The sequence below is a fragment of the Paramylibacter ulvae genome (genome assembly GCF_014652655.1).
Lineage (GTDB): Bacteria > Pseudomonadota > Alphaproteobacteria > Rhodobacterales > Rhodobacteraceae > Amylibacter > Amylibacter ulvae.
Window position 1 is genome coordinate 1 of the sequence record NZ_BMZF01000007.1, and the last position, 57,671, is coordinate 57,671.

A 57,671-nucleotide genomic window follows, 5' to 3' on the forward strand; every position below is an offset into this window, starting at 1 on the left:
CATACGCTTTGAAGTCACCAAATTGCTTGGTGATCGCTGCGGTCAATGTTGTCTTACCGTGGTCAACGTGGCCAATTGTGCCGATGTTGCAATGCGGTTTCGAACGTTCAAACTTTTCTTTTGCCATTATTCTAGGCCTCCAGTTTAAGTCGGTCGGCGATGCCTGACCTGTTTAGTTTCAGATCAGGCGAATTTCGCCTGGATTTCTTCGGAAATGTTGCTTGGAACAGCCTCGTAATGGCTGAACTGCATGGTGAAGTTCGCACGCCCAGATGACATAGAGCGCAACGTGTTGATGTAACCGAACATGTTTGCCAATGGCACACGTGCGTCGATTGCAATTGCGTTACCGCGTGTATCTTGGCCTTGGACCATACCGCGACGCGATGTCAAATCGCCAATGATACCACCTGTGTATTCTTCAGGTGTGATCACTTCGACTTTCATGATTGGCTCGAGCATTTTCGCACCAGCTTTTTTCATGCCTTCGCGCATACCCATACGACCTGCGATTTCAAATGCCATAACACTTGAGTCAACATCGTGGAACTTACCGTCGATCAATTCAACTTTGAAGTCGATCACAGGGAAGCCAGCCAATGGGCCGCTGTCCATCACAGATTCGATACCTTTTTGAACGCCAGGGATGTATTCTTTTGGAATAGCACCACCAACGATTTTGGATTCGAATGAGAACCCTTCGCCAGGCTCTGTCGGGATGATGTTCATTTTCACTTCGGCGTACTGACCTGAACCACCAGATTGTTTCTTGTGGGTATAGGTAATTTCGGCTTCGTGTGAAATTGTTTCACGATATGCAACCTGTGGCGCACCGATGTTTGCTTCTACTTTGAATTCACGCTTCAGGCGATCAACCAAAATATCCAAGTGCAACTCGCCCATGCCTTTCATGATGGTCTGACCAGATTCAAGGTCAGTTTCCACGCGGAAAGATGGATCTTCGGCAGCCAAACGGCCAAGACCTTGAGACATTTTCTCTTGGTCAGCTTTTGTTTTTGGTTCAACAGCAATCTCGATCACAGGATCTGGGAATGTCATTGTTTCCAAAACAACTGGGTCGTTTTGCGCACAGATTGTATCACCTGTTGTTGTGTCTTTCAGACCCGCCAACGCGATGATGTCGCCTGCAAATGCTTCTTCGATTTCTTCACGGTTATTCGAGTGCATCATCATCATACGACCAACACGCTCTTTTTTACCTTTGGTAGAGTTCAAAAGGCTGTCGCCCTTTTTCAAAACACCAGAATAAATACGTGTGAACGTCAATGAACCAACAAACGGGTCGTTCATGATTTTAAACGCAAGACCAGAGAATGCCATTGCGTCATCTGCACGACGTGCAATGTTACGCACCTCGTCTTCGTCGCCGGGTTTAAAGCCCATGTAGTCAACAACATCGAGTGGTGATGGCAAGTAATCGATAACCGCGTTCAACAATGGCTGAACACCTTTGTTTTTGAACGCAGAACCGCCCAAAACAGGAACGAACGTCATAGACAAACAACCCTTACGGATCAATTTGCGCAATGTTGGCACGTCTGGTTCGTTACCTTCTAGGTACGCTTCCATCGCGTCGTCGTCCATTTCAACGGCGTTTTCGATCAACTTGTTGCGCCATTCGTCAGCTTGGTCTTTCAAGCTGTCGCGAATTGGGGCTTTGATCCAAGATGCACCAAGGTCTTCACCCTGCCACAGCCATTCTTCCATGGTTACAAGATCAACCAAGCCTTCCAATTCGGTTTCAGCACCGATTGGGAAAGCAACAGGAACAGCAACTGCACCTGTGCGGTCTTCGATCATGTTTACACAGTTGAAAAAGTCAGCGCCGATTTTGTCCATTTTGTTCACGAAAACCATCCGTGGAACTTTGTAACGGTCAGCTTGGCGCCATACTGTTTCTGTTTGTGGCTCAACACCAGCGTTGGCATCCAACACACAAACAGCACCATCGAGAACAGCCAATGAACGTTCAACTTCGATTGTGAAGTCAACGTGACCAGGTGTGTCGATGATGTTCAAACGGTGCTTTGGCGTATCCGCTGTTGAGCCGTCTTCTGTGCGTTCCCAGAAAGTAGTTGTCGCAGCAGACGTAATAGTAATACCACGTTCCTGCTCTTGCTCCATCCAGTCCATAGTGGCCGCACCATCGTGCACCTCACCGATATTATGTGATTTACCTGTGTAGTACAGGATGCGCTCTGAACACGTAGTTTTACCAGCATCAATGTGAGCCATGATACCAAAGTTACGGTACAGTTCGAGAGGATATTCGCGTGCCATTTGACCGAGCCTTTTCCTAGATTACCAGCGATAATGGCTGAATGCTTTGTTCGCATCGGCCATTTTGTGAGTGTCTTCACGTTTCTTAACGGCGGAACCGCGGTTGTTGATGGCATCCATCAATTCACCAGCAAGACGTTCTTCCATTGTGTTTTCGTTGCGTGTGCGAGACGCTTTGATCAACCAACGAATGGCCAATGCTTCGCGGCGTTCTGTGCGCACTTCAACTGGCACCTGATATGTTGCACCACCAACACGACGAGAACGAACCTCGACAGCTGGTTTGATGTTTTCAAGCGCTTCTTGGAACACTTCGATTGGGGCGCGTTTCAGCTTTTCTTCTACGCGATCCAAGGCACCGTAAACGATACGCTCGGCGACGGATTTTTTACCGTCCAACATCAAGTTGTTCATGAATTTTGTCAAAACCGTATCACCAAATTTGGCGTCAGGCAGGACTTGGCGTTTTTCAGCACTGTGGCGTCGTGACATAATATACTACCCTTATTTCGGTTTCTTCGCGCCGTATTTCGAACGACGCTGTTTACGATCTTTCACACCTTGGGTATCCAACACACCGCGCAGGATGTGATAACGGACACCCGGAAGGTCTTTTACACGACCCCCACGGATCAGAACAACAGAGTGTTCTTGTAGGTTGTGGCTCTCACCTGGGATATACGAAATCACTTCGAAACCGTTTGTTAAGCGAACTTTCGCAACTTTACGCATCGCAGAGTTCGGTTTCTTTGGTGTTGTTGTATATACACGTGTACATACGCCGCGTTTTTGCGGGCATGACTCAAGGTGCTGTGACTTTGAGCGTTTGACTTTTGGCTGGCGCGGCTTGCGGATCAGCTGTTGTATCGTTGGCATTGGGATTCCCCGTTGTTACCGTTTCAAACTCAGATAGGCACATAGACTCTGTCCATGCACCCGAACCGCTCCGCCCCATGGTTAACAAGGCGTTACGATTTAAAACCAGAGGATCAAGATTAAAAATCTGGATCATGACCGCCATATTGTGGCTTGTATGTAAGGCAAAAACCAAGATTTCCACCTACAGATAGGCGGCGTATAAGGGGAGTCGCATCAGGTGTCAACAGGTGGCGCGTGTTCGCACCCTTGCAAAATTGGTGCGCGTTACGTCATCAATCCTTGTTCATCCGCTGTTGGCGCAGAGCACGAATATCGGTGATCCGTTCTTCTTGTTTTTGTGCCACTGCAATTGGATCGGGGCGCGTTTGTGCCGCCACATTCCCATCAATCAGCATTTTTTCGCGAAACGCAGCGCCACATGTGCCCGCCCAAAATGAAATGCGCAGATAATAATACACGATAAAACACCCAAAAAACGCCACGGGCGAAATATTGGATGGGACAACACCTTCGGGGTTATAGGCGGGGTTATAATTGAAATAGGATGCGAAAAACACGCGTAAACTTTCACCACTTATCCCCCCGCTAAATGCGGATATCGTCACACCAAGCAGCGCAAAAATCGCCAGTTCCCAAACAACGAACAGAACAAATATCATCGGCCAACGATAACCAAGCCCAAAGATGCTGGGGATATACGCGCCCTCTTCGCCCGATGCATAGGCCGATGCCGCCGTGGGCACAGCCAAGATCGACTCGACCAGATACATGCCCAGATAAAACGCCGCAAATGCGATAATATAAAATTGTTCATCTTCTGGCGTGGTCGCTGTCTCTGCGTTCAATCGTTCAAAAACACCGATGATAAAATCCAAGCCAAAGCCGATCACCAATCCCCCTGCGACCAGCAAGATCAACAATAAATACCCCGCCAAGCGCAACAAAACCATTGGCATGATTTGTTGCATCATCAGGCCAAAGCCAAATTCAGACGGGTATCGTGCCATTGTTAATATCGGGCGCAATGCGCCAATCATAATGGCACACATGTAAACCGAAAACGGCACGATCAAGATCAAGCCAAGCGGGGGAACCGCCATGGCCAACACGATTACCACAGCCGAAATAATCGCCGTGCCAATACCCCAGACAATTTCATAGAAAAAGCGAACGATCGCAACAAACGGGAATCCCGTTAACCCCAATAAAAAACTTCGGTAAATTAACGCCAAGCTTTGCCTCTTACACTCTTTAAATTTGGCAAGAGAGTAAACCCAGGAAGTTGTTTTGACCAGCCCAGCGAAACTTGTTTTTACCCCAATCGCTTGCTAGGTAAATTTTATGAATAATCTTATCTACGCCATCGGCGACATTCACGGCGATCTAACGCAATTGATCGGTATTTTAAAACGCATCGAAATGGATGCCAGCGGCGCGGATCATACTGTTGTTTTTATCGGTGATCTGATTGATCGGCGCGAAGACAGCAAAGGCGTGATCGATCATATCATGAACGGCCAAAACGCAGGCAAACCTTGGGTCGTGCTCAAGGGTAATCATGATCGGTATTTGCAATGGTTTATGGAAGACCCACATCGCATTGATACCCGCCTGCGATCCGATTATTTCTGGATGCATCCGCGCATGGGTGGGGCGGAAACGTTGGAATCCTATGGCATTAATTTGCCCGAAAATCCCAACGATCATTTGGATGCGGTTTTTGAGCTGGCCAAGAAACATGTTCCCGCCAGCCATTATGAATTTTTGAAATCACAGCGCTTGTACTACGAAACCGATGATTATTTTTTCGTCCATGCAGGGGTGAACAACAAACGCCCATTACATGATCAAGTTGAGGATGATTTATTGTGGATCCGACCTGGGTTTTTGGATCAAACCGAACCGTTTGAAAAATTGATCATTCATGGGCACACCGTGATTGACGAGGTGACACATTACGGTAATCGCATCAATATCGATACGGGTGCGGCATGGGGTAAAACCCTGTCCGCGCTTGTGATTGATAATGGCGTGTTTTCAAATCTGACAGCGACAGGGCGCGTTGAATTGATCCCGCGCCCTGAATTAATTGAACCAGCCGCCTAACCCAATCACAAAAGATAGCGCATAAAAAAAAGCCCCGCCATATTGACGGGGCTTATTCATTTTAAAGTGCGAACCTTATTCTGGTTGCTCTGTGCCGTCGCCACCTGAACCCAGTGACACGCCCAGATCTTCGCCCATAACGTCGCCGCTATCCTCAAAAACCGCATTCACATCGGCACCATCATCAGATGGGGCCATCAATGCCGCAGCTTTTTCAGCTTCTTTGCGTTTCACATCAAGTACAGCCGCGTCGCGTTCTGCTGCAACGCGTTTGATTGCATGCGTTGCACCACCCGTACCCGCAGGGATAAGACGACCCACAATCACGTTCTCTTTTAGACCGATCAGTTTGTCTTTCTTACCTTTTGTCGCCGCTTCTGTCAGAACCCGTGTGGTTTCTTGGAAGGACGCCGCAGAGATGAACGAACGTGTTTGCAGTGACGCTTTGGTGATACCCAACAAGATTGGGCCACCTTTGGCTGGTTCCAATTTCTTGGCCATCGCCTTTTCGTTCACTTCGTCAAACTCGGCTTTGTCAACTTGTTCACCTTTCAGCAACGTTGTGCCACCGCTTTCAGTGATTTCCCACTTTTGCAGCATTTGGCGCACGATAACTTCGATGTGCTTGTCGTTGATTTTAACACCTTGCAGACGATACACGTCTTGGACTTCGTCGATCATGTAATCGGCCAGTGCTTCGACACCCATAATATTCAGGATGTCATGGGGCGCTGGGTTGCCGTCCATGATATATTCGCCCTTAAGAATAAGGTCGCCTTCTTGTACAGGGATGTGCTTGCCTTTTGGCACCATGTACTGGCGTACCTCTTCACCCTCTTCTGTTGGGTGAATTTCAATACGGCGTTTGTTTTTGAAGTCTTTCCCGAATGTCACGTGGCCATCAATTTCGGCGATGATCGCGTGATCTTTCGGACGACGTGCTTCGAACAGTTCAGCAACACGTGGCAAACCACCCGTAATGTCTTTGGTTTTTGTACCTTCGCGTGGGATACGCGCCAATACATCACCCGCCAACACTTCTTGGCCATCTTCGATGGACAAAATCGCGTCAACAGACATTGCGTGTTTTTCAGGGTTACCGTTATCCAACAGAACGCTTTCACCTGTTTTCGGATCATTGATCAGAATTTCAGGTTTCAGATCGGAACCTTTTGGCGCGGAACGCCAATCGGATACGATTTTCTGGCTAATGCCTGTCGCGTCATCGGTTACGTCACGGATCGAAATACCAGAGATCAGGTCAACGAAACGCGCAACACCCGGTTTTTCCGCGATGATTGGCAATGTATATGGATCCCATTCAAATAGTTTGTCGCCGCGTGCAACAGATGCACCGTCTTTGACCAACAATTTGGTACCATATGGCATTTTATGTGATGCAACATCTTGGCCGTTCGCATCAACAATCACCAATTCCGTGTTCCGACCCATCACGATTTGTTCTTTGTCGCGATTCATCAGAATGTTTGGATTGCGGATTTCAACCTTACCTGCTTGGCTGCTGTCTTGGAACGATTGTTGGCCACCTTGTGCAACACCACCAATGTGGAATGTACGCATGGTCAACTGTGTACCTGGTTCACCAATTGATTGGGCGGCAATAATACCAACCGCTTCGCCTGGGTTCACCTGTGTACCACGTGCCAAATCGCGACCGTAACATTGTGCACAGATACCATCATCTGCTTCACATGTAAGCGGGCTGCGCATTTGCAATGAAACAACGCCAGCTTCTTCGATCGCGTCTGCTGCACGTTCGTCCAGCAATTCGCCACGTTTGGCCAAAACATCACCCGTTGCTGGGTGAAGAATGTCTTCGGCCATAACACGACCAAGGATACGTTCGGACAAGCTTGCAACAACTTCGCCATCATTCACCGCCGCTTGGGCCGTGATTGAACGCTCTGTGCCACAATCATGCTGACGCACGATACAGTCTTGTGCAACGTCAACCAGACGACGTGTCAGGTAACCAGAGTTCGCCGTTTTCAACGCCGTATCTGACAGACCCTTACGTGCACCGTGGGTAGAGTTAAAGTACTCTAGAACCGATAGACCCTCTTTAAAGTTAGAGATAATCGGCGTTTCGATGATGTCACCATTTGGTTTCGCCATCAAACCGCGCATACCGCCCAGCTGTTTCATCTGTGTCACAGAACCACGCGCACCAGAGTGAGCCATCATGTAAACTGAGTTCGGTTCCATTTCTGCGCCATTCTCGTCGCGTTTAGATGCTGAAATGCTATCCATCATCGCATCGGTGACTTTTTCGTTGGCTTTTGACCAAGCATCGACAACTTTGTTGTATTTTTCGCCCTGTGTAATCAGACCGTCCATATACTGTTGTTCGAAACCTTTTACGTAATCACGAGTTTCGTTCACCAGTTCCCATTTGGTGTCTGGGATAACCATGTCATCCTTACCAAATGAAATGCCTGCTTTGAACGCTTCACGGAAACCCAAGGTCATGATCTGATCACAGAAGATCACAGATTCTTTTTGACCACAGTAACGATAAACCGTGTCGATCACTTCGCCGACTTCTTTTTTACGCAGCAAACGGTTGACCAAGTCAAACGGCGCTTTGTTATTCAACGGCAACAACGTACCCAGTTTCACACGACCCGGTGTTGTTTCAACACGTGTCCAGATCAAGTTACCCTCTTCATCCACCTGTTGCACACGGCAAGTGATGTTCGAGTGAAGGTGAACCAAACCGTTGTCCAGCGCATGTTCCATTTCCTGTGGATTGGAAAATACCATGCCTTCGCCCTTCATGCCTTCGCGGGCAAGGGACAGGTAATAAATACCCAAAATCATATCCTGTGAAGGAACGATAATCGGCTTACCATTGGCAGGGGACAAAACGTTGTTTGTGGACATCATCAATACACGTGCTTCCAATTGTGCCTCTAGGCTCAATGGAACGTGTACCGCCATTTGGTCACCGTCAAAGTCAGCGTTAAACGCAGAACATACAAGCGGGTGCAATTGGATGGCTTTGCCCTCAATCAACACAGGTTCGAACGCTTGGATACCCAAACGGTGCAATGTTGGCGCACGGTTCAGCATCACAGGGTGTTCGCGGATCACTTCGTCCAAGATATCCCAAACTTCTGGGCGTTCTTTTTCAACGATCTTTTTTGCCTGTTTCACGGTCGAGGACATGCCTTTTGCCTCAAGACGTGAATAGATGAATGGTTTAAACAGCTCTAGCGCCATTTTCTTGGGCAAACCACATTGGTGCAATTTCAATTCTGGGCCAGTCACAATGACCGAACGACCAGAGAAATCAACGCGTTTACCCAAAAGGTTTTGACGGAAACGACCCTGTTTACCCTTCAACATGTCTGACAATGATTTCAGCGCGCGTTTGTTCGCACCTGTAATCACACGACCACGACGACCGTTGTCAAACAACGCATCCACAGATTCCTGCAACATACGTTTTTCGTTACGTACGATAATATCAGGTGCGCGCAATTCGATCAGACGTTTCAAACGGTTGTTACGGTTGATCACACGACGATACAGATCGTTCAAATCAGACGTTGCAAAACGACCGCCATCCAATGGCACCAATGGGCGCAATTCTGGTGGGATCACTGGCAAAACGGTCATGATCATCCATTCTGGACGGTTGCCAGATTCGATGAATGCTTCAACAACCTTCAGACGTTTGATGATCTTTTTCGGTTTCAATTCGCCTGTTGCTTCGGCCAATTCTTCGCGAAGCTGTTCTGCTTCTGCTTCCAAATCGATGTTTGACAACATTTCGCGGATCGCTTCGGCACCGATACCTGCGTTAAACGCATCTTCGCCGTATTGATCTTGGGCTTCCATGAATTCGTCTTCGTTCAGCATTTGACCATAGTTAAGGTCGGTCAAACCTGGTTCGATGACAACGTATTGTTCGAAATACAACACACGTTCCAGTTCACGCAACGTCATATCCAGCATCAAACCGATGCGGGACGGCAATGATTTCAGGAACCAGATATGTGCAACAGGTGCCGCCAGATCAATGTGGCCCATACGTTCACGACGTACTTTTTGAAGCGTAACTTCAACACCACATTTTTCGCAGACAACGCCGCGGTATTTCATGCGTTTATATTTGCCGCAAAGACATTCGTAATCTTTGATCGGGCCAAAGATACGCGCACAGAACAGGCCATCGCGTTCTGGTTTGAATGTACGATAGTTAATGGTTTCAGGCTTTTTGATTTCGCCGAAAGACCATGATAGAATCCGTTCAGGAGACGCCAAAGAAATTTGAATTTCATCAAAAGTCTTGGGCGGCTGGACGGGGTTGAACGGGTTGTTCGTGATTTCTTGGTTCATTTTTAGATCCTAATCTCGAGTTCAGTTGAAGGAGCAGGCGCGAACGCCTACTCGCTCTCCGCATCCAGCAACTGGACGTTAAGGCCCAGTGAGCGGATTTCTTTGACAAGCACGTTAAACGATTCTGGAATACCAGCTTCGAAGTTGTCTTCGCCTTTGACGATGCTTTCGTACACTTTGGTACGGCCAGCGACGTCATCAGATTTGACAGTCAACATTTCCTGCAATGTGTAAGCTGCGCCATATGCTTCCAGCGCCCAAACTTCCATCTCACCGAAACGCTGTCCGCCGAACTGTGCTTTACCACCCAGCGGTTGCTGTGTGACAAGGCTGTATGGCCCCGTTGAACGCGCGTGGATTTTGTCGTCCACAAGGTGATGCAGTTTCAGCAAGTATTTCACACCAACTGTAACCTTACGTGCGAATTGTTCGCCCGTGCGGCCATCAAACAGTACGGATTGACCAGATGTTTCGAACCCTGCACGTGTCAGTGCATCGTTCACATCAGCCTCTTTTGCACCGTCAAATACTGGTGTTGCGATTGGCACACCGTTAGTGACGTTACCCGCTGCTTCCAGCAATTCGTCTTGGGTCATGTCCTTGATAACTTCGTCATACAGATCATCGCCATAGGCGATTTTCATCGCTTCTTGAACAGGTGTCATATCACCTGAACGACGATATTCTTTCAACGATTCATCGATGGATTTACCCAAACCGCGTGCGGCCCAGCCCATGTGAGTTTCCAAAATCTGACCAACGTTCATACGTGATGGAACGCCCAATGGGTTCAGACAGAAATCAACAGGTGTACCATCAGCCAAGAACGGCATGTCTTCTTCGGGAACAACGCGTGAAATCACACCTTTGTTGCCGTGACGACCAGCCATTTTATCACCAGGTTGCAATTTGCGTTTCACCGCGATGAAAACTTTGACCATTTTCATCACACCGGGCGGAAGATCATCGCCGCGACGTACTTTTTCAACCTTGTCTTCAAAACGTGCTTCCAAAGATTTCTTTTGGATTTCGTATTGTTTGTTCAAGGCTTCCATTTCGGATGCGTCTTTGTCGTCCTCCAGTGCCAACTGCCACCACAAACCGTGGCTTAAGCTTTCCAGCAATTCATCATCAATGGTTGAACCAGATTTGATGCCTTTGGGGCCTTTCACAGCCTTTTTGCCGATCAGCATGTCTTTGAGACGGGCATAGATGTTACGATCAAGAATATCGACCTCGTCGTCGCGGTCACGTGCAAGGCGTTCAACCTCTTCACGTTCAATTTGCAACGCACGTTCGTCTTTGTCGATGCCGTGGCGGTTAAACACACGTACTTCTACGATTGTGCCGTAATCACCCGGTGGCACACGCAATGATGTGTCACGCACATCAGATGCTTTTTCACCAAAGATGGCACGCAGAAGTTTTTCTTCTGGTGTCATTGGGCTTTCGCCTTTTGGTGTGATTTTACCAACCAAGATATCCGCTGGTCCAACCTCTGCACCGATGTAAACGATACCTGCTTCGTCCAAGTTACGTAACGCTTCTTCGCCGACATTTGGAATATCACGTGTGATTTCCTCTGGGCCAAGCTTCGTATCACGTGCGGCCACTTCGAATTCTTCGATATGGACAGATGTGAATACGTCGTCTTTTACGATACGTTCCGAGATCAGGATCGAGTCTTCGTAGTTGTAACCGTTCCAAGGCATAAACGCGACGAGCACGTTTTTACCAAGCGCCAATTCACCGATATCTGTTGATGGGCCATCGGCCACAACTTCACCAGCGGTTACACGATCGCCAACCTTTACCAATGGGCGTTGGTTGATACATGTGTTTTGGTTTGAACGTTGGAATTTACGCAGACGGTAAATATCCACACCTGGATCGCCTGCTTCCATTGCATCCGTAACACGCACAACGATACGCATCGCGTCAACCTGGTCGATGATACCACCACGGCGCGCCGTGATTGCCGCACCTGAATCGCGAGCAACAACTTGTTCAATACCAGTACCAACAAACGGTGCGTCCGCTTTCAACAAAGGCACGGCTTGGCGTTGCATGTTGGAACCCATCAACGCACGGTTGGCGTCGTCGTTTTCCAAGAACGGGATCAGAGACGCCGCAACAGACACAAGCTGTTTTGGGCTCACGTCAATGTAATCAATACGCTCTGGTGGGTTCAATGCGTATTCGCCAGCTTCGCGCGTAGACACGAGATCGTTGGTGAATTTACCATTCGCATCCAATTGCGCGTTTGCCTGCGCAACCGTGAAACGCATTTCTTCGGTGGCGGACATGTATTGCACATCATCCGTTACCTTACCATCGTCAACGCGGCGGTATGGTGTTTCGATGAAACCGTATTTGTTCACACGTGCGAATGATGCAAGCGAGTTGATCAAACCAATGTTTGGACCCTCTGGCGTTTCAATCGGACACATACGACCATAATGTGTTGGGTGAACGTCGCGAACCTCAAAGCCCGCACGTTCACGTGTCAAACCACCTGGCCCAAGCGCAGACAGGCGACGCTTGTGCGTGACTTCTGACAATGGGTTCGTTTGGTCCATGAATTGTGACAATTGGCTGGAGCCAAAGAATTCACGAACAGCCGCGGCGGCTGGTTTTGCATTGATCAAATCTTGTGGCATGATCGTGTCGATTTCGACAGATGACATGCGTTCTTTGATCGCGCGTTCCATACGCAACAGGCCAACACGATATTGGTTTTCCATCAATTCACCAACGGAACGCACACGGCGATTACCAAGGTGGTCGATGTCGTCAACGTCGCCTTTGCCATCACGCAGGTCAACCAGACCTTTGATCACGGCAATGATGTCTTCTTTGCGCAATGTGCGTTGTGTGTCTTCTGCATCCAATTGCAGACGCATGTTCATTTTCACACGGCCAACCGCAGAAAGATCATAACGCTCTGAATCAAAGAACAGGCTGTCAAACAACGCAGATGCGGCATCAACGGTCGGTGGTTCGCCTGGGCGCATCACACGATAAATATCCATCAACGCAGTTTCGCGGTTCAAGTTTTTATCAGCTGCCATCGTTGTGCGGATGTATGGGCCAACATTGATGTTGTCGATGTCCAAAGTTGGGATCGTTTTCACGCCCGCATCCAGCAATGCATGCACTGTACCGCCGATGATGTTGTCTTCTTTGTCGTATTCAACAGTCAGCTCTTCGCCAGCCTCGACATAGATTTCACCCGTTTCTTCGTTGATGATATCTTTGGCCGCGAAACGCCCGATCACGCCTTCGTATGGAACCAACACGTCGGTAACGTTACCTTCGTCGATCAGTTTTTTCACTGTGCGTGGTGTAACTTTCTTGCCTGCTTCTGCAATGACTTCGCCCGTTTTTGCATCAACAATATCAAGAGTAGGTTTCGTGCCACGAACGCGCTCTGGGAAAAACTTGGTTTTCCATGCTTTTTTCTTGGCATCGTATGTGTAATCAACAGAATCGTAATAGGCATCGCAGATACCTTCTTGGTCCAGACCAAGTGCATACAACAATGTTGTTACAGGCAATTTACGACGACGGTCGATACGCGCGTAAACCATGTCTTTGGCATCAAATTCGAAATCCAACCATGAACCGCGATAGGGAATGATGCGGCTGGCGAACAACAATTTACCAGAAGAGTGGGTTTTGCCACGATCGTGGTCAAAGAAAACACCAGGTGAACGGTGCATCTGGGATACGATCACACGCTCGGTGCCGTTCACAACGAACGTACCGTTTGGTGTCATCAAAGGCATATCGCCCATGAACACGTCTTGTTCTTTGATGTCTTTGACAGAACGCGCGCCTGTGTCTTCGTCCACATCAAACACGATAAGGCGCAATGTCACCTTAAGTGGAGCGGAGTAAGTCATGTCGCGCTGCTGACATTCCTCAACATCGTATTTGGGTTTTTCCAGCTCGTATTTTACGAATTCCAAAACGGAGGTTTCGTTAAAATCTTTGATTGGAAATACGGATTGGAAAACACCATTGATGCCTTCGCCAGTCATTGGTTCTGGTTGATCACCAGAGCGCAAGAACAGATCGTAAGAGCTTTTCTGTACCTGAATAAGGTTCGGCATATCCAAAACTTCGCGGATTTTGCCATAATGTTTGCGGATTCGTTTAAAACCTGAATGCGTCTGAGCCATGCTCGTCTTCACCTCTTTATTGTCCACCTTGCACGGGCGTCGGGCACCGCCGTACAAAGGCCAACTGAACAAGGAAAATCCTATTCTTGCCAAGGTTCCCTACCCATGGCTCCCGAATTTTCCCTGTCTTTCAAGAGGTCTTGCACAAAGGCCCCTAGAAAGACAGGATCGGCTGGCCCCACGAAACCGCGAGGCCAGCCAAATATTTAAGCGGGCTATGAGCCCAACTGAATTACTTCAGTTCGATTTCAGCGCCAGCTTCTTCAAGCTTCTTCTTGATTTCTTCTGCTTCAGCTTTAGTTGCGCCTTCTTTGACAGCTTTGCCGCCAGCTTCAACCAAGTCTTTTGCTTCTTTCAGACCCAAACCAGTGATCGCACGCACTTCTTTGATCACGTTGATTTTCTTGTCGCCTGCAGATTTCAGAATTACGTCGAATTCGTCTTTTTCTTCTGCAGCACCACCAGCGTCGCCACCAGCTGCACCAGCAACCATTACAGCGCCACCAGCAGCAGGCTCGATGCCGTACTCGTCTTTAAGAAGTGTTTTCAGTTCTTGTGCTTCCAAAAGCGTAAGGCCTACGATTTCTTCTGCTAGTTTTTTAATATCAGCCATTTGATATATTCCGTTCAGTTTTAAGTTCTGTTTCCAGTGATGTCATTTTCACGACACCGAATTACATTTGCAGTATGCTTATGCAGCCTTTTCTTCGATCGTTTCCAAGATGGAAGCGATGTTAGAAGCAGGCGCGCCAATTGCACCAGCGATATTCGAAGCAGGAGCAGCGATACAGCCAACGATAGAAGCAATAAGCTCCTCGCGTGACGGCATAGCGGCAACAGCTTTGACACCGGCAACGTCCAATGCGTTCTCACCCATTGCACCCCCAAGGATAACGAGCTTGTCGTTATCTTTGGCATAAGCTTCCGTGACTTTCGCCGCGGCAACTGGGTCCTCTGAATAAGATAGGACTGTCATTCCATCCAACATGCCTGAAATGCTTTCGCATGGCTTGCCTTCAAGAGCGATTTTGGCGAGCTTGTTTTTGGCAACACGTACAAAACCACCCGCTTCGCGCATGCGCGCACGGAAGTCTTGCATTTCTGCAACTGTAATGCCGGCATAGTGAGATACTACGACAACACCAGAGTCCTTGAAGATTTGGCCAAGTTCATCGACCAGCGCTTCTTTTTGGGCTCTATCCACAGTGTTTCTCCAAATTTGAGAGGCAAAATTCACCCCCCGGCTCAGTTTCACTAACCCGCCATAATCACGGCAGATCAGCAGTTAGGGTCCGTTCCGGTCCCCTCCCAAAATCACCCAAAGGCGAAAATTGTTCGGTTCCCATCTCAGGCAGGAGATTAAGCTGTTTGTAGCAGCACCCACCGTCTCGGACAGTTGACGAAAATCTTGCGATCCCCGTCATATCTGCTGGCGCTTACACGCCAGCAAAATTCTTTAACCTTTCAGGAAGGCATCAACATCCAAAGTAACGCTTGGGCCCATTGTGGACGACAAAGCGATCTTTTTCATGTATGCGCCTTTGGCACCTTCTGGTTTTGCTTTTTGAACAGCAGTGATAAACGCTTTCACGTTTTCAGTGAGTTTTGCTTCGTCAAATGATGTTTTACCAACACCTGCGTGCACAACGCCTGCTTTTTCAACTTTGAACTGGACTTCGCCGCCTTTGGCAGCTTCGACAGCGGCCTTAACGTCCATTGTCACTGTACCAACGCGTGGGTTTGGCATCAGGTTACGTGGACCCAATACTTTACCAAGACGACCAACAACGGCCATCATGTCAGGTGTTGCGATACAACGATCGAATTCGATCTTGCCGCCCTGAACGATTTCCATCAGGTCTTCTGCGCCAACGATGTCAGCGCCCGCTGCTTTTGCTTCTTCTGCTTTTGCATCACGTGCAAAAACCGCAACGCGCATTGTTTTACCAGTGCCGTTTGGCAATGATACTACACCGCGAACCATTTGATCGGCGTGACGTGGGTCAACACCCAAGTTCATCGCAATATCAACTGTTTCGTCGAATTTTGCTTTTGCGTTACCTTTTATCAAAGCAACAGCTTCTTCAACAGTAACTGCAGATTTGCCAGCGAATGCTTCGCGTGCTGCGGTTGTTCTTTTACCGTATTTCGCCATTACTTCACCTCGATGCCCATTGAACGGGCAGAACCCATGATGATTTTCATCGCAGCGTCGATATCGTTTGCGTTCAAATCTTTCATTTTCGCTTCTGCGATTTCTTTCACTTGTTTCGCAGTCACTGTGCCAACGATTTCGCGGCTTGGTGTTTTCGCACCAGATTTCAGTTTCGCTGCTTTTTTCAAGTAGTAAGACGCAGGTGGCGTTTTGATGTCCATGGTGAAAGATTTATCAACGTAATACGTGATAACTGTTGGGCAAGGTGCGCCCGCTTCCAATTCCTGTGTTTTCGCGTTGAACGCTTTACAGAATTCCATGATGTTAATGCCGCGCTGACCCAGCGCAGGACCAACGGGTGGTGATGGGTTGGCTTGACCTGCAGGAACCTGCAGTTTCATCGTGCCAGCAACTTTTTTAGCCATTATGGCCTCCTTTAGCTCCGATCATTTGGACCGCGCGTCCATCTGATCAATTTGGTGTGGTGCGGTTTGGATCACGCGTGACCCGCTCCTCCCACATGCACAACACTAGGTTTGTTTATTAACCTGTGTGTATTCGAGTTCGACCGGGGTTGCCCGACCAAAGATTGATACGGAAACTTTCAAGCGGGCGTTTTCTTCGTCCACCTCTTCCACGGTACCAGCGAAACCCTCGAACGGGCCGTCGGTGACGTTGACTTGTTCGCCGATTTCGTAGGCGATCAAAGTGCGTGGATTTTCCGCGCCTTCCTCAACTTGGTTAAGGATGTAACTTACTTCTGAATCGCGCATCGGGCTTGGTTTACCTGGCTGACCCAGAAAACCCGTGACGCGGTTGGTGTTGTTGATCAGGTGATAACCTTTTTCGGTCATCTCCATGCGCACCAAAATGTAACCCGGCATAAAGCGACGCTCGACATTGTATTTTTTGCCGCGGCGCACTTCGACCACTTCTTCGGTTGGTACGAGGACCTGTTCGATTTCGTCTTGCAAGCCTTCTTGCTCGACTGCCTCGTCGATCGCTTCTTTTACTTTCTTTTCGTAATTCGAAAGTACACTTACCGAATACCACCGTTTTGCCATAATGCTCGACGCCTTCTTAAGGACGGGCAAACCGCCCCATAAATCATTGTTAAACAGTCACTTACGTGATTGCCGACCGACAATAAAAAGGCGCGCAAACCGAATCGCTGCGCGCTAATCTACTGTGGATTACAGGCGTTTAAACCCAAAACCGTTTGAATTCAACCGCCTATCCCAAGAATTCCGTTCAAACCCAACTTTACGATTTGATCGACGATGAAAAAGAAAGTTGCCGCAAAAAACGCCATGATAAAAACCATGATCGTTGTGATTGTGGTTTCGCGACGTGTTGGCCAAACAACTTTGGCGACTTCTGCGCGAACTTGGGCAATAAAGGTGAGCGGGTTTGTGCGTGCCATCTGGCGGCTCCTTGATCTGATCAAGCGTTTAATTACGAGTCTTTGCGAGGGAATTCAAGGGGCAGCACAGATATGTGACCCTGCCCCTGAAAAATTACGGCTAAACGGCCAAAGTCGCATCAATCGCGCGTTTCCAGCCTGCGTATTTATCCGCGCGTGTGGTTTCATCCATATCGGGGGTAAATTTGCGATCCAACGCCCATGATTTTGCGAAATCTTCCTTGGATGGGTAAATGCCAGCGCGCATCCCTGCAAGCCATGCCGCGCCTAATGCCGTTGTTTCCAACACCTTTGGGCGATCAACGGGTGCGCCGATAATGTCGGACAGAAACTGCATCGCCCAATCTGATGCGCTCATGCCGCCATCAACGCGAAGTGTGCTATCGTTTACTTCGCCTTTCCAGTCAGCGTGCATTGCTTCTAGTAAATCGCGGGTTTGGTATCCGACACTTTCAAGCGCTGCACGTGCAAATTCGGCGGGGCCGGAATTACGGGTCAGACCATAGATCGCACCGCGACATTCCGCATTCCAATAGGGTGCGCCCAAACCAGTGAACGCAGGCACCATAATCACCGTTTGATGATCATCCGCCGATTCCGCCAGTGGTTGAGTTTCTTTCGCATCGCGAATGATTTGCAGACCATCGCGCAACCATTGCACCACGGCACCTGCGATAAATATCGACCCTTCCAGCGCATAGGTTGGTTTGCCATCCAATTGATATCCGATCGTGGCAAGCAGACGGTTTTGCGACACAACAGGTGTGTCCCCCGTATTCATCAATGCAAAACAGCCCGTGCCATAGGTTGATTTCATCATGCCCGGTTCAAAACACGCCTGCCCGATGGTGGCGGCCTGTTGATCGCCCGCCACACCCAAAATCGGAATTTCCCGACCAAACAGATCGGCGCGGGTCATGCCAAAATCAGCGGCGCAGTCTTTTACCACTGGCAACATATCCATCGGAATATCCAACAAATCGCAGATGGTTTTGCTCCAACGGCCCTTGCGAATGTCGTATAATAATGTGCGTGCAGCGTTCGTGGCATCGGTCACATGTTCGCGCCCGCCCGTTAATTTCCAGATCAGAAATGAATCCACAGTACCAAACAGCAATTCACCCGCTGCTGCGCGGTCACGTGCGCCATCAACATGATCCAAGATCCATTTTAATTTGGTGCCCGAAAAATATGGGTCCAACAACAGGCCCGTTTTTTCGGTGACCATATTCTCGTGTCCAGCGTCGCGCAGTTCGCGACAATAATCAGCGGTGCGCCGATCCTGCCAGACAATTGCGTTATAAATCGCCTTGCCGGTTTTGCGATCCCAAACAACGGTGGTTTCACGTTGATTGGTAATGCCAATGGCGGTGATGTCTTTTTCAGACAATCCCGCGCGTTCAATCACATTACGACAGGTGCCAGCCGTGGTTGACCACAGGTCGCTGGGGTCGTGTTCAACCCAACCGGAATCGGGGAAATGTTGTTCAAATTCTTCTTGCGCGGAGGCGGTGATTTCCATGTTGGAATCAAACAGTATCGCGCGGCTGGATGTGGTTCCCTGATCAATCGCAAGAATATGGGTCATGGCGTACCTTTATAATTGAAAAGAATGCGGCCCTTGCATCAACAAGAGCCGCAGATTGGCAAGACACAAATCTGATCAAAACCGACGTGATGTCAAGCCAGGAGGAGACGTGGAACTGGGGCGCGAACGCCCCAGTCAAATCTTATTTCCAAGACGCAACCAAATCGTCATAGCTGACGGTTTTTGGTTCTTCGTCTTCGTTTTCCAGTTTCGCTTTTGGCGCACCTGGTTCAGCAAGCCATTCGGCAGGATCGCGTGGTTCATTCAATTTTGGACCAAGTTCACCTTGAACGCCTGCGCGTTCCAGACGTTCAAGAACACGTTCTTGTTCTGCACAAAGTGAATCCAATGCCTCTTGTGGTGTTTTCGCACCTGACATTGCATCACCAATGTTCTGCCACCACAACTGTGCCAGTTTTGGATAATCTGGAACATTGGTACCTGTTGGTGACCACTGAACGCGTGCTGGTGAGCGGTAAAATTCAACCAAGCCACCCAGTTTTGGCGCACGTTCTGTAAAGCTTTCGTGCTGAACTGTGGATTCACGAATGAATGTCAGACCAACATGTGCTTTTTTCACGTCAACTGTTTTGGATGTCACGAATTGCGCATACAACCAAGCAGCCTTTGCGCGGTCAACAGGTGTTGATTTCATCAACGTCCATGAACCTGCATCTTGGTAACCAATTTTGGTACCTTCAGACCAATACGCACCGTGTGGTGAAGGCGCCATACGCCATTTTGGCGTGCCGTCTTCGTTCATCACTGGCAAGCTTGGCTCTACAGATGCTGCGGTAAACACAGTGTACCAGAACATTTGCTGTGCAACATTACCTTGGGCAGGAATTGGGCCTGCTTCGCTAAATGTCATACCAGCTGCTGCGGGTGGTGAATATTTTTTCAGCCACTCGATGGATTTTGTAATCGCATAAACCGCTGCTGGGCCGTTTGTTGCACCACCACGCGCGACACAAGAACCAACCGTTTGGGATTTGTCGTTTACACGAAGACCCCATTCGTCCACTGGCAAACCGTTCGGCTCACCCTTGTCGCCAGCGCCCGCCATGGACAGCCACGCATCGGTGTAACGCCAACCCAATGATGGGTCTTTTTTACCGTAATCCATGTTGCCGTAAACGTCGCCCTCAACGCCAAGACGTGACAAATCACGACCTGTGAAGAATTCAGCGATGTCTTCATATGCAGACCAGTTTACAGGAACGCCCAAATCATAACCGTATTTCGCTTTGAAATCCGCTTTGTTTTGTTCGTCGTTGAACCAATCGTAACGGAACCAGTAAAGGTTCGCGAATTGTTGGTCTGGCAATTGGTACAGTTTATCATCAGGGCCGGTTGTGAATGACAGGCCGATGAAATCTTGCAGATCCAGTGTTGGGCTGGTTACATCCGCACCTTCACCCGCCATCCAATCGGTCAGATTGCGCGCTTGTTGGTAACGCCAGTGCGTACCGATCAAATCGGAGTCGTTGATATAGGCGTCATAGATATTTTCGCCTGATTGCATTTGCGTTTGCAGTTTTTCAACCACGTCACCTTCGCCGATCAAATCGTGGGTGATTTTGATACCCGTGATTTTTTCAAACGCTGGTGCCAACACTTTGGATTCATATTCATGTGTTGTGATGGTTTCGGAAACAACTTTGATTTCCATGCCAGCAAAAGGTTTTGCCGCATCAATCATCCATTGCATTTCCGCTTCTTGATCTGCACGGCTAAGCGCGGACAGATCGCCGATTTCAGCGTCCAAGAAAGACTTGGCCGCATTCATATCCGCAAACATTGGCGTTGCAAGCATGCTAACCGCAAGCCCCAGCGCCGTTGTGGATTTAAGATTAAAGTTCATTATGTACCTCCCAAAAAGAACTTTGATGACGGGATGGGTGCACGGCACCCAACCCAAGAAACGCCTAATCAGACCCAGCGGAAAACCCCCACTGCGTAGATCAGACAAACGATAAGCGCAAAGGGTTGCGATGCGCCAACCAGTCCAAGCCATGCCAAATTGATAAAGGCAGAGCCAAGCAGCGTGATGAACAAACGATCACCACGCGTGGTTTCGATCCGCAAAACGCCAAGCCGTGGCGTTTCGGGAAATTTGATTGCCAGTACGGTGAAGGTCACCAAAATACAGGCGATGATTACAAAGAATATTGCAGTCGGTGTTGTCCATGCCATCCATGCCATTTGCAAATCCTCCTGTTAAACCCGCCCAAGGGCAAAACCCTTGGCGATGTAGTTACGAACGAAATAAATAACCAAAGCACCCGGCACGATTGTTAAAACACCCGCCGCCGCCAGCACGCCCCAATCCAAACCAGATGCGGATACTGTGCGTGTCATTGCCGCGGCAATTGGTTTTGCCTCGACGCTGGTCAATGTGCGCGACAAAAGCAATTCCACCCATGAGAACATGAAACAGAAAAACGCCGCCACACCGATGCCAGATGCAATCAATGGTGTGAAAATCTTGATGAAAAAGCGCGGGAATGAATAACCGTCGATATAGGCTGTTTCATCAATTTCTTTGGGTACGCCGCGCATGAAACCCTCTAGGATCCACACGGCCAATGGGACGTTAAACAAACAATGCGCCAAGGCCACGGCGATATGCGTATCGAACAACCCAACGGATGAATACAGTTGGAAAAACGGCAGCGCAAACACCGCAGGGGGTGCCATGCGATTGGTCAACAGCCAGAAAAACAGATGTTTATCACCCATGAATGAATAGCGGCTGAACGCATAGGCGGCGGGCAATGCCACCAGCAATGAAATCACCGTATTCATCACCACATAGATCAATGAATTAACGTACCCCATATACCATGATGCATCCGTCAAAATGGTTGCATAATTAGCAAACGTCAGATTACGCGGCCAGATTGAAAACACGCTGAGGATTTCCTCGTTCGTTTTCAGGCTCATGTTCAACAGCCAATAAATAGGCAAGAGCAAGAACACCAAATACAGTGTCATCACGATGGCGCTGGTATTGACGCGCGGTTTGTTTCCAGAATGTGCCATAATTATACACCGTCCCGTTTATCTAGGTTGGTCATCACTGTGTAGAACACGTATGAAATCAACAGGATCACCAGATAGTACATGATTGAAAATGCAGCCGCTGGCCCCAGATCAAATTGGCCAAGCGCCATTTTCACCAGATCAATCGACAAGAACGTGGTAGAATTACCAGGCCCCCCGCCCGTTACAACAAACGGTTCGGTATAGATCATGAAACTGTCCATAAATCGCAGCAAGATCGCGATCATCAAAACGCCCTGCATTTTTGGCAATTCGATAAAGCGGAACACTTTCCAACGGCTCGCCTGATCTATTTTCGCAGCTTGGTAATAGGCATCAGGGATAGATTGCAAACCCGCATAGGCCAGCAAGGCCACCAATGATGTCCAGTGCCAAACGTCCATTACGATTACTGTCACCCACGCAGCAAAGCTATCTTGGGTATAGTTATAGGCAATGCCAAGTTTATCGAGCGTATAGCCCAACAGACCAATATCAACGCGCCCAAAGATTTGCCAAATTGTGCCAACCACATTCCAAGGGATCAACAATGGCAGTGACATCAACACCAAACACAACGAAGCCCAAAAACCCTTTTTGGGCATATTCAGCGCTATGAAAATGCCAAGCGGGACTTCGATTGCAAGGATAATCAGTGAGAAAATGATTTGACGGCCCAGCGCATCATGCAGACGTTCGGAATGCAACAATTCTTCGAACCATTCCAAACCTGCCCAGAAAAATTGGTTGTTGCCGAATGTATCCTGCACGGAATAATTCACCACGGTCATCAATGGGATCACGGCAGAAAACGCCACCAAGATCAACACGGGCAGGATTAAAAACCATGCCTTTTGATTAACAGTTTTTTCCATTACGCCGCCTCCCCTTTGACGCGCCATTCATTGGCGTAAATATTGATACCCGCAGGATCGAACACAACGCGGTTCATATCTGCGCCAATTTCTTGGCCTTCGGGGGCGATAATGTTGATTTCTTGGCCCTTGTAATCGGCGCGTACAATTTTGTGGCGCCCGACGTCCTCGACCCGTGTGATGTTGATGGGCAAGCCTTCGTCACCCGTTCCCAAACGGGTGAATTCAGGGCGCACGCCCACTTGTGTTTTGCCATCAATTGCGCCGTATCCTGCACCCAGATCAATTTGCGTGCCCGCGATATTGGCATGACGCCCCGCAATTTCGGCATCCAGAAAATTCATCCCCGGTGATCCGATGAAATAACCCACGAATGTGTGTTCAGGTGTTTCAAACAATTCTTGGGGTGTGCCCATTTGCACAACGCCACCGTCATACATCACCACCACCTTATCGGCGAAGGTCAAGGCCTCTGTCTGATCGTGCGTCACGTAAATCATCGTGTGACCAAAATCATGGTGAAGCTGTTTTAACTGTGTGCGCAATTCCCATTTCATATGGGGATCAATCACGGTGAGCGGTTCGTCAAACAACAACGCGTTCACATCTTCGCGCACCATGCCACGGCCAAGGCTGATTTTTTGTTTCGCATCAGCGGTCAGACCGCGTGCCTTGCGATCCAATTCTGCCTCCATCCCGATCATTTCACCGATCTGTTGCACACGCTGCGCAACATAGGATGCATCCGCACCGCGATTGCGCAGTGGAAATGCCAAATTATCACGCACGGTCATGGTGTCGTACACCACGGGGAATTGAAATACCTGTGCAATGTTGCGCTGTGCCGTTGGTTGATCGGTCACATCCACATCATTAAACAAGATGCGCCCTTGTGATGGGTGCAACAGGCCAGAAATGATATTCAACAGCGTTGATTTCCCACAACCAGATGATCCCAGCAATGCATATGCTTCGCCATCCACCCATTCGTGGTTTAATTCTTTCAGCGCATAGTCATCTTCGCTGCTTGGGTTGGGCAGATATGAATGTGCCAAATTTTTCAGTGTAATTTTTGCCATTTCCCGCCCCTATGCCGCCGCTGCGTATGATGCGGGAGCGACAAGCGCACCGCTGGCATCAAACATGTAAATATACGCTGGGTTCAAATATACAGGCAGCGCCGCGCCCAGTTTCAAATCCTGCACCCCGTGGATCAATCCAACCCAACGATCACCGTGATGATCAAGGTGCACAAATGTTTCAGAACCCGTTATTTCGGTCACAACCAATTTGGTATCAAATTCCAGATCAGATTTTGCACCGCGTTTCAATTCCACATGATTGGGACGAAACCCAGCCGTGTATTGCCCATCGGCCAGTTTTGCCATTGCACCCGTTGCCGATGCTGATTGCCCGTCACCAAACGACAGCTTTTTGCCCGCTTTGGTTACGGTTAAAAAATTCATCGGTGGATCGGAAAACACACGTGCGGTGGTGGCGTCAATGGGGTTGCGATATACGGATGGGGTTTCGTCAAATTGTGTGACGCGCCCTTCCCATAATGTGGCGGTGTTCCCGCCCAGCAACAATGCCTCTTCTGGTTCTGTTGTGGCGTAAACGAATATGCTGCCTGCTTCTGCGAAAATCTTGGGGATTTCGGCGCGTAATTCTTCGCGAAGCTTGTAATCAAGGTTCGCCAGTGGTTCATCCAGCAAGACAAGCCCCGCATCCTTGACCAAGGCACGCGCAAGTGCGCAGCGTTGTTGTTGCCCACCCGACAATTCAAGCGGTTTGCGATCCAGCATTGGTGTTAATTGCATCAAATCGGCGGTCTTGCGCACTGCTGCGTCAATTTCAGCTGCGGTTTTGCCAAGCAGGCGCATCGGCGATGCGATATTGTCGTAAACTGTCATGGATGGGTAATTGATGAATTGTTGATACACCATCGCAACCTTGCGATCCTGCACACGCATACCCGTGACATCATCACCATTCCATATGATGCGCCCCGTGTTTGGCACATCCAAACCCGCCATTAGCCGCATCAGGGATGTTTTCCCCGATAATGTCGGCCCAAGCAGCACGTTCATCGTGCCCTTTTGCAATGTCAAATCGGTGGGGTGAATGTGCACTTGCCCATTCACGACCTTTGAGACGCCGTTTAATTCCAAAGTCATCTTTGCCTCCCAACAAAGTTAGCTTGCGATGGTGATATCCCCATTCGCATTCGCGCCACTTTGCATCCATGTATTCAAATTCGAAATTTCATCCGCGCTCATGCGCAGCCCTAAACGCGACCGCCGCCAGACAACGTCCTCTGCGGTTTGTGCGTATTCTTTGTCCATCAACCAGCTGATTTCCCGCGCGGTCAGTGTTGCACCAAATGCATCACCCAAATCATCCCCTGATTTCGCATCACCCAAAATTTGCGCGGCATCTGTGCCATATGCTTTGATCAAACGACGCGCCCAGAAATCATCCAGAAAATCGTAATCACGTTTCAGATTTGCAATCAACGTGTCCACACCATCGACGGGGAAATCACCCCCTGGCAATGCAACGCCCGCTGTCCACCCGTCCGATGTATTTTCAAAATACGGGGTGATTTTTTCCAGCGCATGTTCCGCCAGTTTGCGATAGGTCGTGATTTTGCCGCCGAATACATTTAATATTGGCGCAACCCCATCCGCATCGTCAATCTTTAATACATAATCACGTGTGGCCGCCGTGGCCGACGTGGCGCCATCATCGTACAATGGGCGCACACCTGCATATGTCCAAACAATGTCATCGCGTGTGACTGGTTTTTCGAAATATTGCGATGCAAATTTGCATAAATAATCGGCCTCTGCATCGGTGCAGGTGGGTTTTTCATTTGGATCGGTATGATCGGCATCGGTTGTGCCAATCAAGGTGAAATCATTTTCATATGGAATGGCGAAAATGATCCGACCGTCTTCGCCCTGAAAGAAATAGCATTTGTCATGATCGAACAATTTACGGGTGACGATATGGCTCCCGCGGACAAGACGCACACCTTCGTTTGATTGCACGTGTGCTGTGTCTTGCAGAACTTTTTTCACCCAAGGGCCACCCGCATTCACCAAGAGGCGCGCAAAAATTGTTTGCGTCGCGCCTGTGTTTTGATCGACGGTATCAACCTGCCACAAACCATCAACGCGTTTGGCCGATGTGACCTTGGTGCGGGTCATGATATTTGCGCCACGCGCCTGTGCATCGCGTGCGTTTAACACGACAAGACGTGAATCCTCGATCCAGCAATCGGAATATTCATACGCCTTTGAAAACCGTTTTTGCAGCGCCTGCCCGACAACATCTGTTTTCAAATCAACGGTGTTTGTCCCAGGCAAAATTTTTCGCCCACCAAGATTGTCATATAAAAACAAACCAAATCGGATAAGCCATGCGGGGCGGCGGCCCTTCATCCATGGCATGATAACGCTAAGCATACGCGAAATCGGCGTTTCGCCTTCAAATCGCATATCCTTGTGATAGGGCAACACGAACCGCTTGGGCCAGCTAATATGGGGCATGGCGCGCAGCAATGTTTCGCGTTCTTTTAACGCTTCGCGCACCAAGCGGACCTCAAAATATTCAAGATATCGCAGCCCACCGTGAAACAATTTTGTCGATGCCGATGACGTGGCCGAGGCCAAATCATTCATTTCGGCAAGCGTCACAGATAACCCACGGCCCGCCGCATCACGCGCGATGCCACAGCCATTGATGCCCCCACCAATGATGAACACATCAGTCATTTCACGATTTTGCAGCGAATCTGTCACCCATACCTCCCAAGTGTGGTGATGAGCGTTGATGAAACACCTGCAATGTTCCTTTGTCAACGTGAAATGTTCGTTTATGTTCGTTTGTGAACTTGACCAAAACGTCACGAATATCGCGATTTTGATTCAGAATTCTTGCAAACCACACAAAAGAAAACATATTCTGTTAATCACCACGCAGGAGAACCCCATTGTCACAAAGCTTTCGCCACCCAGATATCCTTAAGACCGCGCGCGTCGAGGGCAAAGTAACCGTCGATGGGCTGGCCGAAAAATTTGGCGTAACTTTGCAAACCATTCGCCGTGATCTGTCTGAATTGGCGGATGCAGGGAAACTGGAACGCGTGCATGGAGGCGCGATATTACCATCAGGCGTATCCAACATCGGATACGAAGAACGCCGCCAATTGAACGCCGATGCCAAGGCAAAAATCGCCAAGTCCTGTGCTGCGAGCATTCCAAATGGTTCATCCGTATTCATCAACATCGGAACCAACACAGAGGCCGTGGCGCGTGAATTACTGTTTCACAAAAACCTGATGGTTGTGACCAATAACATGAATGTCGCCAATATCTTGGTCGATAACGCGGATTGCGAAATCGTTGTGGTGGGGGGCAGTTTGCGCCGATCCGATGGCGGGTTAATCGGCAATCTGACCATTCGCGCCATTGAGATGTTTAAATTTGATTTGGCTATTATCGGGTGTTCAGCATTGGACGATGATGGTGACATTTTGGATTTTGATATCCAAGAGGTGGGTGTCAGCCAAACCATCATTCGCCAAGCACGCAAAACATTTTTGGTGTCCGATCATTCCAAATTCAAACGCAGCGCGCCGATACAAATCGGATCACTTGGCGCGATTGATACGTTTTTCACCGACCGCAAATTACCCAAGCCATTGGCAAAAAAATGCAAGGAGTGGGGCACCACGATCATATTGCCCTAGGTGTTTTTCAAACCCTTAATCGGCACTTTCAGCATCGGGTTCCCATCCTTATCCGCAGGGACATTACCTGCGCGCATGTTCACCTGTAGTGATGGAATGATCAATTTTGGCATTGAAAGCGTTGCGTCGCGTTCGGTGCGCATTTTCACAAAATCCGCTTTGGTTTTTCCGCTGCCAACATGGATATTGTTTTTCCGCTCTTCGCCAACGGTGGTTTCCCACGCAATATCGCGGCCATTTGGGCCATAATCGTGGCACATAAACAGGCGCATTTCATCGGGCAGCGATAAAACCGTTTGTATGGAATCGTACAACTCCGCCGCCGAACCCCCTGGAAAATCGCACCGCGCCGAACCGCCGTCGGGCATAAATAACGTATCCCCAACAAAGGCCGCATCGCCAACCACATGCACCATACACGCAGGTGTATGCCCAGGCGTTGCAATGGCAAAGGCATTTAGATCACCGATGGTATAGGTATCACCATCCGCGAATAACGCGTCAAACTGGCTCCCGTCGCGTTCAAATTCAGTGCCTTCATTGAAAATTTTACCAAATGTATCTTGGATCACGGTGATCTTGTCTCCGATCCCCATTTTCCCACCCAGCTGTTGCTGGATATAAGGGGCCGCGGACAGATGATCCGCATGGACATGGGTTTCAATAATCCATTCTAGGTTCAGGTTTTTTTCTCTGATATATGTAATGATCGCATCGGCATGGTCATAAGTTATTTCACCCGCTGCATAATCAATATCCATCACCGTATCATAAACCGCACAGGCCGATGTTGCCGGATCTTTCACCACATATGAAATTGTATTTGTGCCCTCATCAAAGAACCCTTTGATGAGCGGTTTCTGGGTCATATCAACGGGATAAGAATGCATCATGCCTCTCCTGTGGTTTTGTTATGCTTTTGCTTTGGACAATACGCCGTTTTTAAACGCGCGTGCGACCAAAATTCCTGCGGTCATTGCAACGGTAAAAATCAACACTTCGGATTTGAAGCTGCCAATGGCGGGAATGGATGCGCCGGGGCAAAACCCTGCGATGCCCCATCCAATGCCAAACACCGCCGCACCGCCAATTAACTGTGTGTCGATTTCGTTGCGCGTTGGGATGCTAAATTTGGTTGCGAATATGGGGTGATGGCGACCGAACACAATACGATACCCGATCATGGTGGTGATCAATGCGCCACCCATAACGAACATCAACGATGGGTCCCAGAACCCCGCAATGTCGAAAAAGTTCAAAACCTTGGCGGGGTTAATCATGCCAGATATGGAAATGCCCAGCCCAAAGATCATGCCAATAATGATATAGGATATATTTTTCATTATGCTGCTCCGATGATATGACGAATGATGTAAACGGTGACGATGGCCGCGATCATGAATGTGATGGTGGCCACGATCGAACGTGGCGAAAATCGTGCAATGCCACAAACACCATGCCCCGAAGTGCAACCCGCGCCAAAGGTGACACCAACACCAACCAAAAAACCACCGATGATAATCGCAGGTGTAGTGATTGGCACATCAATTGTGGGCATTCTGCCCGCTATCAGCAGATAGATAGCAGGTGCGGTAATCATTCCGACAATCACCAAAATGCGCCAAACCTGTTCTTGGCCGCGTTCAAAAATCGCCCCCGCCAAGATACCCGTCGCACCAAAAATACGCCCATGCATCAACATCATCAAAACGGCGGCAATCCCGATCAGGACGCCTCCGAATAATGATACATATGGAGTGAATGCTGTTTCCATCAGATTATACCTTTTCTTGTGGCTGTGGGGCGTTTTCCAATGGCAGGATACGTTCCAACAGCTGTGATTTATTTGCAGAGATATCCGCAATTGTAAGCGCATCAAACACCGCAATAAATGCCGACATCGCGCGTTGCATCGCATCGGACAAACGACACATCCCGATCAAGGGGCACGTATTGGTTGTAGCGTTAAAACATTCGACCAATTCAAACGATCCTTCGGTCAGGCGCAAAACATCGCCCACTACAATTTGATCCGCACTACGTGCAAGGCGAAACCCGCCCGAACGTCCGCGCACGGTTTCCAAATACCCAGCACGACCCAATTCATGCACGATTTTCACAATATGAGCGCGCGATAATTTATGGACGCGCACCACATCATCCACCCGCACCAACGCGGGATGATGCAATGCGGCCATTTGTAAAGAGCGCAGCGCAAAGTTGGAATAACTAGAAAGTTTCATACTGTGACGATCAACCACTGTGGCAAGTTGTTTCTGCGACAATAAGTTATATTTGAAATATGCCTTTTACAAGCGTTAATATGCCAATTGATACCAAACAAAGGGAACAGCGATGTTTGATTCATTTTCGGCGGAAATGCTGGCGCGGATGCAATTTGCGTTCACCATTTCATTTCACATTATTTTCCCCGCCTTTTCCATTGGGCTGGCCAATTTTTTGGCTGTGCTCAACGCGCTCTGGTTAAAAACGGGGAACGACACATATCGTGTGTTGTTTGATTATTGGAAAAAGATTTTCGCCGTGGCATTCGCTATGGGCGTGGTTTCGGGCATCACCATGTCGTATCAAATCGGCACCAACTGGTCGGTGTTTTCGGATAAGGCTGGCCCTGTAATCGGGCCGCTCATGGCATACGAGGTGTTATCGGCGTTCTTCCTAGAGGCAGGTTTTTTGGGCATCATGTTATTTGGGCGCGAACGTGTGGGGCATAAATTACACATGTTTGCCACCGCAATGGTGGCCTTTGGCACATTGATGTCGGCAACTTGGATTTTATCGGTGAATTCATGGATGCAAACCCCCGCAGGGTTTTCGATGAACGACCAAGGCCAATTCATACCAGACGATTGGTGGGCCATCGTGTTTAACCCATCCTTCCCGTATCGATTGGTGCATATGGTGATTGCCGCGTTCCTGACCACATCGTTTGTGGTGGGGGGCGTTGCGGGGTGGCATTTGTTGCGTGATCATACAAATGCCGCCACGCGCAAAATGTTTTCAATGGCGCTCTGGATGGCGGCGATTGTCGCACCCATTCAGATTTTTGTTGGCGACATGCATGGGCTGAACACATTGGAGCATCAACCCGTCAAGGTTATGGCGATGGAAGGTCATTTTGACAGCCACCCAGATGGTGCGCCCTTGATTCTGTTTGGCATCCCAAACGAGGCCGAAAAACGTGTTGATTATGCCGTGCAAATTCCAAAACTGTCGTCACTGATTTTGAAACACCACTTGGATGCACCCCTTGATGGGTTGGATACGATTGATGATGCGGATGAACCGCCCATCGCCATCGTATTTTTCAGCTTTCGCATCATGGTCGGCATTGGTTTTGCCATGCTCGGCGTTGGAATCTGGAGCCTGTGGGCGCGGTATCAAGGGCGTCTTTATGATGCGAAATGGCTGCACCGCGTTGCCGTCATCATGGCACCAAGTGGTTTTGTCGCGGTGCTTGCAGGCTGGATCACAACAGAGGTTGGGCGCCAACCCTTCACCGTTTATGGGTTGTTACGCACCAGTGAATCGCTGGCGCCTGTGGCCGCGCCCGCCGTCGCCACATCATTGATCGCGTTTATCATCACATATTTTTTCGTCTTTGGTGCGGGTACATTTTATTTGTTACGCCTGATGTCATACGTGCCCGAGAACAACCCATTCCCCGGTGAACCAAAGGAGATCGCACATGTTTGACCTTGCAGATATCTGGGCCGCGATTATCGCATTCGCTGTACTCACATATGTAATCATGGATGGGTTTGATTTGGGGATAGGTATCCTATTCCCATTCCTAAAAACCGAACATGAACGCGATTTGGCGATGAATTCTGTGGCACCCGTTTGGGATGGTAACGAAACATGGTTGGTGATGGGGGGCGGTGGATTGCTCGCGGTTTTTCCGCTGGCCTATGCCATTGTGTTACCTGCACTTTATATGCCGATCACGTTGATGTTGCTGGCACTTATCTTTCGCGGGGTGGCGTTTGAATTTCGCTGGCGCACGAAACGCTGGAAACCCGTGTGGGATGTTGCGTTTATCGGTGGGTCAACCACCGCCGCATTTTGCCAAGGCATCGCGCTTGGCGCATTGGTTCAGGGCATCAAGGTTGCCGATCGCGCCTATGCTGGTGGTTGGTGGGATTGGTTATCACCGTTTTCTATCCTCACAGGATTTGCGGTTGTGATCGGTTATGCGTTGCTGGGCGCCACATGGTTGGTGATGAAGACCGAGGGCGATTTGAACGCACAGATGCGCAAGTATGCGACACCTCTTGCGATGGGGACATTGGGTTTGATTGGGATTGTCAGCCTGCTTACTCCGCTACAAAATCCTGTCTATTTTGAACGTTGGTTCACTTGGCCACAAATGGCGTTCAGCATGATCGTACCCGTGCTATTGTTATGCGCCACTTACGTTTTGTTCAAAGGATTGCGTTCAGGCAGAGATGTTTCACCATTTTTGGCAAGCCTATCGATTTTCATCCTGTGTTTTGCAGGGATCGGGATAAGCTTTTATCCAAATATCATCCCCCCGTCCCTGTCCATTCAAGAGGCCGCCGCACCCGACAGCAGCCTAAAATTTGCATTGGTTGGCACGGTAATATTGTTGCCGCTGATATTGGGTTACACGGCCTATGCCTATTGGGTGTTTCGCGGCAAAATGGACCCAGATGAGGGCTATCATTAATGGCGTATAAAACTTGGAAACAAATTGCGTGGTTTATCGCGCTGTGGTTGGCCAGCGTTGCGTGCTTGACGGTTGTCGCATTTGTGATCAGGCTGTTTTTGTAATCGTACCACGTTGTGACAACAGGTTTTGAAACCAATACCACGAATCTTTGGGCGTGCGCTTTTGTGTTTCAAAATCTACATGTACCAAGCCAAAGCGTTCACTATAGCCAAACGCCCATTCGAAATTATCCAACAGCGACCAAGCGTAATAACCCTGCAGCGCAACACCATTTTGACGTGCCTTTAATGCCGCTGCGATATGGGATTCAAAATAGGAAATGCGTTGTTGATCTGAAACTTTTCCTGCAATGGTCTGGTCATGCCATGCCATGCCATTTTCGGTCACATACAGCGGGAGATTGGGTGCGTAATCATCATGAATTCGTTGCAAGAAATAGTTTAAACCCGCAGGGTAAATCTCCCAATCCATGGACGTTTTGTCCAAAGGTCCGCGCACTGTTTCCCCAAATGGAAAGATGCCCGATTGATCGTCCTTGATAATCGCACGCGTATAATAATTCAGGCCAAGCCAATCGACTTTCTGGCTGATTTGCGCCATGTCATCTTGCCAATTTTTGGGCATATGGGGTTCAAGATATTGTAAAATATCGGCGGGATATTCACCCTTGCAAATCGCCGAAATGAACCAGCGGTTATATAAACCATCATAAATTTGCGCGGCGCGGAAATCCGCAACATCATCGCTAGCAGGTTGGGCATATTCCATGTTCAAAACAATACCAAGATTTTGAACATTTTGGGTGCGCAACGCGGACATGCCCACAGCATGCGCTGCAAGAATATTATGCATCGCCAATGCCCCTGATTTTAGTTCGGTTTTTCCGGGCGCATGATGCCCCAAAAAATGCGATAACCACGCCACGCACCATGGTTCATTTATCGTAGCGACATGATCCAGCCGATCCCCAAATGCCGCGCCAACAGATTGTGCAAAATCACCAAAATGATCCGCCGTGTCGCGATTTTCCCAGCCCCCGTTTTGAGCGAACCGTTCGGGTAAATCCCAGTGATATAGCGTGGCACTTGGCGACAGACCACGTTCCAACATGCCATCAATCAGACGATCATAAAAATCAAAACCCTTCGGGTTTTTTGCTTCGTCAGGAAACAGGCGCGGCCAAGAAAATGAAAATCGATAACTGTCAAATCCCGCTGTTTTTATTAAATCCAAATCCGTTTGCCAGTGATGAAAATGATCGCACGCAATCGCACCATTTTCCCCATTGATCGTCCCACCCGATTTGGCAAAGCTATCCCAATGATTGACGCCACAGCCACCAAAATTTGTGCCCTCGATTTGATAGGCAGCGGTGGCGACACCCATCGTAAAATCATGCGGTATTCGCATTACAATTTCATCCCCGTTGATTTACCGACCACCAATTCGGGTTCCCAAATTTCGGTGGAAATCCCCAAAGGATCATCAACCGCAGCCATCATCATATGTGCAACCCGCGTACCCGCACGGTACAGTGATGATCGCAGGCAGGTGATTTGTGGCACGGCCGCATGGGTGCCTAAAAAACCAAAATCATCATCAAATGTGACAACCGAAACATGTTTTCCCGCAACCAAGCCCGCATCCGCAATTGCGCGCATCACGCCCAGCGCGACCAGTTTGGATGCACATAACATCGCGCTCGGCGGATTGGGTAGTGCCAGTATATTGGTCGCCACTTCGTATCCGTAAACCTCTGACATATCTTGAGAAAACATCAATTCGGGGCGCACGGGAATGCCTGCCCCCTGTAAAACAGTTAAAAAACCTTTGCGCCGCTTATGCGCGAAATCCATGGTTTCCAAACCGTTGAGTAACGCAATATCGCGATGCCCAAAATCGATCAAGAATTGGGTGGCGCGTTCAAATGCACCTTCGTTATCGACATCAAGAAAATTATAGGGCTGTGTCGCCCCAGCGCTGCGCCCGTGTACCACAAACGGCACACCCATGGTTTGCAACAAATCCATACGCGGATCGTCAACCAACGGACCCTGTAATACAAATCCATCAACACGATTTGATTTCACCATTTTACGATAGGTTGCCAATTCTTGGTCTTGGGCACAGATCTTCATCACAATATCAACGCCAAAATCCGCATATGCGATACCAACACCCGCCATAAAATCGGAAAAATGCGGGTTGATCATTTGATGTTTCCCCAGCGGAATAATATGCCCAATTGCGCCAACCCTGCCCGTGGCCAAACCCCGTGCAGATTGCGATGGCATATAACCATGAGCTTTCGCCGCTTCGATCACGCGTTGCCGGGTTTTTTCCGACACCTCTGGAAACCCATTCAACGCACGGCTCACTGTTGTTTGTGACAACCCAAGATATGATGAAAGCTCTTTTAGATTCATTTTTCCAAAGCGATTTAAATTTTTCAAGCAGCATTAAACGCTTGCATAACCCATTGTCAAAGGCAAATTGTCCTTGACAGACTCGCGTAATCGGGCGCATTTATAGAAAATATCCAAAGCGCTTTGGATACTTCATCAATTCTTGGGAGGACAAAAGATGAGGAATTTTGCAATTGCAGCGACCACCAGCTTGATCGCGCTTGGCACCGCAAACGGTGCGCTCGCGGATGATCGCTGTGCGCCTGCATTGGGATTGGGTGATTTTGCGGGACAAACCGTAACCATTTCTGGTCCATGGGAAGGCAATGACGAAACATTGGTGAATTCCGTGTTGGATTGCTTTGAGGCCGCAACAGGTGCAAATGTTGAATATTCGGGATCTGGGGAATTTGAACAATTAATCGTCACCGACATTCGATCAGGTTCTGCGCCAAACGTTGCAGTATTCCCGCAGCCTGGTCTTGCCGCCGACCTTGCAGCAGAAGGTGGACTTGTTCCGCTTGACGAAGGATTGGCCAGCTGGATGGCCGAAAATTACGGCGCGGGGCAATCTTGGGTGGATTTGGGAACATATGCCAACAAAGACGGCGCGGATGAATTTTTCGCATTCGCTTATAAGGTTGATGTGAAATCCTTGGTTTGGTTCAAACCCGAAAATTTCGAAGACGCAGGTTACGAAATCCCCACCACAATGGAAGAGTTGATGGCACTGTCAGATCAGATCGTCGCCGATGGTGGAACACCGTGGTGTTTGGGAATTGAATCCGGTGGTGCAACTGGTTGGACAGCGACCGATTGGATGGAAGACATCATGTTGCGCACCGCATCGCCAACGGCATATGATCAGTGGGTCACAAATGAATTGCCGTTCAATAGTGATGAAGTCAAAAAAGCCATGGATGTGTTTGGTTCCATCGTCAAAAATGATGCCTATGTTGCGGGTGGTTCAGGTGCGGTTGCATCCACGTTTTTCGGTGACAGCCCAAAAGGTTTGTTCACTACACCACCCCAATGTTATATGCACCGCCAAGCATCATTTATCCCAAGCTTTTTCCCAAATAAGGGTGCAGAGCTAGAGGCCGGCGAAGCAGATTTTTTCTATCTGCCACCGTTTGCTTCGATGGCCGAATTGGGGCGCCCTGTTTTGGGTGCGGGCACAGTATGGGCCATGACCAAGGAATCCGCTGCCACAAACGCATTGTTTCAATTCCTGACCATGCCTGTGGCGCATGAAATCTGGATGGCACAAACGGGATTTTTAACACCACACAAAGGTGTTGATTCATCCGTATATGCCAATGATTCATTGCGCAAAATGGGTGAAATCTTGGCCACTGCGGATACGTTCCGATTTGATGCATCCGATTTGATGCCAGGTAAAATTGGTGCGGGGGCATTTTGGACGGAAATGACCGCATTCACCCAAGGCCAAGATACAAACACCACCGCAGACAATATTCAAAAAGCCTGGGATGCGATTAAATAATTGACGGCATAATCACGCGATTGCGCGTGTGTGGTGTAGCGAGCAGGCAGCAAGATTAATTTGTTGCCTGTTCAAATTTTAACCTGTTTAGCAAAGCACAATCAGATGAAAAATTTCGGTGCAGAATTCGCAGGAAAGTTAACAGCGATCGCATTAACCATGCTGATCGTTCTGCCCGCGATTGCGATTTTTTTGTTTGCGGCCAGTTCGTATTTATCATCCGCAATGGTGCCCATATTGCCATTTGATGCAGGTACAAATTCCAAAATTCTGTTTGCCATCCGCGCCGTGTGTATCGCGGTGTTTATCAGTTTTGCATATTTCTGGTTGGCCAATTGGATGAATTTCAAGCTTTCCGATGCAGACAGCGAACGCGGGCAACGCATAACAGAGGCAATCCAACCTTGGATATTCATCGGCCCTGCGATTTTATTGCTATTTGGGTTTTTGGTTTACCCGACATTCGAAACATTTCGTATCAGTTTAACAAATGACATCCCATTGCTGGATGCGCTGGGAAACCCCGTTTTAAACGATGCGGGTGATATGCGCCAAACGCTTGGTTTTGTTGGGCTAGCCAATTACGCCACGGTGTTAACATCGGAAAATTTTTGGTTGGCTATTCGCAATTCAGTGCTGTGGCTGTTTGTGGTTCCCACCACATGTATCATTTTTGGCATGTTAATCGCGGTTTTGGCGGATAATGTAAGATGGGGCACGTTTGCCAAATCAATGATCTTTGTCCCCATGGCGATTTCATTTGTTGGTGCGGCGGTGATTTGGCGCAATATTTATGCTGATGGCGGCACCGCAACCCATCAGATCGGATTGTTAAACGCCCTGCTCTCCCCACTGGGTGTGGAACCACGGTTTTGGTATGAAATGGAATTCTGGGGCAATTTTTACATGATGGGCATTTTGGTTTGGATACAAACCGGCTTTGCCATGGTGATTTTTTCCGCTGCATTACGATCCGTTCCACAAGAAACCATCGAGGCCGCAAAAATAGATGGGGCAACACCCGTTCAAACATTTTTTCGCATCACCCTGCCCCAAATTTATTCCACTGTGGTCGTGGTTTGGACAACGCTCACCATTTTGGTATTGAAGGTGTTTGACATCCCATTCGCATTGACCGCGAACAAGGCCGATAAGTTATTGCTTGCCACGTATATGGAACAAACGCGCAATTCACAGCGGGATCCAGAATTGGCCGCGGCAATTGCGATTATTTTAATGCTGACGATTGTACCCATCATGCTGTTCAATTTGTGGCGGATCAGGGTGGAGGCACGAAATGGCTAGGCGTATCATTGCATCATTGTTGCTGTTGCTATTGGTGTTCGTTTGGGTAGTGCCATTTGCGGGCCTATTGATTACATCGGCGCGATCCACAAAACATGCCAATGAAACAGGGTTCTGGACCGCATTTCAAACCAATGAAATCGGGTATTCATTTAAAACCAAGGGCAAAGAGGCGATTGAGCGCATTGGCGATGATTGGGTGATCAAAGGCAATATTTTTGATGAACGCAACGCCGCGGATCAACATTTGGCCACGCAAAATAACGAGCCCAGAACATTTGATATCATGGGGCGCGTTTCACGGTTTGGCAGTGGTGCCGCAAACCCCGATGTGGCCGCGCCGGGTGACACCATCACCATTCGCGATGGACAGTTCACATTGCAAGAAAACGGTGATTACGTTTGGGCATTTGCTTCCGAATACACCAAATCAGGTAAAACCATTGGTGTGCGCGTGGCACACCCACCCCAATTTGGTTTGCGCAATTATAAACGCGCATTTGCAGATGGGCGTATCCCAAACGCATTGATCAATTCATTTATCGTCACCATACCCGCGACAATCATTCCCGTGTTGATTGCTGCATTTGCCGCCTATGCGTTTAGCTGGCTGCAATTTCCGGGGCGCGATTTGTTGCTGGGCATCGTGATTGCATTGTTGGTGGTGCCATTGCAATTGGCGTTTATTCCTGTGTTGTCGATCTATGCCAATCTGGCGGATTGGGCGGGAGATTTATCGGCAAGTTTGGGATGGTGCAGCGGCCAAGAATGCGATTACCCAGCAAAAACATTTTCGGGGCTTTGGATGGCACATACCGCATTTGGCCTTCCGCTCGCGATATTTTTGCTCCGCAATTATATCGCGGGATTGCCGCGTGAATTGATGGAAAGCGCACGTCTTGATGGGGCATCGCATTTGCAAATTTTCACAAAATTGGTGCTGCCGCTTTCAATGCCTGCATTGGCATCATATGGGATATTCCAATTCCTGTGGGTTTGGAATGATCTGTTGGTCGCGCTGATCTTGGGCCCGACCAGCGATCTGGTTTTGCCCATCGAAATTCAAAAACAGATCGGTACGTTTAAATCGGAATTGGAACGGTTGAACGCATCTGCATTCATTTCAATGATCGTGCCATTAATCGTGTTTCTGTCCATGCAAAAATATTTTGTTCGCGGGTTGCTCGCGGGATCGGTTAAGGGGGGCTAAATGGGCCAAGACTGGTGGCGCGGCGGCGTTATTTATCAAATTTATCCACGTTCGTACCAAGACAGCACGGGCAATGGTCAGGGTGATCTAAATGGCATCACGCAACGCTTGGATCATATCGCAAGCCTTGGGGTGGATAGCGTTTGGATATCCCCGTTCTTCAAATCCCCGATGAAAGATTTTGGATATGATGTGTCCGATTATCGCGCCATTGATCCCAGCTTTGGCACATTGGATGATTTTGATGCGTTGTTGGCGCGCGCCCATGAATTGGGGCTGAAAATCATGATTGATTTGGTGTTGTCCCATACATCCGATCAACATGATTGGTTTGTTCAAAGCCGCCAATCGAATTACAATCAAAAATCCGATTGGTACGTTTGGGCCGATCCAAAACCAGATGGAACACCACCCAATAACTGGTTGTCGATTTTTGGCGGATCTGCGTGGCAGTGGGAGCCAAAGCGCGAACAATATTATTTGCATAATTTTTTAACCAGCCAGCCGGATTTGAATTTTCATAATCCAGATGTCCAAGATGCGTTATTGGATGTGGTGAAATTTTGGCTGGATCGTGGGGTGGATGGATTTCGCCTTGATACGATCAATTTTTATTTTCACGATCAAAAACTGCGCGATAATCCCGCGCTGTTGCCCGATGAACGCAACGCATCCATTGCACCCGCGGTGAACCCATATAATCATCAAAACCATCTGTATGACAAAAATCAGCCCGAAAATTTGCGATTCTTGGAACGCCTGCGCGCGATGATGGATTTATATGATGATCGCACGATTGTTGGCGAGGTGGGCGATGCGCAATATGGTTTGGATATCGTTGGTCAATATACAAAACCTGGGCGCGTACATATGTGTTACGCGTTTGATTTCCTATCACCCGAACCACTAACCGCGCAAAAGACCCGCAGTGTTTTGTCAGATTTCGCGAACAAAGCACCCGACGGATGGCCGTGTTGGGCGCTGTCCAATCATGATGTTGTTCGCCACGCAACGCGATTATCGACCGCAACTGATAATGCACAACAATGCATGCAGGCCGCTTTGCTTTTGTCGATGGAAGGGTCCGCTTGTATTTACCAAGGCGAAGAATTGGGTCTGCCAGAGGCCAATGTACCATTTGAGGCATTACAAGATCCATATGGCATTACATTTTGGCCAGAATTTAAGGGGCGCGATGGGTGTCGCACACCGATGGTTTGGGATGACACTGCACAAGCGGGATTTTCAAGCGCGGACAAAACATGGCTTCCGATTGATCCGCAGCATTTGACAATGTCTGTTGCCCATCAAGAAGAGAAAAATGACAGTATGCTGCATTTTTATCGTCAATTTTTGCAATTTCGCAAATCACATACGGCACTTGTGTCGGGTAAAACCATGGCGTTAAATGCCACGCAATCGGTGCTAGATTTTATTCGAAACGGGGATTCAGGTGACATTTTCTGTGCATTTAATTTCACTGACAAACCACAAACAATCCCATTTGAACATGCTGGCGACGTGTTAACTGCGAGTGGATTTACCCCTCGATTAAGCAACGGAGCGTTAACCATTGCCCCACACGCCGCCGCATTTGTTGCAATGAAAGGAAATTCGTAATGTCCGCACTTACATTGCAAAACATCGACAAAGTTTACGGCAAAACGCAAGTGATGCACGATGTGTCGCTGGACATTGAGCAGGGCGAATTCGTGGTCTTTGTCGGGCCGTCTGGCTGTGGCAAATCAACATTGTTGCGCATGATCGCTGGGTTGGAAGACATCAGTGCGGGAACGTTGTTTATTGGCGATAAAAAAATGAACAATATACCCGCATCAAAACGCGGGATTGCAATGGTTTTTCAAAGTTATGCATTGTACCCCCACATGAGCGTTGCGGATAATATGGGGTTTTCGCTGTCAATTGCCAAAACTCCCAAACAAGAAATCAAACAACGCGTTGCGGCCGCCGCTGAAATCTTGCAACTGACGCCATATTTGAACCGCCTGCCCAAAGCCTTGTCAGGTGGGCAACGCCAACGTGTGGCCATTGGGCGTGCGATTGTGCGTGAACCCGATGTGTTTTTATTTGATGAACCTTTGTCCAATTTAGACGCCGAATTGCGCGTTTCGACACGTCGCGAAATTGCAAATCTAAAAGCATCAATGCCAGACACAACGATGATTTATGTTACCCATGATCAGGTAGAGGCGATGACTTTGGCCGACAAAATCGTCGTATTGCGCGATGGACGTGTAGAGCAGGTCGGCACCCCTCTTGATCTGTATGATCGACCACGCAATATTTTTGTCGGTCAATTTATTGGCAGCCCAAAAATGAACATCTTCGAAACAACGGATTTGACGGTGCAACATTGGCCGCACCACGTCACGGGCGTACGCCCTGAACATCTGCGACTTACCACGCCAAAAAACGCTATCGTATCTGGCAAATTGGAATTCATCGAAAAACTGGGCGAATATTCGTTGGCATATTTGCGCACGGAAACAGGGCGTGAATTCACCGTGAAATTCGAACGTGGCCTGACCCATACGCTTGGCAATCAGCTTCACTTTGATGCGGATCACGATAATTTACACCACTTTGACCCCAAAACGCAGCTGCGTATAAATTAGTTGTGTTTCAATGAAGCGCGAGTGTGTTTGGGAAAAAATACAAAATTTTTGATGTCGTGGATGAGTACAAACTTGCTTATGATTTTCGCACTGGATGGACGCCGGCATCAAAGGGAACAGATCGTCGGCGAAATGTTGTTCCGTTCACATATGCAGGTTTGCTTATCCGATCCATTCTGAAATGGCGAAAACCTTGGCGTGACGGATCCCAAGCAACCAAATACCAAAGAGGTGGCAAAATCAGCATTGCTTGTGGTTCTACATGCCGGTCGGTTTGCACCCCTTTAACATCACGATATTGGAATCGTAAAAATAGTTGATTAAGAAATGCAGATTCAAATGCAGGCAGCAACGCTGTGTCCATCTCTCCTAAATTGGATATATCAACCTGCGGTGCAAGAGGCCCAACATAAAGGCAATCCAAAAAGCGGCGTAAATCACGGATTTTGTCAGACGGAAGCGCCTTCTCTATTTTTGCAAGACCAGCGTCGGCGAGACTTGAGAACGGCAGGTTCCCAGCAGCACGTATGCTTGAAACACCAATGATCAGCGCGAAAACTTCGGCAACAGACAGGCGTGGCGTGGTCTGAATTGATTGTGGATCCAAAGTTAACCCACCGCCGCGCCCTTGTTCTGTAGAAATAACATATCCCTCGTCCCGCAATGTTGCGATGTCACGTATAATAGTGCGCCTTGACGCCCCGACATCTCTTGCCAACATCGCGATTGTTGTCATCCCATTGCGGCGCAGGTTACGCACGATAGCGTCTTGTCGGAAGCGAATATTCATAAAAACAATCCATATCACAAAGGTGTCAGTTTTTGTCACCTTTTTAATTTAATCGATTGAGGAACAGTTCAACAAGGAGACATGGACATGACAAATATCACTAACTTTCCCCAATCAACGCTTGTTTCAGTGAACGGCGTGGCGATTGAAGTCTTTGAGGCGGGGCAACAGAATGTAGGCAATCCAATTGTTCTGTGCCATGGCTGGCCAGAGCACGCCTTTTCGTGGCGCTTTCAAATACCAGCGCTAGCCGCTGCGGGCTTTCATGTGATTGTTCCAAACCAGCGAGGTTATGGAAAGTCATCACAACCAACAGAGATCACTGAATATGACATCATCCACCTGACTGATGACTTGGCCGCAATTCTCGATCATTTTGGTTACGATGATGCCATATTTGTAGGTCACGACTGGGGTGCCAATGTCGTTTGGAACATGGCGCTTTTGCATCCTGATCGCGTTAAAAAAATTATTAATTTGGCTTTGCCCTATCAAGTGCGCACAGAAATCCCATGGATCGAATTTATGGAGGCGATATTTGGCACAGATAATTATTTTGTGCACTTCAACCGCCGCCCGGGGGTTGCAGATGCCATATTGGATCAAAACATCGCACAGTTCCTGCGCAATTTATTTCGAAAAAACCACGACGAGACACCGCCAGAGCCAGGTATGATGATGATCAATCTCGCTTGCGCAAAACACCCCGTGGGGGCACCGATTATGAGCGATGATGAAATGGCCGTCTTTATCAATGCGTTTAAGGAAACTGGTTTTACCAGCAGCATCAATTGGTATCGAAATTTGGATCGCAACTGGCAGATATTGGCAAATGTGGACCCGATCATCCACAAACCAGCGCTGATGATTTATGGTGAGAGAGACACGATCCCAAAATCCGAAAGCTTGGAACAATTCGTACCAAATGTGGATGTGATCAGTTTAGATTGTGGTCACTGGATTCAACAAGAAATGCCCGAAGAAACCACGCGCGCGATCTTGGACTGGTTGTCGATTGATAACGGCGAGGTCAGCAATAACTAAGCCAACCGTTCCAAAGGTCATCGAGAATGCTGCCAACCCAAACGCATCACAGCATGTGGTTGGCAGAGCACGTTCACATTGTGGGTTTGCATCACGTGCTCAGCCCATTGAGGATATAAAACACGATGGCGGAAATGAGTGCTGCTGCTGGCACTGTGATAACCCATGCGGCAATGATTGTTAGGAAATGCGAACGACGCACCAGTTTGCGGTGTTTGCGTTTCTTGCTCCCCAATTTTTCAGCCTCTTGTGCGATCATGCGATCAACTTTTTTGTCGCTGGTTGTATAACGCCAATAAGCCTCGCGGAAAAAACCAACACCAAACACGGCACCCACGGCGATATGTGTCGAACTTACGGGCAGGCCCAACCACGACGCGATGATCACTGTAATCGCGGCAGACAAGGCCACACAATAGGCGCGCAATGGATTCAATTTGGTGATTTGTTCACCAACCATGCGGATCAATTTTGGGCCAAAAAGCAGGAGCCCGAATGAAATACCAAATGCGCCCACAATCATAACCCAAATTGGGATTGATACCTTTGATACCACTTCGCCGGCCTCAGCGGTGTGAACGATTGCGGCAAGCGGCCCCACGGCGTTGGCAACATCATTGGCACCATGTGCGAATGACAACAACGCAGCAGCACAGACCAATGGAACCGTGAACAGGCTGCGCACGGATTCTTTGTCATTTGGCTTGCCCGCAGATTGGCGGCGGATCATCGGGCGCGATATCAGATAGGATGCCACAAACATGCCCAAACCAATCAAAAGCGCAATTTCCAAATCGATCTTGATGATTTTCTTTAATCCTTTGACCGCCAAATAGATTGAAAATGCACCTGCCATAATCGCGATTAAAACGGGGACCCAGCGGTTCGCTGCTGCCATTTTATCCTTGGCATCTGATACGTTCGATTTGATGAACCACAAAAACATCGCGGCAATGACACCACCCAACAGGGGTGAAATAACCCAGCTGGCTGCGATTTGTCCCATGGTTGGCCAATTAACGGCGCTGATCCCTGCGGCCGCGACCCCGGCACCCACGACACCACCAACCACCGAATGGGTCGTTGAAACGGGCGCGCCGATCCATGTTGCCATATTCACCCAGACAGCCGCAGAAATAAGTGCGGCAAACATCGCCCAAATGAACACCTCTGGGCTGGCAACCGCAGATGGGTCAATGATACCTTTGGAAATCGTTCCAACCACATCGCCCCCCGCCAACAAGGCGCCCGCACTTTCAAAAACGGCGGCGATTATCAATGCCCCTGTCATTGATAATGCGTTAGCACCGACCGCGGGGCCAACATTATTGGCAACATCATTCGCGCCAATATTCAGCGCCATATACGCACCCAAGGCAGCGGCTGCGATAATGATATAACTTTCAGAGCTCCAACCCAAAATCAGGCTCGCAACCAGACCCGCGAAGACGACAAATGCAAATCCGATGGACGGCGCTAAAAATTGTTGACGGGTTTCGAGGGTTGCTTGTTCCAGATAAACGCGTGTTTTCAAATCACGATCGAGCGTTTTATTGGGGCGGGGTTGCTTAACCATGGCGTGGCCTTTTCAATTCTATTTACGTTCAACCCACTGCCATCGGTCAGTCGATTCTGGTGTCATATATAAAATTTATGTAACAGTTATGTGACAAAAATATAAAGCAATGGGTTTGCTTCGATTTTGCCAACAAATTTTTCATACTGTGTGGTTCAAAAATGATCTGGTATTTATCGATACCACACTAGGCATCAACAAATCACAAACCCATTTCACCTTGACCAGATCTTTGCCAAGCGTGACGAAAAACGTTGTGGCGTTTCGTTTTCGGACAATTTCAATTCTGCTTCGGCGATGATCTGTGCGGTGTCTTGGGCAATCTCAGTTGATAATGGTTTCACACGTTTCACCGCACGTTTTGCCGCCATCACATCATCCATTGTAATCGCGTATCCACGCCATCGCGCCAGATGAAGCAACTTCATACACGCCGCCGCGTGCAGGTATGTTTGTTCGCGCGCATCCAAGTGGTCGGTGAACAATGCGACCAAACCATCCATATCTGTTGCTGCCTGTTTGGATTGCGCCAGTGATTTATCATATGCGCATTCAACCCGATTTTGCGCGCGGCGTTTGGCGTTCAATGCGGCGAGTGCAGCATAAAATGCTTGAACCCTACCCGCAGTCACATCCATTGTGCTGATACTATTTAAATGCAGGCGGTATTCACCAAGGATCGCGTTTTGCACCGCCAACCGATGGGTTTCAGATAGCCGCCAGCATAAATCCGCATCTTCGGACAAATGCGCATCGCGATAACCCGTTTGCGCCAGAACTTCCAATCGACCAAACATGAATGGATGTGAAAGATAGGGTTCTTTGGGCGGGAGCCAGTCTGGATCGGGATCATACACATTGCTGACCCCCGAAATGCCCAGCGGATGCCCCAGTTCATCAATATGCACCGCCTTGCACGACACCACATCAGCCTGCGTGAATTGCAAATAATCCAATTGGCGCGACAGGCGGTTGGGATAACAAATGTCGTCCGCATCAATGCGCGCCACATATTTGCAATCCAGCCGCGACAATCCGTTGTTTAACGCGGCAACGAGCCCAGCGTTTTGTTGTGCATTGTAATGAATTTTGTCGCTGTTCAGATCATCAATAATCTGGGCACTGTCATCGGTTGATCCATCATCAATAATGTGGATATCGTAATCGCTGAAATCTTGGCTCAGTAAGCTGTCCAAGGTTTGGCGCAAAAACTGTCCACCATTATGAACCGGCAACAGAAATGATATTTCAGCCATCAACAGTCCCCGAAATTTCCCGTAACCCCAACACAAACCATTCCCGCGCAGGCATAAGTAACGACATCCGCGCATTTTCAAGTGTTGTGATGTTTGCCAATGCACACCACCGTGCGCGTGAAAAACGCAAAGAAGCATAATCGCTTGGCGCGGCGCGGTCTGGTTCATCAAACGCGTGACCACGACCGTTGGTTTTGTAATAGATACGCGGAAATATCCGTTCAGCAGGGGCATATCGAAAATTAACATCAACTGATTGCCAGAAATCTGGAATATCAATCTCCAACCCCAACCAATCGTCAACACTACGATTTTCACCGCGAATAATTAGGGTTTCAATGTCGTCGATACGTTGCGAATGCGCCGTCAATTTCATCGCGGATTTTTCATTAAACGCAAACCGCACACCAGATGCCAAGAACACATCTGGCATCAACGCGGTTGGAGTTTTGAACGCATCAAAATCGATATCAATCGCTGGCACGGGGAGCCTTTCCTTGGTATTTCACCAAGAGTTCTGCGTCCACCTCTGTGCCATCATAAAGCCCGAGCAAGACACCACGCCGATTTGATCGCCCACGCATATTGCGAATGTCATCTTCGGATTTTGTCACACGTTGCGACATGCGTCGCGCCCATTGTCCAAGACGTTGGTACATCAAATCAACCACGTCCTGATGCGCATCCGATGCGCCCAAATCGTTTTGCTCTTTAGGGTCGTTTTTCAAATCAAATAACATCGGGCGTAATCCACCCTCTGCATGCATCATTTTCCAGTTTTTATCCGCGACCATAAACAAACGACAATCGCGTGGTTCCATTCCCAATTTAGTAGCAAGCGCTGTTGCACCATAATCATATTCGCTGATCGCAAAATCGCGCCAATCATCAGGTTTTTCGCCATGTAAAAACGGCAATAGTGATCGTCCTTCAACAATATGATCGGGCACGGTGCCACCCGCGTATTCGATGAATGTCGCGGTGCAATCAATCGCCTCGACAAGTTCATCACAAGTGGTACCACGTGTTGCATCCGCATCAGGGGACGGATCGTAGATGATCAAGGGCACCTTGGCCGAACAATCGTGAAACAGATCCTTTTCCCCCATCCAATGATCGCCCAAATAATCGCCATGATCGGATGTGATGACAATCATCGTATCCTGAAGGCGATCCGTGTCTTCCAGAAATTTTAACAATCGCCCCAATTGATCATCACATTGTTTGATCAAGCTCATATAGGCAGGGATCACAACATCGCGTACCTCTTGGCGGTGAAACGCCTTGCCGATACCATTGCTGGTAAAACCTTCATAAACGGGATGGGGATCATTCAATTCACCATCAGCGCGGTTCAGCGGTTGAATATCATCGCACCCATATTTGTCGTGATAGGGTGCTGGCACAATATAAGGCCAATGCGGTTTAATATAGGAGACATGCGCCAACCACGGTTGATCACCCGATTGTTCCGATATGAAATCAATTGTGCGCGATGTTAACCACGGCGTTTCGGAATCTTCTTCTTGGATATTGGCAGGCATATCTGCGTTTTGCATCAAAAACCCGCTGGCGATTTCCCCGTCATCTGTCACGCCAGAATTGGCAAAATGGTGCCACGGGTTCTGCCCCTCGTACCCCTTGGATTTCAGATATTCGTTATACGGGGATCGGCGTTCATCATAAAACCCATCGGGGCCTTGTGCCCATAAACCGTCGTCGCGAATATAACTGTCGAACCCGCATTCGGATTGGCGCAGCCCGATTTCCGAGCTTTCTGACATTCCCAACCGTTCCATACCATCCTTATCCGCACGCATATGGGTTTTGCCAATCAAATGGCACCCCATACCCAATTTGCGCAGATGATCACCCAGCGTATGTTCGCCCACGCGTAACGGATGCCCGTTCCATTGCGCACCGTGGCTGTGACAATAACGCCCTGTGTAAAAGCTCATCCTTGATGCGCCACACACGGGCGATTGAACGTAACAGCGTGTGAACCGCACACCCATTTGGGCGACCCGATCAAAATTCGGGGTGTGTAATGTTTTGTGACCCGCACATGACAAATAATCGAACCGAAGTTGATCATACATAATAAACAGGATATTTTTTTTCGCGTCGGTCATTTTGTGCCGTTTGATATGTGGCACGCAGTTCTGCGCGCCACGACGGTATTATTGCAATGCCGCTGGGATACGTACACCCAGTTGCTGGTAATATTTCAACGCACCTGCGTGCAATTTCACGTTATCCGCGCTGAACGCTGTATCAAGATTGACCGCGTTCATATACGGCGCCGTCTTGCGAATTTCAGGAAGGCTTTCCCAAAATGATTTGGTGATTTCGTAAACTGCATCTTCGGACATATCGTTGCGTGCAACCACGCCAACCAGTGATCCAACGGTGTAAACATCGCCATCGGATTGCACTGTATTTCCATAAATTCCTGCTGGGATCACATCCATTGATCGCCCAAGCGCGGTTGTCGCGGCCTGAATGCCGCCACCGCTCACGGATGCGACATCTGCGTTTGCTTTGGACAGGCCGAGAATGCGCAGGTTCGATGTTAACGCCAGTTGTTCAATCTGTGGGAATGGCGGGATGCCACCGTTGATGTAAACATCAAACTGACGATCTTGGAACCCTTGCAACGCGGTTCCCCATGATGCTTTGACCGCTTCGTAATCTGTGCCTGCTTCGAAACCCGTTGTCGCCTTAATCCAACCCGCAGCGGTGTTATATGCGCCTCCACCAGGAGGGCCCAAAAACACGCGCTTACCTTTGATATCTTGTAATGTGTTAATGCCGCTGTCGGCGTAAACAACCGTATGATACGCGCCATAGGGGAACCAAAACAACAGGCTTAGGTTTTCGCGCAATTCTGGCGCGTTTGGCAGGCTACCATACATTGCTGTGCCATTGGCCATGAAATCCATGATTGCAGGTGATGCCATCACGATATCAAGTTTGCCTTGTGCCGCCTCGATCATATGTTTGGTGGCCGCACCCGTTGCATCAACGGTGATGTCATATTTATCTTGCGCGCCATTCACGCTCGATGCCATGGTTGTCATCACCAAATAGGCCGATGATCCAGGCGCAATTGTTGCCATGCGCACCTTTTCACCCGCGAATGACGCCGCCGCCATTCCAACAATTGCCACCCCTGTGGCCGCTATTTTTATTAATCGTTTCATCGACTTCTCCCACGTCATTATGATATTTTTGAATCTTGTTTTGCGCTTTGGCTATAGTGATACACGAAAACGCCCATCGCCAAAATAATTCCTGCGATATTCATCAACGGATTCACCCAAAAAATAAGAATTGCCGCGATTATACGCAAAACGGTTTCCCAATGTGCCAGATGTGCACGTTCAAACCGCGCCAATGCGGTTGCGATCAACCAAGTGCCAATCAGAAAACCGACCGTGGCGTATAACAGCGTGAAATATTGATCTATGCTAGAAAAATCGTTTTCAATCAGCAAAATTTCAGGGCGATAGACAAACAGAAACGGGATCACAAACCCCGCAATTGCCAAACGCACAGCGGTAAATCCCGTTTCCATCGGGCGTGCGCCGGCAATCGGAGCGGCAGCAAACGCAGCCAATGCAACGGGGGGTGTTACGACCGACAGCACGCCAAAATACAACATAAACATATGCGCGGCAATCTTTGGAAGACCCAGTTGTTCCAACACAGGCCCCATCACCAGCGCCAAGATCAGATAGGCCGTCACCGATGGCACGCCCATCCCCATCACCAAACAGCCCAGCATCACAAGGATCAGCGCAAAAAACAGGCTGCCACCCGATGCGGCGCGAATGGCATCGGCAAAGGCCAATCCGATCCCCGTCATATTCACAATGCCAATGACCAGCCCGACCGAGATTACAATCACGATCAAACTCGCCGATGTCATGCCTGCACGCACCATCGCATCCCACCACGCGGCGGGATTGCGAAACTGTTTGAACAAAATCAGACAACAAATCAGCGCAACCAACATCGCATAAAATCCAGCATTTTGCGCCGTACGCCCCGTGGTTAACACCCCAATGATCACCATCAATGGTACCCAAAACGCGATGGATTTCACCCAATCCATACGGTCCAATTTTTCGCGCAGCTCAATCGGTGTGGCACCAATGCCTTGTTTGCGGGCCTCGACCAGAACCACCATGAACAAAGAGATATAATAAAACACGGCGGGTAAAATTGCGGCCAGCACAATTTGCAAATATGAAATATTCGTCACCTTGGCCATGATAAAGGCAACCACCCCCATCACAGGGGGCATGATTTGCCCACCCGTTGATGCGGCCGCCTCGACCGCGCCTGCAAATTTTGGTTTGAATCCTGCGCGTTTGATAATTGGAATGGTGAACACACCGGTGGATACAACATTGGCCACCGCCGCGCCGGACATTGTGCCAAATAGTGCCGACCCAACAATTGCGGCATGTGCAGGGCCACCCGCAAATCGCCCAGTACCCGCGAATGCAATTTTCAACAGGGTCTCTCCCGCCCCCGATGCTTGCAATATCGCGCCAAAAACGATGAAAACCAGAACCACGCTGGATACAACTTGCAACGGGCCGCCATAAACACCATCGGTGGAAAACCACATGCGATCAGCGATGCTAACCCAATCGCGCCCCGCACCACCCATCCAATCAGGCGCCAGCGCATAGAGCAAAACCGCGCCATAAACCACGACCATTGGTGTGCCAAAAAACCGATAGGTCACATAACCGATCAAGCCAAAGGCCACCCAAGCCAGCGCCATGTCGATATTGCCAATAAAGACAAAGCTGTCTTCTTGGGCCGCCATAATCGCGATCCAGCGTGCGCTGATTATGATGAACAACACCAACATGAACAGATGAGTAGTAATATTGGTGACATTGTTATGAGGCAGATTTTTGCCAGCGATCGATGCCTGTGCATGCCCTGTTGCCGCCAAGTTCAACAACGCTGTGGCCATGCCCAAAACGGCGGTGGTGCCATAAACGATGACCGTGTCAAAAACACCAAACCCTGCGACATAGATTGCAAACACTGTCAGAACCGCAGCAACGCATTTTGACAATTGATACATGGCATTGGTTGCCATCGTGATATTCATCTGCCCCTCCCGTTGCATACGACAACCTTGGCCTATGGCAAGTTGCGCTGCAAGCGGGAATTGGTTTCAATGCAGACTAGGGGTCCAAACGCACCGCACCTTGGGATGCGTTTGCAACCAATGATGCGTATGCTTTCAATGCGCGTGAAACTTTGCGTTTGCGCGGCTCTGCTGGTTTCCAAGCGGCGTCGCCTTTGGCTTCCATTTCGGCGCGGCGTGCGGCCAGTTCTGCATCGCTAAGTGCCACATTGATGGTACGGTTGGGGATGTCGATTTCGATGATGTCACCCTCAACGATCAGGCCGATATTGCCGCCCTCTCCCGCCTCTGGTGAAACGTGGCCGATGGACAGGCCAGACGTACCACCCGAAAAGCGACCATCAGTGATCAATGCACAGGCTTTGCCCAAGCGCATGGATTTTAGATATGATGTTGGATACAGCATTTCTTGCATGCCAGGGCCACCGCGTGGGCCCTCGTAACGAATGATCACCACGTCACCAGCGGCGACCTCTTTGTTCAAGATACGGTTCACTGCTTCGTCTTGACTCTCGCAGACGATGGCGGGGCCGCTGAATTTCAGGATACTGTCATCCACACCTGCGGTTTTCACAACACAGCCTTCTTGGGCGATGTTGCCAAACAAAACGGCCAAACCACCGTCTTGGCTAAACGCATGGTCTTTATCACGGATCACACCGTTTTCGCGATCTGTATCCAATTCTTTGTACAGGCGCGACTGGCTGAATGCTTGTGTAGTGCGCACGCCGCCGGGTGCGGCAAGGAACAAATCATGCGCCGCTGCATCATTGGAAATTTTCACATCCCATTTTGCGATGGCCTGCGCCAATGTTGGTGTGTGCACGGTGGACACAGATGTATCCAACAAACCGCAACGATCCAATTCACCAAGCAGCGCAAAAATGCCGCCTGCGCGATGCACATCTTCCATGTGGACGTTGGCAATGGCTGGTGCAACCTTGCACAGACACGGGGTTGAGCGCGACAGGCGATCAATATCATCCACGGTAAAGTCAACATGGCCTTCGCGCGCAATTGCAAGCAGGTGAAGGATCGTATTTGTGGAACCCCCCATGGTGATATCCATGGTCATCGCATTTTCAAACGCCGCCTTTGTGGCGATGCCACGCGCAGAACGGGATTTGTTACCGTTTTCGTAATAATCTTTGGTCAGATCAACGATCAAACGCCCCGCTTCACGAAACAATGCCTCGCGTTTGGAATGTGTCGCCAATGTTGAACCATTCCCCGGAAGGGCAAGGCCCAAAGCCTCTGCCAGACAGTTCATGGAATTGGCGGTGAACATGCCAGAACATGACCCGCATGTTGGGCATGCGGCCTCTTCAATCGCTTGGACATTGGCATCGGACATTTCGGGGTTGGCCGCCTCGATCATCGCGTCAACCAAATCGACCTTGCGCAGATCACCATCGATATCGACTTTGCCAGCCTCCATCGGGCCACCAGACACGAATACCACAGGGATATCCAAGCGCATCGCGGCCATCATCATACCGGGCGTGATTTTATCACAGTTGGAAATACACACCATCGCATCGGCGCAATGCGCATTCACCATGTATTCCACACTATCGGCAATAATTTCGCGTGAAGGCAGGGAATACAGCATCCCATCATGCCCCATCGCGATACCATCATCGACAGCGATCGTATTAAATTCTTTGGCAACACCGCCTGCGGCCTCAATTTCGCCGGCAACCAATTGACCAAGATCTTTCAGATGCACGTGACCGGGCACGAATTGCGTGAATGAATTCACCACAGCAATAATCGGTTTCCCAAAATCATCATCTGTCATGCCTGTTGCACGCCATAAACCGCGCGCACCGGCCATGTTGCGACCATGTGTAGTTGTTCTGGAACGATAAGGAATCATCTGGCTATCCTGCTGTGCTGTAAATTCGTTTCGCCCTTTTGCCAGCAACAGCGGCGGATTTCTAGCCCTGTACAGCCAAACGTGAACAATTACTCTGCTGGTGGTAGTTTTTTCTTGGCGCGGAACGGATGCAGGAACTGTTTGAAATAGCCTTTGGGCATGTCTTCACCCGCAACACCGTATTTATCGGGCCAGCGATCCTCTGGCATGTGGTACGTGCCAAACAGCCAATCAAACAGCGGAAAGTGGATTGCGAAATTGATATCAATTGCCTCGCGTTCCGATCCGTGATGCCAATGATGGAACCGCGGTGTCACCAACCAGCGTTCGATAAACGACAGGTTAAACCCAAGGTTTGAATGCACCAGCGCGGAATAAAAATAGACGATAATCAAGTAAACCTGAATCGCCGCAGGATCAAAGCCAAGCGTTAGCATCGGCAATGCCGTAACCGAGCGCAGCACCGCAATTTCGAAAAAATGCATCCGCGCGCCCGCGATCCAATCAAGCTGTTGTGTGGAATGGTGGATCGAATGGAACCGCCATAAAAACGGCACCTTGTGAAACGCATAATGCAGCCAATATTGCATAAAATCCGTGGCCAACATAATCAGGAACACCTGAATGAACAGCGGCAATGTGAATATGTAATGGCGCATTTCGGTGATGTCGAAATTGTTATTCACCACCTCTGATGGGGCAAGGGTAAGGTAGTTTAACGCCTGCACCAATAACGAGCTGACCGCGAAATAAAAGAAATCTTCGCGCCATGCAAAACGCAACACCGTTTGATCGGGATCATGAGGAAACATGCGTTCCAGCGGGAGGAACAAAATCCCCACGGTCAGAACCTTGAGCACGAAAAAATCGAGCCCGAAATACATGCTACTGCTCCCAGATTCAGCGGGGCCTTGGATCAATGACGCCGCAACCACCAGAAAAAATCCGACCGATGACAACATGAAACTGCGGCTTAAAATCAGGGATGTGAATGATAGGACATAGCCAAACACGATGAATATTTGAAAGGCCACGCGAAACGGGATAAATTCGTGAATGACCGCCAAGTCGGGTGTGGAAAACAAATGTGGATATCGCAACACGATGGCAAGCGCCAGTGCCGCCACGCCACAGATCAAGGACAATGTGCCCGATAACCAACCGCTTCCAAACGGGCGTTCGGCGCGTGGTTTTTCCAAGGCCGCTACAAATTTTTTAATCAATGACATGGGCAATCCAACATCTGTAATGCAATTGAACGCACAGGTTGCATGATTGATTTGGCAAAATCAACTATGCACCACCACCCAGCCGTTTGAACCAGCCTCGCACGCGATCACCCATGCTATGCGTAGTTTCAGAAACGTCATCCCACGCATCCTCGACGCTATCAACCATCGGATCGATACGGCGTCGTTTGAACAATTGCATCAGGCGATAAATGCCCAAACAAATCAGCGCCAATATGATCGTGAAAATAATGTTGAACCACGGGATCAAATTCACATCTGGCCCATCAACCTGTTTCATCGACGTTGCATTTGGAAACAGTGAAAACACCGTGTTGCGCCAACCGTAATGGCGCACAGCTACCCATTTTGGATTGTCTCGCGTTGAAACCAGCTGTTTTGCCTTCGCACTTAAATCCGAGCTGTCGAACTTAAAATAGGGCGGCCAGCCGAATCCTGTATCTTCGTTGCGATAAACCATCACACTTCCGTCTGGCATTTCAGTGTCGATAAAACGCACATCGCGTGTGTCTTGGCGGATTGTGCCCGCGTCCTGTTTGCCCCAGAACATGGAATTGCTGGAAACATCCATACGTTTTTCATAGGCATCCAACACCAAAACAATGTCGCGTTGGGGTAATGTATAATGCAAAAAACCCACCGCATAGGACACGATCATAGAATAGGCGACCAATTTCACCAGCCAGATTTTGATAAATGCTGGCATGATTTTGCGCAACATTATGATCGTTAATAACAACGCCAAAAACAACGGCGACCAAACGAACAGGCTATAGGCAATTGTACTCAGCATCACGTGATCCTTTTACTGTGCTAGCCCTTATATAGGGTGTCGTGTTATAACCTGCTAGGTGCAAGTTTTCAGCAACCTTGGTTTGTGTGGCTATGGGTTGTTTTGTACGATGGAATTTTGCCAATTACGGATGAATGTTTCTCGTTTCAGCCGATCCAAAAACACCAACAACCCTGGCCCCAAACGAATGGGGCGCAACCCTTTTGCCGCCGTCGTTTCAAGGCGTTGAACCGCAGGCAACCCAGATGCCGCACTTAATTCTGGGCGCGTTTCCATCATCGATAAAAAATCCACCATACGTTTCGCCGCAGACGCATTTTTAGCATTGGTAGTGATGATTGATGTACGCAACATCAGCGACACAAAATCCTGCATCGGCACGATTTTCACACCGTCCATTGTCTGCAATCGTTTTTCGGCATAGCTGCCCAATACGTTATAAGCCATCGCCAACCGCCCAGATGCAACATCATCAATCATTTCCCCAGAACAACAATAAAGCCGTGTCTTTAATCGACCCATCACTTCGGTCAATCGCCAAAAAGAATCCGTATTGCGTGAATTTTGCGTGGCCAACATATATCCAAACCCCGATGTGCGCACATCATATGTGCCAACACGACCCCAAAATTCTTGCGGATTATCACGCAGTAATTCGATCAATTCTTCGCGGGTATTGGGAATCGACAGATCACGAAATGCGTGTTCCGACACAACCAACACGGCGGGTTCCTGGGTGAACGCAAACACTTGATTGCGCCACTTTGCCCATGATGGCAAACTGTCTGTCGCGGATGAAACATATGTTTGGGCAAAACCATCATTTGCCAATTTTGTCTGCAAATCCATCGCTGATGAAATGACCAAATCAAATGGCGCACGTTCATCGTGGATCGCCGCCATTGTTTGCGCACTGCTTGCAACCACATAGTCGATATCAATGTTTGGATTTTCCTCCTGAAAAGCCAAGAGTATTGGTTCAAACGAGGAGATATCGGCGGTGGAAATAATGTGCAAATTACCCGTTCCTGTGGGCGATTTATATAGTTTCTGTTCTTCTATTTCAAAGGCATTGGCCAATGTCGCACAAATCATCTGTGCAATTAACCACGCGGTAAGATAAATGATACGCATGCGCCACTCCCTGTTTGGTTGTTTTGAATTTCGACACGGCCAAAATGCGCGACTGCAACTTCTTGAACGATGGTCAAACCCAAACCCGATCCCACAACATCATCAACGTTTTCACCTCGTGAAAACCTGTTCAAGTATGATTGGGCATCGCCGCCCTGAAATCCCCTGCCCTGATCAATCACCGCAATTTGGTATTCAGGGTCACTGGTCATATTAACCGTGATGATGCTGTCGGCGGGTGAATATTTGATCGCGTTATCTAAAATGTTGCGCAGCGCATTTTGCAACAAAATAGCATCCCCTGAAAACGGGAATTCAGGAATGTCATGGGCGACATTGATACCGATATCCTTCAACCCTGCCGTGGGTGATAAACGGTCCGTGGTTTCTTTGACTAATTCAACCAAATCCAATTGCGCCGTTTCAAATTGATCGGTGCGAAAATTCACCATCGCATGATCCAACAATTGACCCGCCGACCGCGAGCTTTCGTCAATAGCGCGGATCATTTCACGCAATGCCGTTTTATTTTGCGATTGATTTAGGCTGCGGTGTACCACCTCGGCCTGTGTGCGTACGGTTGCAAGCGGGGTACGCACGCGATGCGCTGCCTCTGCGATGAAGTCCTCTGATCGGTTTAACGATGCCTTCAGGCGCAGGATGAATGAATTGAGCGCCTCCACCAATGGCGCCAATTCGGCGGGCGTTTTTCCAACAACAGGGCGCAGATCGCTTGGCCCACGGCGTGTGACTGCGCCCGCCATGCGTGTTAAAGGGGCAAGTGCGGATTGCGCTGCCCAAAGGCTTAATCCCGTTGCCAGCAGGAAAAAAATCACACCGATCGCCATCGCCGTATTGGTGATACGCGATGAAATCGCGGCGAGCCCAAGGCGCGTTTGTGCAACCACAATGGTCACATCACGCGAATGATTTCCCGTGCTAAAATTGCGTTTCAACGCAACCGCACGCACGGTTTCACCTTTGTAGCGATATGTATCAAATTGATTGGCATCATTTGACACCGGTAACGGTAGATCATCATAACCCGTCAATGTTTCCCCACCAACGGCGACACGGTAAAACACGCGATCCTCGCTGATGGAACCCAACATTGATAATGCAGAATATGGCAATTCCAATCGCACCGCCCCGCGTTCGGTATAGAGCGCGTCGGAAATTGAAGTGGCAGACGCCAGTAAAATATTATCCTGTGTATCCGCCGCCGCACGTTCCGCAACCGTGCGCACAACCAAAAACAAAACCAAGGATAACAACGCGGCAATCAAGGCAAGCTGTATAACCAATCGCCCCCGCATTGA

At 49.0% G+C, this 57,671-nt stretch carries 51 protein-coding genes (1 of these 51 running past the window's edge); 11 read left to right on the forward strand and 40 right to left on the reverse strand.

Going from position 1 to position 57,671, the window contains the following annotated elements; all coding sequences use genetic code 11:
• The 6 genes from IE094_RS11820 to IE094_RS11845 all read right to left on the reverse strand — a co-directional run.
• A partial coding sequence (locus IE094_RS11820) for a GTP-binding protein (protein WP_229802302.1) occupies positions 1-127 on the reverse strand: 127 nt, incomplete at its 3' end.
• 56 nt (positions 128-183) lie between these two features.
• Complete coding sequence (fusA, locus tag IE094_RS11825; protein ID WP_189640920.1) at positions 184-2,301, reverse strand: elongation factor G; 2,118 nt, start codon at positions 2,299-2,301, stop codon at positions 184-186.
• A gap of 21 nt (positions 2,302-2,322) precedes the next feature.
• A complete protein-coding gene (gene rpsG, locus IE094_RS11830) occupies positions 2,323-2,793 on the reverse strand; it encodes a 30S ribosomal protein S7 (RefSeq protein WP_099592122.1) in 471 nt (156 codons plus the stop codon).
• 12 nt (positions 2,794-2,805) lie between these two features.
• A complete protein-coding gene (gene rpsL / locus IE094_RS11835; protein ID WP_099592123.1) occupies positions 2,806-3,177 on the reverse strand; it encodes a 30S ribosomal protein S12 in 372 nt (123 codons plus the stop codon).
• Positions 3,104-3,352, reverse strand: a complete 249-nt coding sequence (locus IE094_RS11840; RefSeq protein ID WP_189641059.1) for a hypothetical protein — start codon at positions 3,350-3,352, stop codon at positions 3,104-3,106. Before IE094_RS11840 ends, rpsL begins: the two co-directional genes overlap by 74 nt.
• Before the next feature lie 100 nt (positions 3,353-3,452).
• Positions 3,453-4,412, reverse strand: a complete 960-nt coding sequence (locus IE094_RS11845; protein ID WP_189640921.1) for a hypothetical protein — start codon at positions 4,410-4,412, stop codon at positions 3,453-3,455.
• A 109-nt stretch (positions 4,413-4,521) separates the two neighbouring features.
• On the opposite strand from IE094_RS11845, the gene IE094_RS11850 reads away from it, so the two are divergent.
• Positions 4,522-5,286, forward strand: coding sequence for a metallophosphoesterase (locus IE094_RS11850; RefSeq protein WP_189640922.1), 765 nt, complete (start codon positions 4,522-4,524; stop codon positions 5,284-5,286).
• A gap of 75 nt (positions 5,287-5,361) precedes the next feature.
• Here IE094_RS11850 and rpoC read toward each other — a convergent pair whose 3' ends face one another.
• The 16 genes from rpoC to glpD all read right to left on the reverse strand — a co-directional run bounded on the left by rpoC (position 5,362) and on the right by glpD (position 26,700).
• Complete coding sequence (gene rpoC, locus IE094_RS11855) at positions 5,362-9,651, reverse strand: DNA-directed RNA polymerase subunit beta' (protein WP_189640923.1); 4,290 nt, start codon at positions 9,649-9,651, stop codon at positions 5,362-5,364.
• Positions 9,652-9,698: 47 nt separating this feature from the next.
• The gene (gene rpoB, locus IE094_RS11860; protein ID WP_189640924.1) at positions 9,699-13,835 is read right to left on the reverse strand and encodes a DNA-directed RNA polymerase subunit beta; all 4,137 of its coding nucleotides are present in this window, start codon (positions 13,833-13,835) and stop codon (positions 9,699-9,701) included.
• A gap of 232 nt (positions 13,836-14,067) precedes the next feature.
• A complete protein-coding gene (rplL, locus tag IE094_RS11865) occupies positions 14,068-14,448 on the reverse strand; it encodes a 50S ribosomal protein L7/L12 (RefSeq protein ID WP_099592128.1) in 381 nt (126 codons plus the stop codon).
• A 78-nt stretch (positions 14,449-14,526) separates the two neighbouring features.
• A complete protein-coding gene (gene rplJ / locus IE094_RS11870; RefSeq protein WP_189641048.1) occupies positions 14,527-15,039 on the reverse strand; it encodes a 50S ribosomal protein L10 in 513 nt (170 codons plus the stop codon).
• Positions 15,040-15,291: 252 nt separating this feature from the next.
• Positions 15,292-15,990, reverse strand: coding sequence for a 50S ribosomal protein L1 (gene rplA / locus IE094_RS11875; protein WP_189640925.1), 699 nt, complete (start codon positions 15,988-15,990; stop codon positions 15,292-15,294).
• Entirely contained in the window at positions 15,990-16,415 is a 426-nt protein-coding gene (gene rplK / locus IE094_RS11880) for a 50S ribosomal protein L11 (RefSeq protein WP_189640926.1), read from the reverse strand. The genes rplA and rplK overlap by 1 nt, the downstream gene beginning before the upstream one ends.
• 105 nt (positions 16,416-16,520) lie before the next feature.
• Complete coding sequence (nusG, locus tag IE094_RS11885; RefSeq protein WP_189640927.1) at positions 16,521-17,054, reverse strand: transcription termination/antitermination protein NusG; 534 nt, start codon at positions 17,052-17,054, stop codon at positions 16,521-16,523.
• 161 nt (positions 17,055-17,215) lie between these two features.
• Positions 17,216-17,413 carry a preprotein translocase subunit SecE gene (gene secE, locus IE094_RS11890; RefSeq protein WP_099592134.1) on the reverse strand — a complete coding sequence of 66 codons (198 nt, stop codon included), beginning with the start codon at positions 17,411-17,413 and terminating at the stop codon, positions 17,216-17,218.
• A 100-nt stretch (positions 17,414-17,513) separates the two neighbouring features.
• On the reverse strand, positions 17,514-19,001 hold the full coding sequence (gene glpK / locus IE094_RS11895) for a glycerol kinase GlpK (protein ID WP_189640928.1): 1,488 nt from the start codon (positions 18,999-19,001) through the stop codon (positions 17,514-17,516).
• Positions 19,002-19,143: 142 nt separating this feature from the next.
• Positions 19,144-20,865: an ABC transporter substrate-binding protein gene (locus tag IE094_RS11900; protein ID WP_189640929.1), complete on the reverse strand. Its 1,722-nt coding sequence runs from the start codon at positions 20,863-20,865 to the stop codon at positions 19,144-19,146.
• A gap of 68 nt (positions 20,866-20,933) precedes the next feature.
• Complete coding sequence (locus IE094_RS11905) at positions 20,934-21,206, reverse strand: DUF2160 domain-containing protein (protein ID WP_189640930.1); 273 nt, start codon at positions 21,204-21,206, stop codon at positions 20,934-20,936.
• Between the two features lie 15 nt (positions 21,207-21,221).
• On the reverse strand, positions 21,222-22,046 hold the full coding sequence (locus tag IE094_RS11910; protein ID WP_189640931.1) for a carbohydrate ABC transporter permease: 825 nt from the start codon (positions 22,044-22,046) through the stop codon (positions 21,222-21,224).
• Between the two features lie 2 nt (positions 22,047-22,048).
• A complete protein-coding gene (locus IE094_RS11915; RefSeq protein ID WP_189640932.1) occupies positions 22,049-22,921 on the reverse strand; it encodes a carbohydrate ABC transporter permease in 873 nt (290 codons plus the stop codon).
• The gene (locus IE094_RS11920; RefSeq protein WP_189640933.1) at positions 22,921-24,000 is read right to left on the reverse strand and encodes an ABC transporter ATP-binding protein; all 1,080 of its coding nucleotides are present in this window, start codon (positions 23,998-24,000) and stop codon (positions 22,921-22,923) included. The genes IE094_RS11915 and IE094_RS11920 overlap by 1 nt, the downstream gene beginning before the upstream one ends.
• A gap of 9 nt (positions 24,001-24,009) precedes the next feature.
• The gene (locus tag IE094_RS11925) at positions 24,010-25,098 is read right to left on the reverse strand and encodes an ABC transporter ATP-binding protein (protein ID WP_189640934.1); all 1,089 of its coding nucleotides are present in this window, start codon (positions 25,096-25,098) and stop codon (positions 24,010-24,012) included.
• 18 nt (positions 25,099-25,116) lie between these two features.
• On the reverse strand, positions 25,117-26,700 hold the full coding sequence (gene glpD / locus IE094_RS11930; protein ID WP_189641049.1) for a glycerol-3-phosphate dehydrogenase: 1,584 nt from the start codon (positions 26,698-26,700) through the stop codon (positions 25,117-25,119).
• 218 nt (positions 26,701-26,918) lie between these two features.
• Between glpD and IE094_RS11935 the strand changes: the two genes are divergently transcribed.
• On the forward strand, positions 26,919-27,677 hold the full coding sequence (locus tag IE094_RS11935; protein WP_189640935.1) for a DeoR/GlpR family DNA-binding transcription regulator: 759 nt from the start codon (positions 26,919-26,921) through the stop codon (positions 27,675-27,677).
• On the opposite strand, the gene IE094_RS11940 is transcribed toward IE094_RS11935, so the two are convergent.
• Genes IE094_RS11940 through IE094_RS11955 form a run of 4 tightly spaced genes read right to left on the reverse strand, consistent with a single transcriptional unit; the run spans position 27,674 to position 29,920 of the window.
• Complete coding sequence (locus IE094_RS11940; protein WP_189641050.1) at positions 27,674-28,567, reverse strand: MBL fold metallo-hydrolase; 894 nt, start codon at positions 28,565-28,567, stop codon at positions 27,674-27,676. The two genes, IE094_RS11935 and IE094_RS11940, sit on opposite strands and share 4 nt — an antisense overlap.
• 21 nt (positions 28,568-28,588) lie before the next feature.
• Positions 28,589-29,020 (reverse strand): DUF6691 family protein, encoded by a 432-nt coding sequence (locus IE094_RS11945; protein WP_189640936.1) that lies wholly within the window; start codon positions 29,018-29,020, stop codon positions 28,589-28,591.
• The gene (locus IE094_RS11950; protein ID WP_229802304.1) at positions 29,020-29,451 is read right to left on the reverse strand and encodes a YeeE/YedE family protein; all 432 of its coding nucleotides are present in this window, start codon (positions 29,449-29,451) and stop codon (positions 29,020-29,022) included. Before IE094_RS11950 ends, IE094_RS11945 begins: the two co-directional genes overlap by 1 nt.
• Positions 29,452-29,455: 4 nt before the next feature.
• Positions 29,456-29,920 (reverse strand): RrF2 family transcriptional regulator, encoded by a 465-nt coding sequence (locus tag IE094_RS11955; RefSeq protein WP_189640938.1) that lies wholly within the window; start codon positions 29,918-29,920, stop codon positions 29,456-29,458.
• A gap of 112 nt (positions 29,921-30,032) precedes the next feature.
• Between IE094_RS11955 and IE094_RS11960 the strand changes: the two genes are divergently transcribed.
• The 3 genes from IE094_RS11960 to IE094_RS11970 are packed head-to-tail and all read left to right on the forward strand — an operon-like array spanning position 30,033 to position 32,492.
• A complete protein-coding gene (locus tag IE094_RS11960) occupies positions 30,033-31,394 on the forward strand; it encodes a cytochrome ubiquinol oxidase subunit I (RefSeq protein WP_189640939.1) in 1,362 nt (453 codons plus the stop codon).
• Positions 31,387-32,388, forward strand: coding sequence for a cytochrome d ubiquinol oxidase subunit II (gene cydB / locus IE094_RS11965; protein ID WP_189640940.1), 1,002 nt, complete (start codon positions 31,387-31,389; stop codon positions 32,386-32,388). Before IE094_RS11960 ends, cydB begins: the two co-directional genes overlap by 8 nt.
• Positions 32,388-32,492, forward strand: coding sequence for a DUF2474 family protein (locus tag IE094_RS11970; protein ID WP_189640941.1), 105 nt, complete (start codon positions 32,388-32,390; stop codon positions 32,490-32,492). Before cydB ends, IE094_RS11970 begins: the two co-directional genes overlap by 1 nt.
• Here IE094_RS11970 and IE094_RS11975 read toward each other — a convergent pair.
• On the reverse strand, positions 32,476-33,801 hold the full coding sequence (locus IE094_RS11975) for a GH1 family beta-glucosidase (RefSeq protein WP_189640942.1): 1,326 nt from the start codon (positions 33,799-33,801) through the stop codon (positions 32,476-32,478). The genes IE094_RS11970 and IE094_RS11975 overlap by 17 nt on opposite strands.
• Positions 33,801-34,817 (reverse strand): substrate-binding domain-containing protein, encoded by a 1,017-nt coding sequence (locus IE094_RS11980; RefSeq protein ID WP_189640943.1) that lies wholly within the window; start codon positions 34,815-34,817, stop codon positions 33,801-33,803. The genes IE094_RS11975 and IE094_RS11980 overlap by 1 nt, the downstream gene beginning before the upstream one ends.
• A 157-nt stretch (positions 34,818-34,974) precedes the next feature.
• Between IE094_RS11980 and IE094_RS11985 the strand changes: the two genes are divergently transcribed.
• From IE094_RS11985 to IE094_RS12005, 5 genes are all read left to right on the forward strand, one after another.
• Positions 34,975-36,303 carry an ABC transporter substrate-binding protein gene (locus IE094_RS11985; protein WP_189640944.1) on the forward strand — a complete coding sequence of 443 codons (1,329 nt, stop codon included), beginning with the start codon at positions 34,975-34,977 and terminating at the stop codon, positions 36,301-36,303.
• Between the two features lie 105 nt (positions 36,304-36,408).
• On the forward strand, positions 36,409-37,608 hold the full coding sequence (locus IE094_RS11990; protein ID WP_189640945.1) for a carbohydrate ABC transporter permease: 1,200 nt from the start codon (positions 36,409-36,411) through the stop codon (positions 37,606-37,608).
• Complete coding sequence (locus tag IE094_RS11995) at positions 37,601-38,818, forward strand: carbohydrate ABC transporter permease (protein WP_189640946.1); 1,218 nt, start codon at positions 37,601-37,603, stop codon at positions 38,816-38,818. The genes IE094_RS11990 and IE094_RS11995 overlap by 8 nt, the downstream gene beginning before the upstream one ends.
• Positions 38,819-40,438 (forward strand): alpha-amylase family glycosyl hydrolase, encoded by a 1,620-nt coding sequence (locus IE094_RS12000; RefSeq protein ID WP_189640947.1) that lies wholly within the window; start codon positions 38,819-38,821, stop codon positions 40,436-40,438.
• Positions 40,438-41,454 carry an ABC transporter ATP-binding protein gene (locus tag IE094_RS12005; protein ID WP_189640948.1) on the forward strand — a complete coding sequence of 339 codons (1,017 nt, stop codon included), beginning with the start codon at positions 40,438-40,440 and terminating at the stop codon, positions 41,452-41,454. Before IE094_RS12000 ends, IE094_RS12005 begins: the two co-directional genes overlap by 1 nt.
• Before the next feature lie 76 nt (positions 41,455-41,530).
• On the opposite strand, the gene IE094_RS12010 is transcribed toward IE094_RS12005, so the two are convergent.
• Positions 41,531-42,244, reverse strand: coding sequence for a helix-turn-helix transcriptional regulator (locus tag IE094_RS12010; RefSeq protein ID WP_189640949.1), 714 nt, complete (start codon positions 42,242-42,244; stop codon positions 41,531-41,533).
• Positions 42,245-42,331: 87 nt separating this feature from the next.
• Between IE094_RS12010 and IE094_RS12015 the strand changes: the two genes are divergently transcribed.
• Positions 42,332-43,288: an alpha/beta fold hydrolase gene (locus IE094_RS12015; RefSeq protein ID WP_189640950.1), complete on the forward strand. Its 957-nt coding sequence runs from the start codon at positions 42,332-42,334 to the stop codon at positions 43,286-43,288.
• Positions 43,289-43,379: 91 nt separating this feature from the next.
• On the opposite strand, the gene IE094_RS12020 is transcribed toward IE094_RS12015, so the two are convergent.
• The 11 genes from IE094_RS12020 to IE094_RS12070 form a co-directional block, all read right to left on the reverse strand.
• On the reverse strand, positions 43,380-44,864 hold the full coding sequence (locus tag IE094_RS12020) for an inorganic phosphate transporter (RefSeq protein WP_189640951.1): 1,485 nt from the start codon (positions 44,862-44,864) through the stop codon (positions 43,380-43,382).
• 215 nt (positions 44,865-45,079) lie between these two features.
• Positions 45,080-46,120, reverse strand: a complete 1,041-nt coding sequence (locus IE094_RS12025) for a glycosyltransferase family 2 protein (RefSeq protein ID WP_189640952.1) — start codon at positions 46,118-46,120, stop codon at positions 45,080-45,082.
• Complete coding sequence (locus IE094_RS12030) at positions 46,113-46,604, reverse strand: hypothetical protein (protein ID WP_189640953.1); 492 nt, start codon at positions 46,602-46,604, stop codon at positions 46,113-46,115. The genes IE094_RS12025 and IE094_RS12030 overlap by 8 nt, the downstream gene beginning before the upstream one ends.
• On the reverse strand, positions 46,591-48,252 hold the full coding sequence (locus tag IE094_RS12035; protein ID WP_189640954.1) for a sulfatase-like hydrolase/transferase: 1,662 nt from the start codon (positions 48,250-48,252) through the stop codon (positions 46,591-46,593). The genes IE094_RS12030 and IE094_RS12035 overlap by 14 nt, the downstream gene beginning before the upstream one ends.
• A 48-nt stretch (positions 48,253-48,300) precedes the next feature.
• A complete protein-coding gene (locus tag IE094_RS12040; protein WP_189640955.1) occupies positions 48,301-49,323 on the reverse strand; it encodes a TAXI family TRAP transporter solute-binding subunit in 1,023 nt (340 codons plus the stop codon).
• A 17-nt stretch (positions 49,324-49,340) separates the two neighbouring features.
• Positions 49,341-51,257, reverse strand: a complete 1,917-nt coding sequence (locus tag IE094_RS12045) for a TRAP transporter permease (protein ID WP_189640956.1) — start codon at positions 51,255-51,257, stop codon at positions 49,341-49,343.
• Positions 51,258-51,333: 76 nt separating this feature from the next.
• Entirely contained in the window at positions 51,334-53,175 is a 1,842-nt protein-coding gene (ilvD, locus tag IE094_RS12050) for a dihydroxy-acid dehydratase (protein WP_189640957.1), read from the reverse strand.
• 89 nt (positions 53,176-53,264) lie between these two features.
• Positions 53,265-54,404 carry a sterol desaturase family protein gene (locus tag IE094_RS12055; RefSeq protein ID WP_189640958.1) on the reverse strand — a complete coding sequence of 380 codons (1,140 nt, stop codon included), beginning with the start codon at positions 54,402-54,404 and terminating at the stop codon, positions 53,265-53,267.
• A 64-nt stretch (positions 54,405-54,468) separates the two neighbouring features.
• Positions 54,469-55,218 (reverse strand): DUF1523 family protein, encoded by a 750-nt coding sequence (locus tag IE094_RS12060; RefSeq protein ID WP_229802306.1) that lies wholly within the window; start codon positions 55,216-55,218, stop codon positions 54,469-54,471.
• Positions 55,219-55,308: 90 nt separating this feature from the next.
• Entirely contained in the window at positions 55,309-56,352 is a 1,044-nt protein-coding gene (locus tag IE094_RS12065) for an ABC transporter substrate-binding protein (protein WP_189640959.1), read from the reverse strand.
• Positions 56,322-57,671, reverse strand: the 3' portion of a protein-coding gene (locus IE094_RS12070; protein ID WP_189640960.1) for a sensor histidine kinase. It continues 24 nt past the right edge of the window; the window shows 1,350 of its 1,374 coding nt (coding positions 25-1,374); the start codon falls outside the window, past its right edge; it ends in the stop codon at positions 56,322-56,324. The genes IE094_RS12065 and IE094_RS12070 overlap by 31 nt, the downstream gene beginning before the upstream one ends.

Coding starts and splice junctions, on each gene's coding strand:
- fusA (WP_189640920.1), bottom strand. CDS start 2,301: ATGGCACGCGAATATCCTCTCGAACTGTACCGTAACTTTGGTATCATG.
- rpsG (WP_099592122.1), bottom strand. CDS start 2,793: ATGTCACGACGCCACAGTGCTGAAAAACGCCAAGTCCTGCCTGACGCC.
- rpsL (WP_099592123.1), bottom strand. CDS start 3,177: ATGCCAACGATACAACAGCTGATCCGCAAGCCGCGCCAGCCAAAAGTC.
- IE094_RS11850 (WP_189640922.1), top strand. CDS start 4,522: ATGAATAATCTTATCTACGCCATCGGCGACATTCACGGCGATCTAACG.
- rpoC (WP_189640923.1), bottom strand. CDS start 9,651: ATGAACCAAGAAATCACGAACAACCCGTTCAACCCCGTCCAGCCGCCC.
- rpoB (WP_189640924.1), bottom strand. CDS start 13,835: ATGGCTCAGACGCATTCAGGTTTTAAACGAATCCGCAAACATTATGGC.
- rplL (WP_099592128.1), bottom strand. CDS start 14,448: ATGGCTGATATTAAAAAACTAGCAGAAGAAATCGTAGGCCTTACGCTT.
- rplA (WP_189640925.1), bottom strand. CDS start 15,990: ATGGCGAAATACGGTAAAAGAACAACCGCAGCACGCGAAGCATTCGCT.
- rplK (WP_189640926.1), bottom strand. CDS start 16,415: ATGGCTAAAAAAGTTGCTGGCACGATGAAACTGCAGGTTCCTGCAGGT.
- nusG (WP_189640927.1), bottom strand. CDS start 17,054: ATGGCAAAACGGTGGTATTCGGTAAGTGTACTTTCGAATTACGAAAAG.
- secE (WP_099592134.1), bottom strand. CDS start 17,413: ATGGCACGCACAAACCCGCTCACCTTTATTGCCCAAGTTCGCGCAGAA.
- glpK (WP_189640928.1), bottom strand. CDS start 19,001: ATGACCCATATTCTTGCGATTGATCAGGGAACCACATCCAGCCGCGCG.
- IE094_RS11900 (WP_189640929.1), bottom strand. CDS start 20,865: ATGAACTTTAATCTTAAATCCACAACGGCGCTGGGGCTTGCGGTTAGC.
- IE094_RS11905 (WP_189640930.1), bottom strand. CDS start 21,206: ATGGCATGGATGGCATGGACAACACCGACTGCAATATTCTTTGTAATC.
- IE094_RS11910 (WP_189640931.1), bottom strand. CDS start 22,046: ATGGCACATTCTGGAAACAAACCGCGCGTCAATACCAGCGCCATCGTG.
- IE094_RS11915 (WP_189640932.1), bottom strand. CDS start 22,921: ATGGAAAAAACTGTTAATCAAAAGGCATGGTTTTTAATCCTGCCCGTG.
- IE094_RS11920 (WP_189640933.1), bottom strand. CDS start 24,000: ATGGCAAAAATTACACTGAAAAATTTGGCACATTCATATCTGCCCAAC.
- IE094_RS11925 (WP_189640934.1), bottom strand. CDS start 25,098: ATGACTTTGGAATTAAACGGCGTCTCAAAGGTCGTGAATGGGCAAGTG.
- glpD (WP_189641049.1), bottom strand. CDS start 26,700: ATGACTGATGTGTTCATCATTGGTGGGGGCATCAATGGCTGTGGCATC.
- IE094_RS11940 (WP_189641050.1), bottom strand. CDS start 28,567: ATGCATTCTTATCCCGTTGATATGACCCAGAAACCGCTCATCAAAGGG.
- IE094_RS11945 (WP_189640936.1), bottom strand. CDS start 29,020: ATGAAAAATATATCCTATATCATTATTGGCATGATCTTTGGGCTGGGC.
- IE094_RS11950 (WP_229802304.1), bottom strand. CDS start 29,451: ATGGAAACAGCATTCACTCCATATGTATCATTATTCGGAGGCGTCCTG.
- IE094_RS11955 (WP_189640938.1), bottom strand. CDS start 29,920: ATGAAACTTTCTAGTTATTCCAACTTTGCGCTGCGCTCTTTACAAATG.
- IE094_RS11960 (WP_189640939.1), top strand. CDS start 30,033: ATGTTTGATTCATTTTCGGCGGAAATGCTGGCGCGGATGCAATTTGCG.
- cydB (WP_189640940.1), top strand. CDS start 31,387: ATGTTTGACCTTGCAGATATCTGGGCCGCGATTATCGCATTCGCTGTA.
- IE094_RS11970 (WP_189640941.1), top strand. CDS start 32,388: ATGGCGTATAAAACTTGGAAACAAATTGCGTGGTTTATCGCGCTGTGG.
- IE094_RS11975 (WP_189640942.1), bottom strand. CDS start 33,801: ATGCGAATACCGCATGATTTTACGATGGGTGTCGCCACCGCTGCCTAT.
- IE094_RS11980 (WP_189640943.1), bottom strand. CDS start 34,817: ATGAATCTAAAAGAGCTTTCATCATATCTTGGGTTGTCACAAACAACA.
- IE094_RS11985 (WP_189640944.1), top strand. CDS start 34,975: ATGAGGAATTTTGCAATTGCAGCGACCACCAGCTTGATCGCGCTTGGC.
- IE094_RS11990 (WP_189640945.1), top strand. CDS start 36,409: ATGAAAAATTTCGGTGCAGAATTCGCAGGAAAGTTAACAGCGATCGCA.
- IE094_RS11995 (WP_189640946.1), top strand. CDS start 37,601: ATGGCTAGGCGTATCATTGCATCATTGTTGCTGTTGCTATTGGTGTTC.
- IE094_RS12000 (WP_189640947.1), top strand. CDS start 38,819: ATGGGCCAAGACTGGTGGCGCGGCGGCGTTATTTATCAAATTTATCCA.
- IE094_RS12005 (WP_189640948.1), top strand. CDS start 40,438: ATGTCCGCACTTACATTGCAAAACATCGACAAAGTTTACGGCAAAACG.
- IE094_RS12010 (WP_189640949.1), bottom strand. CDS start 42,244: ATGAATATTCGCTTCCGACAAGACGCTATCGTGCGTAACCTGCGCCGC.
- IE094_RS12015 (WP_189640950.1), top strand. CDS start 42,332: ATGACAAATATCACTAACTTTCCCCAATCAACGCTTGTTTCAGTGAAC.
- IE094_RS12020 (WP_189640951.1), bottom strand. CDS start 44,864: ATGGTTAAGCAACCCCGCCCCAATAAAACGCTCGATCGTGATTTGAAA.
- IE094_RS12025 (WP_189640952.1), bottom strand. CDS start 46,120: ATGGCTGAAATATCATTTCTGTTGCCGGTTCATAATGGTGGACAGTTT.
- IE094_RS12035 (WP_189640954.1), bottom strand. CDS start 48,252: ATGACCGACGCGAAAAAAAATATCCTGTTTATTATGTATGATCAACTT.
- IE094_RS12040 (WP_189640955.1), bottom strand. CDS start 49,323: ATGAAACGATTAATAAAAATAGCGGCCACAGGGGTGGCAATTGTTGGA.
- IE094_RS12045 (WP_189640956.1), bottom strand. CDS start 51,257: ATGAATATCACGATGGCAACCAATGCCATGTATCAATTGTCAAAATGC.
- ilvD (WP_189640957.1), bottom strand. CDS start 53,175: ATGATTCCTTATCGTTCCAGAACAACTACACATGGTCGCAACATGGCC.
- IE094_RS12055 (WP_189640958.1), bottom strand. CDS start 54,404: ATGTCATTGATTAAAAAATTTGTAGCGGCCTTGGAAAAACCACGCGCC.
- IE094_RS12060 (WP_229802306.1), bottom strand. CDS start 55,218: ATGCTGAGTACAATTGCCTATAGCCTGTTCGTTTGGTCGCCGTTGTTT.
- IE094_RS12065 (WP_189640959.1), bottom strand. CDS start 56,352: ATGCGTATCATTTATCTTACCGCGTGGTTAATTGCACAGATGATTTGT.